This window comes from Staphylococcus sp. acrmy, from assembly GCF_022690565.1.
Lineage (GTDB): Bacteria > Bacillota > Bacilli > Staphylococcales > Staphylococcaceae > Staphylococcus > Staphylococcus caledonicus.
On sequence record NZ_JALCVE010000003.1, the window covers coordinates 173014 to 230684 of the forward strand.

Below are 57671 nucleotides of genomic sequence, written 5' to 3' on the forward strand. Positions count from 1 at the left end.
AATAATAGAAAAATTTCGTATATTTTCTCTTCTGTTATAGCGTTCTTGCATATCCATGACCTATCATTCTCGCTTTCATAAAATTAGCCCGTGTGTGTATACATCTTTGATATAATATCGTTTTTAATACTTAATTGCAAACCTAATAAAGGTAATAATATATTAAAATTGAATCTTTCGAATTAATCGTGATTTAACGAACTTGATAACTTGTTATAATGTAATTATAAAGTGTTGAGTTTTGCATTCCAATAGCTAATACTATTTAAATAGTAATAATCACTAGTAAGATATAATTAATGATTGCACAAATACCTTTGTTTTGATAAAATATTTCTTGTTGTAATCAAAATAAAATTTGATATGCTTAAGATCACTTTTAGGAGGTGACAGTAATGCCAAATATTAAATCTGCTATTAAACGTGTGAAAACAACTAATAATGCTGAAGCTCGTAATATTTCACAAAAAAATACGATGCGTACAGCAGTAAAAAGAGCTAAAACAGCGATTGAAAACAATGTTGATAATAAAGCTGAATTAGTTAACTTTGCAATTAAAACAGTTGATAAAGCTTCACAAAGTAACTTAATTCACTCAAACAAAGCTGATCGCATTAAATCAAAATTAATGTCATCAAGTAAATAATTTTAAAAGTTCAAGCTTAGTGCTTGAACTTTTTTATTGCTTTTATAGTGCAAGTATTAATAATTCTAAAATTAATTGTTTATCTATATAGGAAGATTTAAGCTTATAGTCTGTTTCTGCGCAATGATCAATAATATTAAGTAATTCATTGAGTTGATAATGCTTTACTTGTCCGAAAGCTAACTTAACTCTATATGGGTGCACATTAATAGTCTTAGAAATCTGTTGGCCACTATACCCTTTTCTTGATAAAATCTTACATTGATAATAAAGACGGTAATTACTAGTAATTAATGCTAATAATTTAATCGGTTCTTCTTTCATTATTATTAAATCTTTAACAAGCTGAATGGCTTTGTTTTTATCTCCCTTTTGAATATATTCTGTTAATAAAAATACATTCTGTTCTAAACTACGGTTAATGATTAAACTGACATCATTCTTATTTATTGTTGTTCTATCCCCTAAAAATAATATAATCTTGTCTAATTCTTGTGATATAACATTAAAATTAATTCCTGTTAACTCAATAAATAAATTTAAAGCTTCTTGTTTAATGTCTTTATAATTTTCATGTAATTTATTTTGTATCCATGATTTCATTTCTTGTTCAGACATTTGTTCAACTTTATAAAGCTTACTAGTATTCTTTAATGTTTTTGTTAATTTTTTACGTTCATCTAATTTACTTTGGTAAATTTCAAAGATTAAAAGATTATTACCATCATACTTCTCTAAAAACTCAATAACTTGATCGGTATTAGGCGTTATTTCTTTAGAAACTTTTTCGCCGGTAAACATAAATGAATTTTTAACCACAATTGCTTTTTTCTCAGAAATAAATGGCAAAGTCAAAGCTTCTTCTATAATTGTAGATATGTTAGTTTCATATAGGTTGAATTTAATGAAGTTAAAATCATCTTTTCCTTCTTCTAAAAAGTCATTTACTAATTCATTACTTTTCTTTTCTACTAATTCTGGTACTTCGCCATAAACAGCTACTACGTTATTTCTCATGTTAATGAGCATCCTTTCAAAATATAAAGCGTTTAAATATTATATCATGCGAATTGTGATAATCACTACTTAACTACGATTTATTTGAAAGATATTTTTAAATCTCTATCTAGGTCAATTGTAATCTCTCCATCATTTTGAGTATTATAAATTTTACTGTTGAATGATTTTAACTTTTCAATTGTTTCCTCATTAGGTAGATGATATTTATTATGTTTACCACTTGATATTACACTGATAGATGGACGGATTATATTTAGAAATTGTTCAGAACTACTAGTTTTACTGCCGTGATGACCTACCTTTAAAATATCGATGTTCGGTAGATTATATTTATGTATTAATATATTTTCATTATTTTTAGTAGCGTCTCCCATCAGTAATAACTTGTATTTTAAATAGTCTATTAAAATAATAACACTTTGTTCGTTCTTATCGCTGCTAGTTGGGATATAAGTATGAAAAAAATGAAGAGTAGATGAATTTAAATTAATAGTATTGATACGGGAAGCATCTATTAATTGAATGTGATTGCTATGGCATATTTGTTCAATCATAGACAGTTTATTTGGTGGATAACTAGCTAAATATATCATTAACTTTTTAATTTTTAGATGTTTTGCTAGATACGGCAATTCAGCCATGTGATCCGCATGAGGATGAGTGATAATTAAATAATCAATCGTGCTTATACCTTTAGACTTAAGTGTAGGCATAATATGATATTTTGATATTTGATAATTTTCTTCGGCACTATTTTCTTTTCCACCAGTATCTACCATAACAGTCTCTTGACTTTTAGTTTGAAAAATTAAACTATCCCCTTGCCCGACATTTAAAAATGTAATAGTCGAAGAACTAGGTTTAGTAAAGATAATTATACAAGTAATAAATAATAGAATGACAACCAAACTATAGATAATTCTTTTATGGCAAACAAACAAGATAATGAAAAAGATTAAAATAAAGTAAATAAAAAGTTCTAACATAGAATGAAAAGTTATAAATAGGCGCAATTTTTGGAAAGGTAAAAATAAATTCAATAATAAGTCATGAAACTTAAATACCTTATTAGTTATTATGTTTAACAAAGTTATATTGTTAACGAAATGATAAACTATAAAGTTACATATAGCTAATGGAAATATAATAAAGCTATATAAAGGCACGAACATGATATTAGAAAATAAACCTAGCCATTGTAACTGATTAAAATGATAAATACTAATTATAAATGAGGAAAGTTGAGCGATAAGTGAAAGTAATAGAAAATTTTTAAATGGTGAACTGTTAAAGAGTGGTAAAGACAAAAGTATAAATAAGGAAATTAGAAAAGAAAACTGAAATCCTATATCATAAATAATATTTGGATAAAACATTGCTAAAAAAATAAATATTAATCCTAATATATCGATGGAAGTTAATTTGTATCTTCGAGGAAGTACAATAAATATAATAGTTCCAATAATGGCTCTTAAAGCGCTTGGTGCAAAATCAGTATAAAAAGCAAATAGTATTAATAGTAAAATAATTATAGTATTAATGATCAATTTAGGTAGATTAAATCTTACTAAGTTTTGATATACAATAAAGGAAATGGTAGCTATATGTGAACCACTGACTGCTAATAAATGATAGATTCCGACATCTTTGACTTCTTCAATATAGTTTGGGTTTATTGCACTAGTATCACCAAAGATTAAAGCTATAATTTTTTCTGGTTCCCGTAAAGTAGATTGATATAGCTTGTTATAAATAAAATTCAAATGACGATTAATAAAAGTGGTATTATCAATCTGATGACATGAATTATAATCAACGTTTTTCACAAAAACATAAGCTTTACCATTAAAAATATTAGTAATGTCCCCTTTAATATGACATGCTTTATGTTCTAAATTGAGTGGCTTTGTATTTTTATATTTAAATGTAAATAAATAATCTACATCATTATAATAAAAATCCACTTTGATAAGATGATGAGCTATCCTAAAATTATTACCAAATTTCACTTCTGAATTAATGCTATGATTATTCGTTGCTTGTGTAATTAATCTACTATTTAATTGTTCATTATGTTGAATTGTTAAGAGACCTATAATAAAGAATAGGCTTAAAATAATTATAAAATCTATGCGAAATCGTTTTCGCATTATTATTATACATAAGATTGTAGCTACGAATATTGAAAATAATTTTAAGTGTAACCATAAAATACCTGCTAAAAAACTTAATGCAATGTAAATCATAAATTATTCTGTTAAGTATTGAGCTACTTTACTAGGAGAAAAAGCAATTTTTTTATATTCAATGCCTGACTGGTTTAATAACTTAAGGGCATAGTCATGATTATGATAGTCTTGAGCATAATAAATTCGAGTGATACCAGCTTGAATGATTGACTTAGTACAATTTAAACATGGAAAATGCGTAACATAGATTGTTGCTCCTTCAGTAGACACCCCTTGTTTAGCACATTGTAACAAAGCGTTCATTTCTGCGTGAATAGTTCTAATACAGTGCCCATCTTCAATTAGGCAACCTTCGTCTATACAATGAACTTCACCCGATACTGAACCATTATAGCCTCCAGCTATTATTCTGTTATCTTTTACTATTGTAGCTCCAACAGAGAGTCTTTCACATGTTGAACGCAATGCTAATAAATGACTTTGAGCCATAAAATACTCGTCCCATTTAATTCGTTCCATTTAAACAGCTCCTTTTAAAAATATATTAATTATTATAGTTTAAGTTTCAATTCAATCCAATATTATTTTATTCATACAGTAAAATATTCTTTAATTTTTTCAAAAGTTTTTTCACCAATTCCTTTTATCTTTTTTAAATCCTCTACACTTTGAAAGGTTCCTATTTTTTCTCTATAGCTTATTATTTCTTTTACTTTTGTGGGGCCTATACCAGATACATTGAGTAACTCACTCTCACTACTTGTGTTTAAATTGACTTTATTATTAGTAGAAGACTGATTTACGTTACTTGTTTTAGTATCATTGCTACTTGTTGGAGTAATAACTGACTCAGTTTTAGAATTATTTTCATTTTTGTGTGGAATATAAATCATCTTTTGATCTACAAGCTTTTCTGATAAATTAATTTGTGAAATGTCAGCATCTTTTAGTAATTTGGCTTTAGTTATTAAATCATTGATTCTATCAGTAGATTTCATTATATAAACACCAGGTTTTGTTACTGCTCCTTTTAAATCAACATATATATTTTGATTGTCTTGTTGACCGGTGTTATTATCATCGCTCGGTGTTTCTTTCTTATGATCAAAAGCATTGGGCTGGTTATCTGTTGAATATTCATCTTTCGTGCGTTTATTCTGACTATATTGAATAGTATTACTATCGTTTTCATCTTTGTGGGATACACTATTATGTAAAGTGAAATAAAGAATGATGCTAATTGCTATAATACCTGCAGCTATATATAGTTGCCATTTCTTCAAAAATATTATCATTTCATTTTTACTTTTAAACAAAAAAACTCATCTCCTTATACATATAAACGTATAAGAAGATGAGTTTACTTTAAATTTATTTGCGAGCGACGAAAAATAATCGTTCACCTTTATCGTCGTGATTTTCGATGCTAAAATCTACGAATATTTCAATATTAGAAAAACCAACTTGTTTTAATAATTGAATATAAGTATCTTTATCAAACGTTCTTTGGTAATGAGATTCATCAAATCTATGATAATTACCATCACTATTTTTTATAAAAAAGTTCATATCATGAAATACACTATTTGGTTCTTCGCCAGTAATAGCTTCCCATGCTAAGAAGACTTGTTCATTTTCATCAATATAACATTGATTATTAAATAACGTATTCATTTTAAAAATAGTGTGAACATCAAATATAAATATGCCAGAGTCATCTAGATGTTGCATTACACATTGAAATGTTTGTTGAACATCTTCAATATCTGGTAAATAATTCAGTGAATCACAAAATATTGTAATAACATCAAATTTAGTATTTAATGAAAAATCGGTCATATCACCTTCTAACCAAGTGACTTGGTTAGATTTATTTACAGCAATAGATAGCATATCAGCGCTCAAATCTATGCCTGTAACCGAACCAATAGAAGTAAGTTTTGAAGTTAAGCTTCCAGTGCCACAACCAATATCAAGTAGCTTAAGGTCTTTATTAAATGATTGTGTATAGTATTTTACTATATCGTACCATTTATCATAAGGTTGATCTTGAGCTAATTGATCGTATACTGCACTCATTTCAACATACTGAGACATCTTAATAGACAGCCTGACCGTATGTTTCTATTGGTGCATCTTGATATAGTTTCTCAATATTATAATAATTTCGTTCATCTTTATGGAATATATGAACCACAACATCAGCTAAATCAATAAGCACCCATCTTGCATCTTGATTACCCTCCATACGTTTAACGTCTATTTCGTTTTCATGTACGGCTTCTTTCACGGCTCGAGCTATTGATTGAACTTGTCGTTCATTATTACCATGACAAACTACAAAATAATCAGTCATATCACTAATACCTTGCATATTAAGAGAAACAATATCTTCTGCTTTTTTATTTTCTGTCGCATTGACAGCAATATTCAATAATTCTTCTGAATTCATTTAATCATCCTTTATTCTTTGATCACTATAATTATAATAGTTTAAACATGAAATTGTTGCACCAAAAACTGTTATATCTTTATTAATTAGAAACAATACTGTACGCTTAGATATTTCATAAATTGTTTTATCTAAACTACCTTGATTGTATGCCATATCTCTGATTTCTTCAACTCCTGGAGTTTTTCTGCCAGGTTCAATATAGTCAGCGATAAATACTAATTTTTCAGTTTTAGTCATTTCTTTACGACCCGTAGTATGATTTTTGATGGCTAATAACACTTCTTCATCTTTTACATTATAATCAGCTTCCATTATTGCAGCACATACTGGCCCATGAAGAATCTCTCCTCCATAACTCAACAATTCACTATCTAAATCATATTGTCGAACAATTTGATACATAGTGCTTAATTCATCATATTTACAATAGTCGTGTAACACTCCAGCTAATTCAGCTTTCTTTTCATCGCCGTCGTAGATTTTAGCGAGTTTAACCGCAGTTTCAGCCACTCTTAATGAATGTTTAAATCGTTTTTCAGGCAATTTATCTTTAACAAGTTCAACAGCTTTTTTAATCTTCATAGAATCCTTCCTCTCTAATATAGTTATTAACATTATGAGGGACCAAGATGTTGATTGTTTCGTGGTTTTTAATTCTCTCTCTAATCATAGAAGAGCTAATATCCATACGGGGTATATTAATCGAAATCATATTATTTTCCACTTCTTGGAAATCTGTATCTCTGTTTACGATAATGAACGTTATCAATTGCTTTAACTTATCAATTTCATACCATTTATCTAGTTGTTTATACTGATCAGTACCAATAACAAAATAAAAGTCAGCATTGGGATTATCAGAAACTAAGCTTTTTAATGTTTCATAGGTATAACTCTGACCTTTTCTTTCTAATTCAGCATAACAAATGTCTCCAAATCCTAGCTCTTCTATAACCATTTCAATCATTTTAATTCTAAATTTAGCATCTAAATAATCTTCATGTGTTTTTAAAGGTGCCATATAACTTGGCAAAAAGTAAAATTTATCAGGCTTTATTTGTGAGAATACTTCATTAGCAACTAACATATGGGCCGTATGAATCGGATTAAACTGACCACCATATAAAACAATTTTTTTAGTCATATTAAAATTAAGGCAACGTAATTTGTTTATTATCTTCAGATTCTCTATAGATAACAATCATAGACCCAATTATTTGAACAATATCACTATTAGTTGCTTCGCTTAATATAGTAGCTAATTCTTTTTTATCATCAAAATTATTCTGTAAGACATGGATTTTAATTAATTCACGTGTTTCAAGGGTATCATCTATTTGAGATACCATATTTTCATTTATACCTGCTTTTCCTATTTGAAAAATAGGGTCAATATTATGCGCTAAACTTCTTAAATATCTTTTTTGTTTTCCTGTTAGCATGTTATTCTCCTTGTAAATTTTTTAGTACTGCATATTTCATTTCTTGAATATTGGGTTGTTTACCTGTCCAAATTTTAAAACTTTCAGCTCCTTGATAAACAAACATATCAAGGCCATTATGAATGTGGTTTCCTTTTGATTCAGCTATTTCTAAAAATGGTGTTTTATAAGGTATATAGACAATGTCGCTAACGAGTGAATTAGGTGATAAATTTTCAAGACTAATTACGCTATCAGTATTGTCGTTTAAACCTGCAGACGTAGTATTAATGATAATATCAAATTCGTCTAAATAATTTTCTGCTTCCTTAAGCGAGATAGCATTAATATCTAAATCCCAACTTTCAAAGCGACTCATCGTTCTATTCGCAACAGTTAACTTAGGTTGAACGTAATGACTTAATTCATTCGCTATACCTTTACTAGCACCGCCAGCGCCTAAAATTAAAATATATGCATTGGCAACATCGGGATAAACTTGTTTTAAACCTGTTAAATATCCTAAACCATCCGTGTTATAACCAATCCATCTATTATTAACTATTTTAACAGTATTTACAGCGCCGACTGCTTTAGATTTCTCATCTATTTCATCTAAATAAGGTATGATTCGCTCTTTATGAGGAATCGTTATATTAAACCCATCTAGTTGCTTTTCTTCAATAATTTCACGAATATGATGAAAATCATTTGTTGGAACATGTAAAGCATTATATGAGGTTTCTATACCTAATGCTTTAAAATTGGCATTGTGCATTATTGGAGATAAGGAATGTGAAATAGGATCGCCTATAACCGCATATTTCATATACAAACCGCCTTACATTATTGAATTACGTAATATGACATCGACATTTTTAGGAACTCTTACTATTACCTTCGCCCCTGCTTCAATAGTAATAAAGCCTAACCCTGAAATCATAACATCTCGTTTTTCTTTTCCAGTTTCTAATCTGACCGCCTTAGTTTCATTCATGTCAAATTGCGTTGGATTACTAGGTGGCGTTAACACATTCCCAATTTGATTACGCCATAAGTCATTCGCTTTTTCAGTTTTAGTTCTATGAATATTTAATTCATTTGAAAAATAACATACTAACGGTCGTTTGCCTCCAGAAATATAATCAATTCTTGCTAAACCACCAAAAAATAACGTTTGACCTTCGTTTAATTGAAATACACGTTGTTTAATTTCATTCTTAGGAACGATTACTTTCAATTCTTTGTCAGAAACATAATGAGTCATTTGATGTGATTGGATAATACCTGGTGTATCAAACATGAATGACTTTTCATCTAATGGAATATCAATCATATCTAAAGTAGTTCCAGGAAATCTAGAAGTAGTGACTACATTTTTCTCACCAACGCTCTCTTCAATAAGCTTGTTAATAAGTGTAGATTTACCTACATTTGTAGTCCCGACGATATAAACATCATTGTTATTACGATGCTTATCAATAGTTGTTAATAACTCATCAATGCCCCATCCTTTGTAGGCAGAAATTAATACAACTTCCTCGGCTTCCATTCCATATTTTCTAGCCGTTTTCTTAAGCCACTCTTTAACGCGACGTTTATTAATTTGTTTAGGAAGTAAGTCTAATTTATTTGCTACTAAAATGATTTTTTTATTACCTACAATACGCTTTAATGCATTAATAAAAGAGCCTTCGAAGTCAAAAATATCGACAACATTTACTATAATTCCTTGTCGCTCAGCTAGACCATTAAGTAAATTTAAAAAGTCTTCACTATCCATTCCAACATCTTGGATTTCGTTATAATTTTTTAGTCTAAAACATCTTTGACAAATAACATCTTCTCTAAACAGGTTGTGCTCGGGCACATAACCTGGCGCATTTTTATCTTCAGATTGTAATGGTGCTCCGCAACCAATACATTTTAAAGTGTCATCCAATCAATTTTCCTCCCATGTAATATAACCTTTATTCTTGAAGTAATTTAATAAACGACGTTCAATGATCCTATTAAACCTAGTCACTAAACCATCTGTTCTTTTCACAGGTACTACCATAATCGTGTATAAGCCATTGCGATTACCTCCGAAGACGTCTGTTAACATTTGATCTCCAATAACAATCGTTTCTTCTGGTTTAATATTCATATGCTTAATTGCTTTATTAAAGGATTTACCCATAGGTTTACGAGCTTTGAAAATAAAATCTACATCTAAGTCTTTTGAAAAACTTGAAACACGGTCTTCATTATTATTCGAAACAATTGTAATTGTAATTCCTAAATCATTCGCTTTTTTAAACCATTGTTGTATTTCAATAGTTGGTGATTTTACATCCCAACCTACTAGAGTATTATCTAAATCAGTAATTATCCCTTTAAAGCCAGATTTAGCAAGTTTCTCAATATCTATTTGAAAAACTGATTTAACGTAATCATTTGGCATAAAAAATTTTTTTATTAATCCCATATATTCGTCACCTTTATCAATTATTTATAGTGTTAAAATTAATTGCTCTACGATAGTACTTGAAGATTTCGCAGCTTGTCCTAAAAATTCTTCAAATGACATTTCTGCTTTGCCATTTGCTAAATCAGAAACTGCACGAGTTACAATAAATGGTACTTTGAATTGATAACACGTCTGAGCTATTGCAGTTGCTTCCATTTCGACCGCCATTGCCTCTGGAAATTGACGTTTAAGAACAAGACGCTGTTCTGCACTGCCAATAAAACTATCACCACTAACAATTTGACCGACTTTAGCGTTATAATTTTGCTCAGTAATAACCTTTTCAGTTAGAGTTAAAAGTTCATCATTTGCGTGGAATTTAGCTGGCATTTGTGGAATTTGACCGTATTCATACCCGAATGCTGTTGCATCTGCATCATGATACATTACATCATTACTAATTAATATATCACCTACTGCGAGTTGCTCATCTAAAGCGCCTGCTGAACCAGTATTGATAATAACTTTTGGATTAAATTTTTCAATCAATAAAGTTGTTGAAATTGCAGCGTTAACTTTACCAATACCGCTTTGAGTTAAGACAACTTCTTTATCATTTAATTTACCACGATAAAATTTTACATGGGCTACTGTTACTTCGCTCATTTCTGTTAATTTATCTTTTAAAATAGCTACTTCTTCTTCCATAGCTCCTATAATTCCTATCATATTTACACCTCAGTTTTTTTCTTAGCATTTGTTATTTTATCATATATTTTTATTCATCACGACAAAGATTATTCATTTATGTTTGTAGAATAATTTTTATTTAAAATGATTTTATAGATACTTTCATAACAATAATACCCACTAGCAAACTTGTCTAAATTCGCTAGTGGGTATTAAATGAAACATTATTATCATCTTTTTTTACTATATAAAATAAGAATTAATATTTAAATTAGAGCAATTGATTAACCTTTCCATAGAGCTGCTAAATCTTGTAATGAGAATATTCCAGTTACTATTGTGACAATAACTGCAATCACTCCAAACACAACCATCCATGTTGGGTGTTTATAATCTCCAACAATTGATTTTTTGCGACTCGCAATTAAGATAGCACCTAAAGTGATAGGTAAGATCCAACCATTTATTGCTCCAGCAATGATAAGTAAACTTATAGGTTTACCAATGAATAAGAAAATTAATGTAGAAATAACGATAAAAGTGATTACAATAAGATTATTTTTATTAAATAATGATTTATGTAAAGTTTTTAAGAAAGTAGCACTTGTGTATGCTGAGCCAATAACTGATGACATGGCTGCTGCAAAGATAACTACTCCAAAAATATTTTTACCGATAGGACCGATTGCATGTTCAAATACTGACGCTGGTGGGTTATCAGCATTTAATGTAACTCCAGTAACAACTACACCTAATACTGCTAGGAAAAGAAGTACACGCATGATACCAGTTGTCATGATACCTACTATTGCAGAACGGTTAACGAATGGCACAAACTCTTCGCCCTTCATTCCAGAATCTAATAATCTATGTGCACCTGCAAATGTAATGTAACCACCAACAGTACCTCCAACTAGAGTGATAATTGGTAAGATTAATTTGATTGGATGTTCTGGTGCAACTGTATGAACAAGCGCATCAGCATATGGTGGATTAGATACAACCATTACGTATGCCACTACTAAAATCATTACAACACCAAGCATCATTGAGACAACATCCATAATCTTTTGTCCACTTTTGCTTACAAAAATTAATATTGAGAATACAGCAGTAATTGCTGCACCCCATTTGATATCGAGACCAAACATGGCATTTAAGCCTAAGCCGGCGCCAGCAATGTTCCCTATATTAAATGCTAGACCACCGAATGCAATTAATATTGATATCAAAGTTCCTAAACCAGGAAGTACTTTATTAGATACCTCTTGACCTCGTAAACCTGTTACTACTAAGACACGCCAAATATTAATTTGAGCCCCAATATCTATTAATATTGAAATTAATATTGCAAAGGCAAAGCTAGCGTAGAACTCAGCTGTAAAAACAGCAGTTTGAGTAAGGAACGCTGGTCCTATTGCCGATGTTGCCATCAGGAAAACTGAACCGTATAGCAATCGTCTATGATTTTTAGTAAACTTAAAATCCTTTTTATCTTTTTTTACTTCGTTATTTGGGTTTTGTTGTAAATTTTCTCCCATCTTTGGTACCCCCTATAAGGATTGAATATCAATGCCTTCTTTCGTTAATTTTTTTCTGATTTGTGTTACAAATTCAAGTGCATGTGCCCCATCACCGTGTACACAAATTGTATCTGCTTGTAAATCAATTTCTTTCCCGTTTTTACTAACTACTTTATTTTCAGTAAGCATTTTAATTACTTGGTTTAGTGCTTCTTCAGTGTTAGTAATAGATGCATCTTTTTCTTTACGGCTTACTAATTGGCCATCATCTTCATAGCGTCTATCTGCGAATACTTCTGAAGCAACTTTAAGACCGATAGCTTGAGCTTCTGAGATGAGTAAAGTGTTAGACAATCCTACAAATATTAACTCCGGATCAAAATCATAAACGGCTTGAGCGATAGCACGTGCAATTGTTTTATCACGAGCACCCATTTGGTAAAGTGCGCCATGAGGTTTTACGTGATTAATACGTGTTCCATGTATTTTGCAAAATCCGTTTAATGCACCTAATTGATAAACAACTAGATTATAGATTTCATCTGGAGCGATATCCATGTTGCGACGTCCAAAACCTTTTAAATCTGGCAGTCCTGGATGTGCGCCAATGTCTATACCATGTTCCTTAGCTAATTTTACTGTTTCATTCATTACATTCTCATCACCAGCATGAAAACCACATGCAATATTGGCAGATGTTATTAATGGAATAATATCAGCATCTCCACCAAATGAGTAGTTACCGAAAGCTTCACCCAAGTCACAATTTAAATCAATTTGCATTATAGCTCCACTCCTTTTACTATTTGATGTTTTTCAAGGAATTTTATATCCACTTCACTAGCATCACCATCAGCATATAAAGGATAACTTAATACTGCATATAAAAAGTCGGCAGTTGTTGTAAATCCTTCAATGACCATTTCATCTAAAGCTACTTTTAACTTGTTGATGGCTGTTTGACGATTGGCATCCTTAACAATAACTTTAGCTACTAGCGAATCATAATAAGGTGATACTTGATAGCCAGGGTATAGCAATGAATCGACACGAATGTTAAAACCTTGAGGTAAATGTAATTTTTTTACTTTACCAGGTGTTGGACGGAATTTCTTCTCAGGGTCTTCTGCATTGATACGTGCTTCAATGACATGCCCATTGAATATAATATCTTCTTGAGTGAATGGTAATTCATCATGTTGTAATAAGTATAATTGAGCTTGTAATAAGTCTCTATCCGCGCGCATTTCAGTTACTGTATGTTCAACTTGAATTCGAGCATTCATTTCAATGAAATAATGCGCATCCTCAGTAACTAAGAATTCGATAGTTCCTGCACTACGATAATTTGATGCTTTTGCCACAGCTACTGCGTCGTCACAGATTTGTTGACGTCGTTCTTCTGTTAATGCAGCACACGGTGATTCTTCGATAAGTTTTTGATTTTTACGTTGAACAGAACAATCACGTTCACCTAGATGCACGTAATTCTCTTTACCGTCTCCAATAACTTGAACTTCAACATGCTTAGCTACTGGGATAAATGCTTCCACATATACTCTATCGTCATTGAAATATTTTTTACCCTCACTTTTAGCTTCTTTAAGTGATTTTTCAAGTTGTTCAGGTTCCTTAACAATACGGATACCTTTACCACCACCACCACTTGCTGCTTTTAAAACAAGTGGATAACCGATTTCCTCAGCTAATTCTTTAATTTCGTCAATTGAGTCTACTGCATCTGTCGAACCAGGTATTACTGGTACTCCAGCAGAATCAACTGTTTGACGTGCAGTAATTTTGTCACCCATCATTTCCATTGTTTTTTTACTAGGTCCGATAAAGTGAATGTCATTTTCTTCAACTTTTTCAGCAAAAGTTGTACTCTCAGATAAAAATCCATATCCAGGATGAATGGCGTTTGCCCCAGTTATTTCAGCAGCGCCAATAATACGTTCGATATTTAAATAACTATCTAAAGAATTTGCTTCACCTATACACACAGCTTGGTCTGCAAGGCTGACATGTAAACTTTTTTCATCACCTTTAGCATAAATCGCAACTGTTTCAATATTCATTTCGCGACATGCTCTAATGATACGAACCGCAATTTCTCCTCTATTTGCCACTAAACAACGATACATGTACCTGTCCCCCTTATTTAACTTTGACTAGTACTTGATCATACTCAACATTAGTTCCGTGATCTACTACTATTTCAACTACTTCGCCATCAATGTCACTTGTGACTTCATTCATTACTTTCATTGCTTCTACATATCCGATGACATCACCAGATTTAACTTGATTTCCAACTTTGATTTGTGGCTCAGTTAACTCTTTACTATCTTGTAAAAAGAATGTTCCTACCATAGGAGATGTAATTTCTTTAGATGCCTCTTCAGTAGCATTTGATTGAGATTGGCTTTCTTCTTGTTGGTTTGAAGTTGTCGCTCCATTATCTTGATTTTGAGATGGGATAAATGAACTGTTTTGAGTTCCTTCAGTGAAATCTAATTCTAATTCATTTTCAAAATCTTTATATTTAAATTTTTTAACGTTATTAGATTTTACTAATTTAATAACTTCTTCTATTTTTTGTATATTCATTTTTAATTATTCCTCCTCGATTATTCTTGCTAATTTATTTGAAGTTGGTCGTAACCATTCAATATTATAAATTGGATGTGATGAGACACTCTCTAGTTGTTCATTAAATTCTTTAGTGAACTGTTGTAATTCTTGGTTAGCATCGTTCATTGATATCCACTCAAATTGAATAGTATCACCAGGCTTGAACTGAGCTAATTTTCTTAGACCTAACTGACTTACAGTTGCTATCTTAGTATAGCCACCAACAGTTTGCTTATCATTTAATAAAATAATAGGATTACCATCGTTAGGTACTTGAATACTGCCTAATGCTACAGGCTCTGAAATGATATCAGCACTATTTTCAGGAGCTATATTATCTCCAATAAGTCGATAGCCCATTCTATCTGATTTATCAGAAATATTATATTCACCTTGTACTAAGGTTGTTTTCTTTTCTTCTGAAAATGCTTGTGCCTGTGGGCCTTCAATAATATGAATAATATTATCTTGAGCGATTGCATCATATTCTAATGTTTTTCCTAAGTTCAATTTAAAGTTATCATTAGGAACGATATTAATAACATCGTTCTTTTTTAATAGTCTCCCTTTAAATCCTCCAATCATACTTCTTGTATGCGTGGAATAACTATCGGCTACTTTGTCAATATCTAAAGGCTGTCCGAAGAATATATACCCTCTTGCACCTTCTACCGCATTACCAATTTCTAATTGGTCACCTTGAGACACAAAAATGACTGTATTCTGAGAGATTTTTTGATTATTCAACTTGGCATTGAATTGACCACCAGTAAGTACGATTGTATTATTCTTATCAAATTGTATTGTTGGACCGATAATTGTATATTCAAGGTTAGGCCCTTGATTATTAATCAAGGTTTGTCCCACTTCATAACTATACTTATCCATCGCACCAGCACTTGAGAAACCTAAATGTTGATAACCGTAACGACCTTTATCTTGTACAGTGGTGAAAAGACCAGGTTTTATAATTTTAATGCTCATTATTAGACACCCACTTTTCTTTATTAAATCTATTTTCAGCAATTTCAGTTTCTATTTTTTTAAAAGTTGATTCATCAATTGCATAAAATTTAATGTAATCTCCAGCTTCGTAAAGTGTCATTGGTTCAGAGTATTGATCAAACACTTTTAAAGGTGTTCTACCTATAATTTGCCAACCTCCGGGCGAATTTGAAGGATATAGGCCAGTTTGATTATTAGCGATACCTACAGAACCAGCATCAATTTTAACTCTAGGTTCAGATCTTCTCGGAGTATGTAAACGTTCGTCAAGACCGCCTAAAAATGGAAATCCTGGCATAAAACCTAACATATAAACTAAATACTCATTACTACTATGAATATCTATCACGTCTTCAACTGTTAAATCATTATGATTAGCTACTTCTTCTAAATCAGGACCTACTTCTGAATTATAAAGCACTGGTATATGTATAACTCTTTTTTCAGTTTTAGTATTTAAATCTAGATGTTCAATGTTATCTAAATCTAGACGTTTTATTAATTCTTCATAATCAATTAATTCGTTATCAAAATTCACCATAATGGCTCGATATGAAGGAACAATATCTTTTATTGCTGAAATATTTTTAGAAAGTATGTATTGAGTCGTTGCATCTACTTCTTTATAATTATCTTCACTTATTTCTTCTTTAAAATATAGCAATATTGATTGCTCATTAACTAATTTAATGTCCAATCTATTGCCTCCCCCCTTGATGATACTACGTTTTTAGTCAACTTAATTAATTAGATAGTTTAAATTTGTTAAATTATTAAAGCTCATTATTAACAAGTATATATAAAATTATACCACCTAATAATCATAGTTGTTTAATAAGTATTTCAAATTAAGAATAATAAAAAAGTAAGACTATTGTAATCGCTTACTTTACTGGATTCATTGGTCATTTCTAGTTGTATTCACATAGTTATTTAAGCATATATATCATGATTTGTCATGAAAAAGTTCTGAAATTTAAATATATTTGACAATGTTTAATAAGAATGTTGTTAAAAATTATGTAAATATAATCTAAATAAATATTTTTACATCAATATATAATAGCGAAAAAAACCACTCCAACGGCTAAATTATAAAAATTTAACGCTTGAAGTGGTTAAAAATTTATTTAATATCGACTATTTTTACGTTGATTTCGCCACCATTTGGAAGTGGTACGCGAACTTCATCTTTTAAGCTTTTGCCTATTAATGCTTTAGCCATTGGTGATTCGTTTGAAATTTTACCTTTAAAAGCATCTGATTCAGCAGAACCAACAATTTGATAGCTTTCTTCTTCGTCACCAGGTAATTCAACAAATGTAACTGTTTTACCAATTTGAACAACGTTATTATCACCAGTATCTTCGATAATTAGTGCATATCTTAACATATGCTCAATGCGTTGAATATCCTGTTCGATGAAACCTTGTTCGTCTTTAGCAGCATCATACTCAGAGTTCTCAGATAAGTCACCAAATGAACGAGCAACTTTAATTTTTTCAACTACTTCTGGACGTTTAACAGTTTTTAGTTCTTCTAATTCTTGTTCTAACTGTTCATAACCTTCTTGAGTCATTGGATATTGTTTTTGGTTTTCCATTATGTCATCTTCCTTTATCAGTAATATTTTTCAATTTAAAAAATGAAATAAAACGAATCACTTACGCATGGATTAATGCTTGCTTACAAGCGTTTGAATTTTAGTTGTCATTATATCAATTGCAACCTTATTACTTCCACCTTCTGGAATAATAATATCAGCATATTTTTTTGTTGGTTCAATAAATTGATTATGCATCGGTTTAACAACATTCAAATATTGATTAATAACAGATTCCATTGAACGGCCACGTTCTTTAGTATCACGTACTAGACGTCTTAAAATTCTTAAATCTGCATCAGTATCAACGTATATTTTAACATCCATCATATCACGTAATGTTTTATTTTCTAAAGTAAATATACCTTCTACGATAATAACATCTTTAGGTTCAAATGCAATCGTTTCATCGCTTCTTGTATGGTTTGTAAAATCATAAGTAGGCACTTCAACTGCGTGACCGTTCACTAAGTCACGTAAATTTTCGATTAAAAGATCATTATCAAAGGCGAAAGGATGGTCATAATTTGTTTCTAAACGCTCTTCAAACGTAAGATGTGATTGATCTTTATAATAAAAATCTTGTGCTAATAAAGCAACGCTATGGCCTTCTAAATTCTTCAAAATTTCATTTGTAACTGTGGTTTTACCAGAACCTGAGCCACCAGCAATACCAATTATTGTTGTCTTCGCCATTATCCGATTTCCTTTCTCATCATATTATTAGGATAAATTGGATGTTCAACCTTGATTTGCACAATCTGAAGTGGATGTCGTGCAGCATCTAAACTGTTACCCTCTTCATCATAAATAACATCAACTACTTGCTTAAAGCTGTCAATCTCAGGGCCGAAAAATTCAATCTCTTGTCCAGGTTTAAAGTGGTTTCTTTGCTGAATTGTTGCGATCTTAGTAGATGCATCATAATCTAACACTAAACCACAAAAATCATATGGTGATTTCTTATTTTGTTGCATGCCAAACATTTGCTCTTCGTACCCAGGTGTCCCTTCGAAAAATGCTGGAGCAGTATCTCTATTCGCGCATTTATCTAATTCAATTAACCATTCTGGCTTAATTTTAAAGTTTTCTGGATCCTCAGCGTAGGCGTCAATTACTTTTCTGTAGACAGAAACTACTGTAGCAATATAATGTATAGATTTCATGCGTCCTTCTATTTTTAATGAATCGATACCAATATCCATCATCTGAGGTATAGATTCTATTAATTTTAAATCTTTAGGACTCATTGCGAAAGGAACAACTTCATCGTCTTGATAATATAAATCAAGCTCTCCAACTTTATCGACTGATAACAAATCATAATCCCAACGACAACTTTGGCAACAGCCACCTCTATTTGAATCGCGAGCCGTCATATGATTACTCAATGTACAACGTCCTGAATAAGCAATACACATTGCCCCATGAATAAACGCTTCAATTTCAATATCTACGTTTTCTTTCATTTCTTTCATTTCCATTGCGCCCGTTTCACGTGCTAATACGACACGATCTAAACCTTCCTCTTTCCAATACTCTACGGCTTTATAATTTGATAAAGATTGTTGAGTAGATAAATGGATTTCTAGCTTAGGTGCTACTTGTTTACAAGTTTCTATGATTAGAGGGTCGGCTACTATTATACCCGAAGCTCCAGTAGCTTCTAAGTCACGCAAATAATCTTCTAAGCCATCCACATTCTCATCATGCGCAATAATGTTAGTCGTTACGTAAATTTTCGCGTTATACTTGTTTGCAAATTCAACGCCTTCTTTAATTTCTTCCATAGTAAAATTATCAGCGTTTGATCGTAAACCGTATTCTTGGCCACCTAGAAATACGGCATCAGCCCCGTACTGCACAGCAATTTTCAACTTTTCTAAATTACCAGCAGGCGCCAATAATTCAGGCTTTTTAACTTTATTTTTTGATTTTGAAGTGATTTCAGTTAAAGTTTTCACTTTAGCGCCTCCTTTTAGTAAACTGTTTGTTTGTATAAGAACCCTTCATCAAATGGACGATGCTCAGGTTGAATTTCTTCAATTGGGTCTACTAGCATAAATTTTTCATCTTCGTAAGCTTCTGGATCTTCATTATATAAATCGATAGCTTCTCTATATTGACGAGTTACAACATTAATGTACTCTTCACTTTGTAATACACCATCTATTTTAAAAGAATCAATATTTGCTTGGAACAACGGTTCTAACTCTTCAATAAGACATATATCGTTAGGCGACATAATATGTGTCCCATTGTAGTCTTCAAAGACAGGGTATTTATTTTCTCGTTCTTCATCATATAATAATAGTTCATGTTCACTGTTATCACGCTGAATCTTCATTTGTCTATCTTGGAAGGTGTAATAATTTCCTAATAACAGTCTTTTAGATTGGAACATACATGTCATTCCATGAACTTGCACTTCAATTTCCACATTTGCTTTTTCTTTAATACTAATAATTTCATCCAAGTTCAATTCGCGAGCTAAAACTGCTCTTTTCGCACCTTTTTTGCCCCAATAATTACACTGAAAATAGTTTGTTACTATAGTTTCAGCATCCCAATTTAATGGAATTGGATTTTCTTGGTTTTTAACATACATGACTACGGCAGGATCACCGAAAATGATGCGGTCCACTTCTAACTCATGTAAGTAATTAATATAATCTTCTAATGCATTTAAATGATAATTATGAAAAATTCCATTCACCGCTACATAAACTTTTTTATCATTTTCATGAGCTAAGGCAACAGCTCTTTTAATATCATCACGTTTAAATTCTCCAGCTAATCTCAACCCAAATTTCTGTTCGCCAATAACAAACGCATCTGCGCCGATATCTATAAGTGTTTCCATATGAGCTAAAGACTTAGGAGTAACAAGTAGTTCAGTCATCATTATTCTCCTTTGATAGAAATGGCTAGTCCATCATCCATATTTAAAAAATTAGTTTGATAATTTTCCTGTTCCATAAGCCAAGTGTTGAACTTTTGTACTTTTTTTACCATTTGTTTTACATTGCGAGAACGAACAATCTCTATGTCAGAGACAAATCCGTGATAAAGTACATTATCTGTAATGACTAGGCCTCCCTTTCTTAAAAAAGGGGTAAAGTGTTCAAAAAACTTTTTAGATTGAGCCTTTGCAGCATCAATAAATATTATATCGTATGTTCTGTTATTAACCTTTTCTAATTGCTCAAAAGCATCGCCTTCTAATAAGGTAATTTGGTTATCATAACCATATTTTTTAAAATTAAGCTTTGCTTGGTTAATCATATTATCATCACGTTCGATTGTAGTAACATTAATGGTTGGTGAGATTGAAGCAAACTGCATAGAACTGTAGCCTATTGCTGTTCCAATCTCTAGAATATTGGTAGGTTTATGAATTCTGATTAATTGCTTAATCATTTCTAGTGATAATCTATCTACTATTGGAACTGCATTTTCTTCGGCATATGCTCTTAATTCTTCAATATTATTGTCAGTTTCTCTATGTATCTCAAGTAAATATTTTTGATTTGCTTCCATTTTTTTACTTCCTTTTAAAATGTAAAATGACATTAAAAAATAAACCAGTTCATTAAGCCTGATTTATCTTCACGTATTAAGGTGGAGACATGCGTCTACTTTGTGCCAAAATATATCGATTTGTAACACGAAAATTATTTATGACTCTCCTTATTTAATGACTAATCTGTATTCTTAATTATTTATACATGTACTTATAAAAATTTACTTAAAGTATTTTACCATAGTTTCACCTTAAATTTAAGTGAGATTAAATAAATTAAGCTAAATTGTCAACCCCTATTCTATTGTTTATACAATTCATCCACACTTAGCTAACTTCATACTTTATCTTGTAATGTTATCGCTTTTTATGAAATTTAAAATGAAACGATAAAGCAGCCTGAAACATTAAGTGTTCCAGACTGCTTGAAATAGTTATTTAACTATTCTTCCATGTTTGTATTGACAACTTCTTCAATCATATCCCATTCTTCGTCAGTTTCGATTGGGACTAATTTACCACCATCACCTGATTCGTCAGGTTCATTAATCATTGGAATAAGTTCAATCATATCGTCATCATCTGATTGAGCGCCTTCTTCTGCTAAAATAACATATTCCTTTTTAAATTCTGGATGGTAAAACTCTAACATTTTACGGTATAACACTTCATTGTCATTTTCATCGAATAAAGTTAATAATTCTTCTTCGTTACTAATATTTAAATATACATCATGGTTATGTTCAGTCATAATTTAAATCTCCTTTTAGATAGAATCTAAATAGCCTTGAAGTATAAAAACTGCAGCCATTTTATCAATTACTTTCTTTCTTTTTTGTCTAGAAACATCTGCTTCTAATAATGAGCGTTCAGCAGCCATAGTACTCAAGCGTTCATCCCACATTACAATTTCTATATGTGGTAATGCTTGTTGAAGTAGCTCTTTATAGTGTAACGAAGCTTCTCCACGAAATCCAACAGAATTATTCATATTTTTCGGTAAGCCGATAACTACTGTGCCTACATTGTTTTCTTTAATAATCGTTACAAGCTTATCAATACCGAATTCATTATTTTCCTCATCAATTCTCAGAGTGTCTAGTCCTTGGGCTGTCCAACCCATTAAATCACTTATAGCTATGCCAACCGTTTTACTACCAACATCTAAACCTAAAATTTTATGTGTCAGCATAAGCTATTTCTTGTTCTCTTTTAAGTAGTTTGAAACAAGTTCTTCCATAATAACGTCGCGATCGATATGACGAATTTGATTGCGTGCATCGTTCTGACGTGGAATATAGGCAGGGTCGCCTGATAACAGATAACCAACTATTTGGTTGACTGCATTATATCCGCGTTCTTCTAAAGTTCGATGTACATTATTTAATACTGATTCGACATTTTCTTTTGGAATTTCTTCATAATCAAACTTCATAGTTTTATCAATATTATCCATAGCTGCGACACTCCTCTAAAACGAATTATCTTACATATACTGATTTTACACTAGTTGATTATAAAGTTATAGTTTTTTAATATAATCTTTAATAAAGCGTAATGATTCTGAGATATTTTCAGGTTCAGTTCCGCCACCCTGAGCCATATCAGGACGGCCGCCACCTTTACCACCTACGATTGGTGCCATATTTTTAATGATATCTCCAGCTTTAATGTGCTCAGTTAATGTTTTAGGTACTGATGCAATAAGTGATACTTTACCACCGACATCACTAGCTAAAATAATAATAGCATCTTGTTGTTTAGATTTAAAATCATCCATCACTTGTCTAATTTCTTTAGGGTTAGAAACTTCTACTTCTGTAGCAAGTACTTTAAAGTCATTGATAACTTCAATTTGTTCTTCAATATTTCCCATTTTAAGTGAAGTGATTTCTTTGTTACGTTGTTCTAATTGTTTGTGGAGTGCTTTTTCGTCTTCTTGAAGTTGGACAACTTTATCGTATACTTGGTTATCTGATTTAACTTTAACTTGTTCTTTAATTGAATTAAATTTAGTTTGAATATCTTCAAGATGTAGGAACGCAGCTTTACCAGTTAATGCTTCAATACGTCTTACCCCTGCACCGGTACCAGACTCACTGATAATTTTAAAGAGACCAATTTCAGCAGTGTTATCTACATGAATACCGCCACACAACTCTATTGAAAATGGTGCCATATTAACTACGCGTACAATATCGCCATATTTTTCACCGAATAATGCCATAGCTCCTAGTTGTTTAGCTTCGTCAATTGGCATTTCTTGGATGTGTACAGAAATACCTCTCCAAATTTCTTCGTTAACACGTCGTTCTACTTGATCTACTTCTTCTTGAGTCATTGGTCCAAAATGAGAGAAGTCAAATCTTAGACGTTCACTTTCAACTAATGAGCCTGCTTGATTGACATGTTCTCCAAGAACTTCTTTTAGTGCAGCATGTAGTAAATGAGTAGCACTGTGATTTTTTTGAATATCTTTACGCTCATCTCTATTGACGCTTGCGTCCACTTCACTATTCACTTTCACTTGTCCAAATTGTACAACACCTTGATGTAAGTTTTGACCATTAGGCGCTTTAGTTACTTCTTGAACTTCAATTTCAAAGTTCTCGTTGCCAACAATACCTTTATCCGCTACTTGACCACCGCTCATAGCATAGAAAGGCGTCTCTTTAAGAATAAAGTAAACAGTTTCGCCAGCATCAATTGTATCAACAGCTTCACCGTTATAAATCAAATCAGTTAATGTTGTTTGATAATCAGTTGTGTCATATCCTACGAATGTGCTTTCAGTATTAATATTTTTAAGGACTTCGCTTTGAATTTGCATAGATTGAGAACTTTGACGAGCTTCTCTTGCTCTATTACGTTGTTGTTGCATTTCAAATTCAAACGTAGCCATATCAACAGTGATGTCTTCTTGACTAGCGAGTTCCTCAGTTAATTCAATTGGGAAACCATATGTGTCATATAATTTGAATGCATCTGAACCATTGATTTCATTATTACTCTCTTTAGCTTTAGCTATTAAATTATTTAAAATTGTTAAACCTTCTTGAAGTGTTTCATGGAAACGTTCTTCTTCAGATTTAATAACACGTTTAATAAAATCAGCTTTTTCTTTAACGTTAGGATAATAAGGTTCCATTATGTCTGCTACAATATCAACTAATTTATACATAAACGGTTCGTTAATATCGAGTGTTTGACTAAATCTCACAGCTCGACGTAATAATCTGCGGAGTACATATCCACGCCCTTCATTTGCTGGTAACGCTCCATCAGAAATCGCGAATGCGATTGTTCTAATATGGTCTGCAATGACTTTGAATGCTACGTCATGTTCATCAACTTTTAGATAAGTTTTACCTGAAACATGTTCAACTTCATGAATAATTGGCATGAATAAGTCTGTTTCATAATTGGTACGGACATTTTGCGCAATTGATGTCATACGTTCTAGGCCCATGCCGGTATCAATATTTTTATTTGGAAGTGGTGTATACGTATTATCTTTATTATGGTTGAATTCACTAAATACTAAATTCCATACTTCCAAGTATCTCTCATTTTCTCCACCTGGATACATTTCTTCTGCTGGATCTTCTTGGCCATAGTCTGTACCACGATCATAGAAGATTTCTGTATTTGGTCCAGAAGGTCCTTCGCCAATATCCCAGAAGTTACCTTCAATTCTAATGATACGACTTTCTTCTAAACCAATTTCTTCGTTCCAAATACGATAAGCTTCAGTATCTTCAGGATGGATTGTTACATATAATTTTTCAGGTTCCATACCCATCCATTTATCACTTGTTAAGAATTCCCATGCAAAATGGATAGCTTCTTTCTTGAAATAATCACCGATTGAGAAGTTACCTAACATTTCAAAAAATGTATGGTGTCGTGCAGTAAATCCAACATTTTCGATATCATTTGTTCTAATTGCTTTTTGTGAGTTTACTATTCTAGGTTTTCTAGGTGTTTCACGACCATCAAAATATTTTTTTAATGTAGCAACTCCTGAATTAATCCATAGTAATGAATCATCATCAATAGGTACAAGTGGCGCTGATGGCTCAATCATGTGTCCTTTTTCTACAAAGAAATCAATATATTTTTGACGAATTTCACTTGCTTTTAAATTTTTCATTTTCATTCACTCCTAAGTTATTATTATCTAACCTTAAACAAAAATAAAGAACGTTCATCCTATAAAGGGACGAACGTTCTCGCGGTACCACCCTAGTTATAAGAGTTCATGCTACATTTAAATATCTTGTTATCAAACATCAAATTTAAATGCTATCCTCTTATCACTTAATTACTATATTCAAATAACATGAAGTAGCGTTCAACAATTTACATTGTACTTCACACCAACCAGTACATCTCTAAAATAGTAAATATTGTCTACTCGTCTTCATGCGAATTTAAATTTATTTTAAGTATTTTCTTACTAAATGTCAACGTTCAACGAAATCATACGGGGATACATCTCCCATATTTATCATTGGATCAATTCGGTAAATAGTTGTTTCATTTAAAACTATATTATCTTTGTTAGGGGTTTCTTCTTCAATTGCTTTTTCATTAGAACTATCGACACTTTGTTCAATAGATAATTCTTCTTGTTTTGACTCACTTTTAAAGTAGGCCAATATGAGCTCACGTAATTGTGTATGACGTTCTTGACCTTGCGTATTCAACCCTATTTCAAATGCTTTTGGGTCACCTAATAAAACTAGGGATTGTTTAGCTCGAGTGAGTCCCGTATAAAGGATAGGACGTTGAAGCATACGAAAATACTGTTTAACAATAGGCATAATGACTATAGGAAATTCTGAACCTTGAGATTTATGAATAGATGTACAATAGGCGTGGGTTAACTCTAATAAATCTTGACGTGTAAAGGTAATTTCATTGCCTTCAAAGTCAACCACAATAACATCTTTGTTGAGTGCATTTTCCTTTGCCCAAAAAATACCAACAATAACACCTATATCTCCATTAAATATATTATCATTAGGACGATTAACTAGTTGTAGTACTTTATCGCCCTTACGGAATTTTATATCGCCAAATTCAATTTCTCTCGTATCTTCTTCTTTAGGATTTAAAATCTTTTGCAGAACTTGATTAAGTCGCTTAATACCTGCACTACCTTTATACATAGGTGCTAAAACTTGGATATCACTCATATCATAGCCTTTGTTTACAGCACTAGAGACGACCTTTTCAACAATAGTAGGAATTTGATCTACCGAACAGTTAATAAAACTTCTATCATGATAACGTTGAGTAATATCAATAGTTTCACCGTGCTTCATGCGATGAGCTAAGTCGATAATACTTGAACCATCTTGTTGACGATAAACTTCAGTAAGATTAACTCTAGGTAACACTTGAGAATCAATCAAATCTTTAAATATCTGTCCTGGTCCTACAGAAGGCAGCTGATCTTCATCTCCTACAAGGATAATCTGAGCATCCAAAGGTACAGCACTTAAGAATTGATGAAATAACCATGTATCCACCATCGACATCTCATCAATAATAATAAGTTTAGCTTTAATTTCATTATCTAAAATATCATCGGGTTGTGTTTCCTGATTCCAGCCAATTAGACGATGAATCGTCATAGCCTCTAAACCTGTGGATTCTTGTAATCGTTTAGATGCGCGTCCTGTTGGGGCAGCCAAGACCACAGGATAGTCATCATCTTGATAATCAGAATAATCTAAAGATAAACCGTGTATTTCCGCATATAATTCCACTATACCTTTAATAACTGTTGTTTTACCTGTACCAGGCCCACCAGTTAATAACATAATCTTAGAATTGATTGCGGTTTGTAAGGCTTCTTTTTGAGAAGGCGCGTAAGAAACATTGTTGGCTTCTTCAATACTCCCAATATGGATTTGTAAGTCGGACTGTTCAATTTGTTTGAGTTTGTTTTTATAGGTTTTTATACGATATAAGTTCTGAACGCTTTTTAATTCTGAATAATAGAGACTAGGTATAGCGACGCGTTCATTATCATATATCAGTTTATTCTCTTCTGATAATAGTTGTATCACGTCTTCAAGTTGTGACAATTCAACAATTTCTTCTACCTGCTCATCACTTAACATATCTTTAGTGACTTCAATGATATGATTATAAGATAAGTATGTATGTCCTTTCTTGATACATTCTTCTTCTAATGTATATAAAAGACCAGCTTTTAAGCGTTCCGTATCGTTAAATTTCACTCCACTATTTCGAGCTAAATTATCAGCTTTTTGAAAACCAATACCCTTAACATCATATACGAGTTGATATGGATTTTGTTCTAATATATGTAAGGTTTCAGATTGATAAAACTGATAAATTGCCATCGAAAGTTTTGGCCCAAATCCTAAATCATGCAATCTAATCATAATCTTTTCTGATTCTTGATTGGCACTCACTTGCTCTGCTATTTGCTTTTGCTTTTTCTTAGATAGACCAGGCACTTTTGCTAATACTGATGCATCGTTTAATATATCATTGATGGAATTTTCACCGATTGCATTTACAATATTTTGTGCCGTTTTCTTACCTATTCCTTTAAAAAGATCACTCGATAAATAGCTAACAATGGCATCTTTTGTTTGTGGTAATTCTTTTTCAAATGTATCGGCCTTAAGTTGTTTACCGTAACGTGGATGTTCAACGAGTTGTCCTTTAAACGTATAAACATCGCCCTCTACTATATTGGGAAAAAACCCTACCACTGTTGGTAAGTTATCAAATGATTCATTTGTTTCAATAGTATCTACTTTAAGAACAGTATAAAAGTTATCATTATTTTGAAATAATATCGCATCTACCGTTCCTTTAATCATTGAATAATCAAAAAGTGTAGGGTTTGACATATTAAGACTCCTCGTTTTTTAATGCTTCAAATGTTGCTTTAGCATGCTGACTTAATAGATGGCCTGAATCTATTTCGATTGCCTTATCAAAATAAGCAATAGCTGAATCTATATCTTCTGATTGCATATAAGTTGCTAAACCAAGATTATATAGTGCATCTACGTGTTTAGGATCTATAGCTAATACAACGTTTAATTGTTTGATGGCTTGTTCAAACATTTCTAAATGACAAAGAACTAAGCCATACTGAAATTGAACTTCGGCATCTGATGATTGATCTTGTTCAGCTGCCGTCATTAAAAATGGCAATGCTTCTTTAGGTGCATCTAATTGATTAAATGACATTCCAATCATATAGTTAGTATCTACTTGATCCATTTCATATTTGGATGCATTTTGATACAGTTTAATTGCTTCTCGATAGCGACCTTGATCATAATATAAGTTAGCTAAATTATAATAAACTGCACCATTTTTGTCATCTATCGTAAGTGCGCGTTGGAAAAAACGTTCAGCTTTTTCAATTTCCCCTGCATCTGCTAAAACAATACCAGCATTAATATAGTTTTCAATTGTGTCTGGATCATTTTCGATATTATCAAATAATGCTTTAAGTGCTTTTTCAAGTTCTCCATCTTTAATCCATTGATAAATTGTCTCTTGTTCGGTCATGCTACTATCCTTCCTTTCTTATTAGGATTTATCATTAGTAAAAAAAGGAGTGGAACAGAAATCTAATATAATTCAAAAGATTTCGTTGTTCCACCCTTGCTAAGTTGATTAGAAATGAAGAAAGAGAGACTCTTACACAATGCTTCTTTATTTCTAGTCAACTACTGTCAAAACTAAAGTTAAGCTATTTTTTAATTAAATGTTCCATTCTCACATTGAACTAATTAAACAACATAACTTAATTGTCCAGATGTTTTAAATACATCATCAATAGTGGCACCGCCTAAGCAAACTTCACCATCGTAAAATACGACTGCTTGTCCTGGGGTGATAGCGCGTACGGGTTCATCAAATGTTACACGGATTGAGTTATCATTTTCACGTTGTACGAATACTTTAGTATCTTTTTGACGATATCTAAATTTAGCAGTACAAGAGAAGCCTTCTTCCAAATCAACTGGATTTACAAAACTAAAGTCTGAGGCAATAAGATAATCACTGTATAAAGCATCATGATGGAATCCTTGTTCGACATATAAAATATTGTCTTGTAGATTTTTTCCTACTACGAACCAAGGGTCTCCATCGCCGCCAATGCCTAATCCATGGCGTTGGCCTATTGTGTAATACATTAAACCACTATGCGTTCCCATTTTTTTACCTTCAAGCGTTCTCATATCTCCAGATTGAGCTGGTAAATATTGAGATAAAAATGTTTTGAAATTACGTTCACCTATAAAACAAATTCCTGTAGAATCTTTCTTTTTAGCAGTCGCTAAATCTTGCTCTTCGGCAATTTTACGTACTTCTTTCTTCTCAATATCACCGATTGGGAACATTACTTTTGACAATTGTTCTTGAGATAATTGATTTAAGAAATAGGTTTGATCCTTATTATTATCTACACCACGTAACATTTCTACATGACCATCTTCATGACGACGAATTCTAGCGTAATGTCCTGTAGCAACATAGTCAGCACCTAATTTAAGTGCATGTTCTAAGAATGCTTTAAATTTAATTTCTTTATTACACATTACGTCTGGGTTAGGCGTACGCCCTTTTTTATACTCATCTAAGAAATAGGTAAATACTTTATCCCAGTATTCTTGTTCAAAGTTGACGGCGTAATATGGTATACCGATTTGGTTACATACAGCGATTACATCATTATAATCTTCAGTAGCCGTACACACGCCGTTTTCATCAGTGTCATCCCAATTCTTCATGAAGATACCTATAACGTCGTATCCTTGTTCTTTTAATATGTGTGCCGTTACTGAGCTATCTACGCCACCAGACATACCAACAACAACGCGTATATCTTTATTAGACAAATTTATTCCTCCTTAAATTTATGATATATTTTATGAATTTCGGCTACGATATATTTTATTTCATGTTCTGTAGTTTGTTCATTAAAACTAAAGCGAACAGAATGTTTGGCACGTTCTTCGTCTTCATACATAGCAGCTAAAACATGAGATGGAGTGGTTGAACCAGCAGTACAAGCTGATCCTGATGAAACATAAATATTAGATAAATCTAGTAACGTTAACATTGTTTCAACATCGATAAATGGAAAATATAAATTGAGTATATGACCAGTGGTTTCAACCATTGAGCCATTGACTTCAAATGGAATCGCACGTTCTTGTAAACTAACTATGAATAATTCTTTTAATTGCATTAAGTGAATATTGTTAGCATCTCTTTGTTCATCGGCAAGTGTTAATGCTTTAGTCAAACCAACGATTTGAGCTAAGTTTTCCGTTCCTGCTCGACGTTTAGTTTCTTGTTCTCCACCCAATTGAGAATATTCAATAGGTGTTTGCTCTTTAACTAACAGAACACCTACTCCTTTAGGGCCACCAAATTTATGTGCAGTAAGACTCATCGTATCTATTTTAAAATCTTCGAACTTCACATCTAAATGACCAATCGCTTGTACAGCATCAACATGTAATAATGCGTTTGAATCAGCCACAATATCTTCAATATCGTACATTGGTTCAACTGTTCCAATTTCATTATTAACAAACATAATTGAAACTAAAATCGTATCGTCAGTTAATACCTCTTTAAGTTGGTCTAAATCGACTTTACCTGTATCATCTACATCTAGATAAGTAACGTCATATCCTTCTTTTTCCAGTTGTTCAAATACGTGCAATACTGAATGATGCTCAATTTTAGTTGTAATGATATGGTTTCCAAGATGTTCGTTTGCATAGACTAAGCCTTTGATTGCTGTATTATTTGATTCCGTAGCGCCACTCGTAAAGATTACTTCACTAGGCTTGGCTCCTAATAAATTAGCTACATTTCTTCTTGATTCATCTAAATAGCGACGTGCGTCTCGTCCAATTGAATGAATTGATGATGGATTACCATAATGTGATTGATATATTGTCATCATCGATTCTACAACTTCAGGTTTAACCGGTGTAGTAGCAGCATAATCTGCATATACTTCCATTCTCTAGTACACTCCTCATATTTTTATCAATGTTCCTATAATAGCACCTGACTAATATTTTTTCTACATTGGTGTTTATAAACTACCTATTTCATACTTATATTATATTTTAACACTTACACCTCTATTTAATTAACACCTTTTATATATTTACTTTTGAAAATAATAGCAAAAATCCATTTGAGCAATTTAATAACTGTTCATATTATATCTTGTTACACTAGGCAGTAGTAATAATAAAGGAGAGGTTGAAGATGTCGAATATAAAATTATCAGCTCTAAATCTAGTACCTATTCGAGAAGGTCAAAATGATAAAGATGCAATTGATGATATGGTAGAACTTGCACAACAATTAGATGAATTAGAATATGAGCGTTATTGGATAGCAGAGCATCATAATGCGCCGAATTTAGTGAGTTCAGCGACTGCCCTACTCATTCAACATACTTTAGAACATACTCAAAATATAAAAGTAGGTTCGGGTGGAATTATGTTACCTAACCATGCGCCACTAGTTGTTGCTGAACAATTTGGTACGATGGAAACACTTTTCCCAAATAGAGTTAATCTAGGGTTAGGTAGAGCACCTGGTACTGACATGATGACGGCGAGTGCTTTGAGACGTGATCAGCATAACGGTGTTTATGAATTTCCTGAAGAAGTTGAACAATTGCAAACGTACTTTGGTCCTGAAAATAAACAAGCATATGTACGCGCTTATCCTGCCGTAAACAAGAATGTTCCTTTATATATATTAGGATCTTCAACAGATTCAGCTCATTTAGCTGCCCGTAAAGGATTACCTTATGTCTTTGCTGGACACTTTGCACCTCAACAAATGAAGGAAGCGATTCAAAATTATAAAGAATTATTTGAGCCTTCGGATGTATTAGATAAACCTTACATGATTGTATGTTTAAATACGATTGTGGCCGAAACAGACGACGAAGCAGAACGTTTAGCAAGCACACTTGCACAAGTATTTACTAGTATTGCACGTGGTAAAATGCAACCCGTTCAACCGCCTACTGATGACCTTAAAAATTTATTAACTCCAAGAGAATATGAAATGGCCAAACAAAGAGAGCGTAACTCCTTAATTGGTTCTGAAGAAACAGTAAAACAAAAATTAGAAGATTTCATTGAAGAGTATGGTGAAATTGATGAATTAATGGGAATTAGCTATATTTACGATAAAGCACAACAAGTCGATTCTTTTAATCGATTAAAAAATGTCATTCAACGTATTAATAATTAAGATTTAGGGAGCTTCGAATTTAATTTTAATTCATTTCTGTCATAAAAAAAGAGTGATGAGAATCTCATCACTCTTAAAAAATATCAACTATTTATCGTCTTTTTTATCATCTTTGTTATCACTGTCGTTACCGCCAGTGTATTCATTAATTTTATCTTTAGCTTTGTCTACTTGCTCATTATCGCTATTTTTGAATTTTTCTGCTGCATCTTTCGCTTTGTCCATGAATCCCATAGTGAAATTCTCCTTTCAAATTTAAGCTTATAATATATTGAATAAGTATTGACAAATATACGATACGAAATAATCTACACATTGTATCGTTGTGATGTATTAATTAAATACCACCAACAAAAATGAATAAACATATTTACTTAAAAAAATTTAAATATAGAACATGTAGCCATCTAATTGATTATCAGTTTCTACATATTCAGCTAAATATTTTAATGTTGTATTATCTAAAACTTCTCTTACCGCGTCTCTCATACGTAACCAAAGTTGCTTTTGGGCCGGCGGTTCTGATTCAATACTTTCTACAATTGTAATGGGCCCCTCTAACAAGCGAATAATATCACCTGCAGTGATTTCATCAGCGGGTACTCTGAGTTGGTAGCCACCTTTAGCACCACGAACACTTCGAATTAAACCTGCATTTCTTAAAGGGCCTACTAATTGTTCGAGGTATAAGTCACTTAACTTATTTTCCTCAGCAATTGACTTCAATGAGACACAGCCTTGTCCTTCCCTTTTAGCTAAGGAAATCATTAAAGTTAACCCATATCTCCCTTTCGTTGATATTTTCATAACATAACCTCACTTAATTCGAATAATATATATTCCCATTCTATCATTTTTTCAGTTAAGATAGTAATAGAAAGGTGTGAATAACGTGACTACTGAACCTTTGGCTTCCAGAATGCGACCTACAAATATAGATGAAATTATATCACAACAACATTTGGTGGGTCCTAAAGGTATTATTAGACGAATGGTTGAAACTAAGAAATTATCTTCAATGATTTTTTATGGTCCTCCTGGAATTGGTAAAACAAGTATAGCAAAAGCAATTTCAGGTAGTACTGAATATAAATTTAGACAATTGAACGCAGTAACAAATACTAAGAAAGATATGCAATTAGTAGTTGAAGAAGCGAAAATGTCTGGCCAGATTATTTTGTTACTAGATGAAATTCATCGTCTAGATAAAGCTAAACAAGATTTTCTATTACCTCATTTAGAAAACGGTAAAATCGTATTGATTGGAGCAACTACTTCCAATCCCTATCATGCAATTAATCCAGCTATTCGTTCTAGAGCTCAAATTTTTGAACTTTATTCTTTAAATGACGATGACGTACGTCTTGCATTAAATCGAGCCTTAGAAGATGAGCGACGTGGTTTAAAAACTTATCATCCAGATGTAGATGAAGAAGCATTAACATATTTCTCAACACAAAGTAACGGTGATGTTCGTAGCGCATTAAATGCTTTAGAATTAGCTGTGTTAAGTGCTGAAGTCATTGATAATACAAGACATGTGACATTAGAAGATGCGAAAGATTGTCTCCAAAAAGGCGCCTTCGTCAGTGATAAAGATGGAGATATGCATTACGATATGATGAGTGCTTTTCAAAAATCAATTAGAGGTAGTGACGTAAACGCTGCGTTACACTATTTAGCTCGCCTGATTGAAGCTGGAGATTTACCAACAATTGTAAGACGTTTATTAGTCATAAGTTATGAGGATATAGGTTTAGCTTCTCCTAGCGCCGGACAAAGAACTTTAGCAGCGATTCAATCTGCTGAACGCTTAGGATTTCCTGAAGCACGCATTCCACTTAGCCAAGCTGTGATTGAGCTTTGTTTATCTCCAAAATCTAATTCTGCTATTAAGGCAATCGATGGCGCACTTAGTGATATTCGTAAGGGAAAAGTTGGACAAATTCCTGATCACTTAAGAGATGGTCATTACGCTGGTGCAAAAGAATTAGGAAGAGCAATCGGCTATAAATACCCTCACGATTATGAGAATGGCCATGTAGTACAACAGTACTTACCTAACAACTTAAAAGACAAAATATACTATGAGCCAAAAACGACTTCTAAAAGTGAACAACAATTTAAAATGGTATACGATAATTTGAGAACTAAAAAATAAAACAAGACTATGATAGAGTTACAAGTTGAATGTGGATTAGCAAAGCCTTGAATTACATTAACTTTGCGTTCCATTATTCACTATATAACTCATCATAGTCTTAAATTTTAAATATTTCCTTTATCTTTAATACGTCTAACTGGAATATCTTTCAAAATATCATTTACTACATAACTAGCACAAATTAATCCTACTGTACTTGGCACAAATGCATTTGAAGATGGCGGTATTTGTCCCTTACGATTAATAGCATTAGCGTCCCCAACTGTTGCCTTAACATCTTCACGTATAACAATAGGACTTTCATCAGAGAAAACTACTGGCACTCCTTTTTTAATACCTTGTCTTTTCAAACGGTTACGAATAATTTTGGCCATTGGATCCATAAACGTTTGTGAAATATCGGCGATTTTAAATCGTGTAGGATCAGTTTTATTAGCAGCACCCATACTTGAAATAACTTTAATCCCTCGCTCTAAGCATTCTTTCATTAAATGAACTTTATATATAATTGTATCGCTAGCATCAATAAAATAATCAATATTATAATTATTAAATAAATCCTCGTAAGTTTCTTCTGTATAAAACATATGTAACGGCGTAACTTTACAATCAGGGTTAATTAATTTAATTCGCTCTTCCATTAATGTAACTTTACTTTGCCCAATCGTTGTTGTTAGCGCATGGATTTGACGATTGACGTTAGTAATATCAACATCATCTTTATCAATTAATATAATATGTCCAATATTAGTACGAGCTAAGGCTTCAGCTGCAAACGAACCTACTCCCCCGACGCCTAATACCGCAACGGTTTTACCTTTTAATAAATCTAGACCCTCTTGACCATATGCTAACTCATTTCTTGAAAATTGATGTTTCATTGTAAACTCCTTTTTATAAACCATTCAATAACTTGTAAATCCTAAAAAAGTGTATAAAAATACGCAAGACAGTAAAGCCTTGCGTACCGATAGAGTCCGTAATTGCCGTAGTTATAAATAGCTTGATCATTCGGCCTGCTATATACAGGTGGGTGCCCTGTTTCTTGTTTTGCAAGTCCTCCATTGAGGCGTTTGCGCTGCAAGAAAACCTATTGAGCTCCCTGATCAAAAAGTGTTAGGCCCAAATAAAAAGCAAACATACGAACAATACAGATGACTATCTTATATAGATATAATAGCACAAAAGCCCTATTATTGAAATCCTAATGACTTGGTTAGAAATGTTTATTAAGAAAAATAATTAAATATTAATAGTTGACATAATATATTTATAGTTATTTAAAATATAGTATCTTATCGTTGTTTTCTTTTCATAATAAAAACACCTTATAGGCTAGTCTTTAAACTAACTTATAAGGTGTTGGTTAATAACACTTTGTTTAAGTAACTAATAGTTTTTCAAGAATTAGTGACGGATACGCAGTGATAATTCTTCTAATTGTTTATCAGATACTTCTCCTGGTGCATCAGTTAATAGACAAGTAGCTGATGCTGTTTTAGGAAAGGCAATTGTATCTCTAAGGTTTGTACGATTAGTCAATAACATAACTAAACGGTCTAATCCTAAGGCGATACCGCCATGTGGAGGTGCACCGTATTTAAAGGCATCTAATAAGAAACCAAATTGTTCTCTAGCTTGTTCTTTTGTGAAACCTAAAACTTCGAACATTTTTTCTTGAAGCTCACTATTTGAAATTCTTATAGAGCCCCCACCGAGTTCATAACCATTTAATACAATGTCATAAGCATTAGCTTGCACATTTTCAGGTTCTGAGTCTAATTTAGCGATATCTTCTTGTTTAGGTGATGTGAATGGATGGTGTGCTGCAACATAACGTTTAGCATCTTCATCATATTCAAGTAACGGCCAATCTGTAACCCATAAGAAGTTTAATTTATTTTCATCAATTAAATCTAATTCTCTTGCAATTTTAATACGTAATGCTCCTAAACTTTGAGCAACGACATTTGGTTTGTCTGCTACGAACATTACTAAGTCTCCTGGTTTAGCTCCAGTTAACTCTTTTAATGTTTCTACATTTTGATCTTCGAAGAATCGTGCAATAGGACCACTTAATCCTTCATCAACGACTTTGACCCAAGCTAGGCCTTTAGCACCGTAAATATTAACAAACTCTGTTAAGGCATCCATATCTTTACGTGTATAGTTATCAGATGCTCCTTCGGCAACAATGGCTTTCACTTCGCCATTATTTTGTACAGTATCCTTGAAGACTTTGAAGTCCATTTCCTTACCTAATTGTGATACATCAATTAATTCCATTCCAAAACGTGTATCAGGTTTGTCAGAACCATAACGTCTCATCGCTTCTTCATAAGTCATACGTGGGAATGTGCCTTCTATGTCAACGCCTTTTACATCTTTAACGACTTGGCGTAACATTTCTTCTCCCATTTGAATAACGTCTTCTTGATCAACGAAACTCATTTCAATATCGACTTGAGTGAATTCAGGTTGACGGTCAGCACGTAAATCTTCATCTCTGAAACATTTAACAATTTGATAATATTTGTCAAAACCACTAATCATTAATAATTGTTTAAATAATTGTGGTGATTGAGGTAGTGCGTAAAACTCACCTTCATGAACACGTGAAGGTACTAAATAGTCACGTGCGCCTTCTGGTGTAGATTTTGTTAATACTGGTGTTTCAATATCAAAGAAACCATTATTATCAAGATAGTTACGGATAGATTTAGTTGTTTGATGTCTCATTTTAAATGTTTGTGCTAATTCAGTACGTCTAAGATCTAAGTAACGATATTTCAAGCGAATATTTTCGTCAACGTTTTGATTTTCCTCATTAATTGAAAATGGTGGCGTTTCAGATTTATTAATAATATTAATATTTGAAACTTGAACTTCAACTTGACCAGTTTTAATCTTAGGATTAACTGTTTCTTCATCACGTTTAGTTACCGTTCCTTCAACTTCAATAACATACTCAGAACGTACAGTTTCTGCGATACTTAAAGCTTCTGCAGAGAAATCAGGATTGAATACTACTTGAACAATACCTTCTCTATCACGTAAATCTACGAAGATTAGGCCACCTAAATCACGTCGATTATGCACCCAACCTTTTAATGTTACTTTTTGGTCTAGTAATTCTTCAGTAACTAAACCACAATATGTTGTACGTTTACTCATTTGAATTCTCCTTTATTTTTTAAAATACTGTACAAGTTCATCTAATTTAACTGTTTCTGACTCACCTGTTGCCATATTTTTAATATCAATTTTATTATTTGCTAATTCTTGATCACCTATTACGATTGTATATTTAGCATTTAAACGATCAGCTTGTTTCATCTGACCTTTAATTTTACGTTTTAAATAATCTTTATCAGCTTTAATGCCATTTTTTCTAAGATGATTTAAAAGTTTAACACTATAGCGTTCAGCTTCATCACCCATAGTAACTATAAATAAATCAAACTCTTCTTCTATATCTAATTCAATACCTTCTTCTTCAAGTGCAAGTAAAAGTCTTTCAATACTTAATGCAAAGCCAATACCAGTCTGACTAGGACCATCTAGAAGTTCTAATAAGCCATTATAACGGCCGCCGCCACATAGTGTTGTAATTGCGCCATCATAATTAGGATTATCCATCATTACTTCAAAAGCAGTATGAGTGTAATAATCTAGCCCACGTACTAAATTAGGATCTTCGACATAGTCAACGCCTAAATCAGTCAAATATGATTTAACTTCTTCATAATATGCTTTAGATGCTTCATTTAAATAATCAGTAATACGCGGAGCATTTTTTACAGCTTCTTTATCACGATCAATCTTACAATCAAGTATACGCATTGGATTTGTATGCAAACGTGATTGACAATCTTCACAGAAAGTGTCTATTACAGGTTCAAAATGTTTTACTAAAGCCTCGTTATATTCTTTACGTGAATTCGCGTCGCCGATACTGTTAATTACTAATTTTAAATGTTTTAAACCAAATGATTCATAAATGTGCATAACCATTGCTAAAACTTCAGCATCGATACTTGGATTTTCTGCACCTATAGCTTCTATACCAAACTGATTGAATTGACGAAAACGTCCTTTTTGTTTACGTTCATATCTAAACATTGGTCCATTATAATAAAGCTTAATCGGTTGATTTGGATAACCTTGCATTTTATTTTCAATGTAAGAGCGAACAACCGCAGCCGTACCTTCTGGTCTTAACGTTAAGCTTCTGTCACCTTTATCTTTAAACGTATACATTTCTTTTTGCACAACATCAGTTGAGTCTCCCACACCACGTGCAAATAAATCTGTACTTTCAAAAATAGGTGTACGTATTTCTTTATAATTATAAAGCTTCATTAATTCATCTAATTTATTTTCAATATAGCGCCATTTGCTTGAATCTTCAGGTAAGATATCTTGCGTACCTCTAGGTATTCTAATCACGCAATCACTCCTTTAATAATTTTACTCATCTATATTAAATCTTCTTTAATAAAAAAAGCCCCTTATATAGCCAATAACTATATAAGGGACGAAATGCCGTGTTGCCACCCTAATTGAGATTAAGATTATACCTTAACCCCCACTCAAACGCTTAACGTGCGTAAACCGGCTTATTTATTAAAGCACCTCTTCTTGTGTTAAAAGTTTTAAACTACTCAGTATAATCTTTCAGCCTTGGATTATATCTCTACGTGAGGTTGGGACAAAAGTGTTTAGGATTTGAGCAGAACCGAACGATGAGCAAAATTGTTCTTCAAATTTTGTCGAATCGTGACGGTATCTGCCGAGAATCCTGCTTTTGGGACACCGTTTATCGGTTTCCCAGCGCACAAACGATTAATGTCTCAGTCTCTCTACCTATTTCATTTAAACTTCCAAGAATATTAACGGTATGATTTATAAAGTTCATTAATAATGATAACTAGTTTAGATTAAGTTTGCAAGACTTAAGATGCAAAATATTGTTTTAACCCATCAACTACTGCTTCTTCAACTACTTGTCTATGAAGTTGGTCTGTTATCATTACTTCATCTGTTGGATTACTAATATATCCTAGTTCTAATAATACTGCTGGTTTATTAGTTTGTCTTAGGACTTGAAAGTTTTCCTGTCTAGTACCTTTGTTAGACAATAAAGACTTTTTCTCAATACTAGCCGATAATGTTTCAGCTAAGGTTTCTTGATTATCTTTAAACCAATATACAGTAGCTCCGTTCGCATTCGGACTATCAAGAGAATCATTATGTATACTTATAAAAGCGTCGCCATCTTGTTTTCTGTCTTCTAAACTGACATAGCTATCATCGGAGCGTGTTAGTTTTACCTTAGCTCCCGCTTTTTCTAACGCTTTTTTTAATTCTTTCGCAGTCTTTAGCGTATAATTTTTTTCAAGACTTTTTTTGGATGTATTGCTTGAAGCACCTTGGTCATTGCCCCCGTGCCCTGGATCTAAGACAATGACCTTATTCTTCAAAGGATTTTCTTCCTTACTTGCATCCGCTTCAATATCTAAACTTGTATGCCATCCTGCTATCCATCCTTTTTCGGTGCCATCTCTACTTTCTACTTCAATCCACTTACCAGACTTTCCTAGTCTAGTAAATGTTTCGCCTTTATCAACTTGGTAGAGTACTGGATAAGCTGCATTAGGACCTGTACGTAATTCTGCATTTTCCGAAACGGTAATCCGATTACTACCTTGATCACTATGATTCATAAGCATAAATAGTATAATTAAAAATAATATAAAAGTGATCACCACAGAAAGTGTAAGTCCATTCTTTAGACCATGTTTTGATAACCATGCATCTAGTTTACTCATACAATCTTTCCATCCTGACTTTCATAAATAATCGTAACAGGACCATCATTTATAATTTCTACTTCCATATCCGTACCAAATTCACCTGTTTCTACTTCGACACCATACGCTCTTAATGCAGTATTAAACTTCTCATATAACTCATTTGCCTCATCAGGACTCATTGAATTAGAAAAACCAGGTCTATTACCTTTTTTAACATCAGCATAAAGCGTAAATTGTGAAATTGATAGAATTTTACCCTCAACTTGTTGAACATTGAGATTTAATTTGCCATTTTCATCTTCAAACAAACGTGCGTTGACTACTTTTTTTGCTAATGCATCTACATCCGCTTCAGTAGAATCTTTACCTACTCCCACTAATAAACAATAACCTTTGTTAATTTTATTTTGAATATGCTCATTCGTTACTGAAGCTCTTTTAACTCTCTGTACCACTATCTTCATCTCTATAGCACCTCTATTAATTCCATACTCTGGATACTGTATATACATCACTTAATTGTTTAAGCTTTTCTACAACTCTGAAGACATCATTTACGTTTTTAACCATCACGCTAATTGTAATAATCGCATGCTTGTCTGTATCTGAACGTCCGTTAATTTTAATAATACTTCCAACTGTGGAATTGATAGCTTGAATGACTTCGTTAAGCAAGCCATTTCTATCATATGCACTAACTTCTAAATCGACTTGATAACGTTGAGTAGAATCTTTCGATTTTACCCATTCGACATCAATCAAGCGTTCAGTTTCATTGATGATATTAGGACAATCAGTGCGATGTACTTTAATACCATGTCCCTTAGTAATATAACCTACAATATCATCTCCAGGGATAGGATTACAACATTTAGATAGTTTAATTAAAACATTCTCAATTCCTTCCACATAGACACCACTATCTGTAATGATATCCTCTTTAATTGGAAGTGACTTCGTAATTTCTTGTGCTGCATTTAATGCTTTTTGCTTATCTTGTATACGTTGTCGTTCAGTTAATTTGTTAACAACTTGTAGGGCTGTTACCCCACCAAATCCTACAGCAGCATACAAATCATCTTCATTAGCAAAATTGTACTTTTCATTGACAACTTCAATATTCTTCTCAGTTAGAATATCATCAACTCTAAAGCCTTGGTCTTTAATTTCAGCTTCAACCATAAACTTACCTTTTTCAATATTTGAAGAACGGTTTTGTTTCTTGAAGAAGCTTTTTACCTTACTTTTCGCGCTCGATGATTTAACAATTTTCAACCAATCTCTACTTGGACCATAAGAATGTTTACTCGTACGTATCTCGATAATATCTCCCGTTTGAAGAACATAATCAATTGGCACGATTTTACCATTAACCTTCGCACCAATCATCTTATTACCTACTTCACTATGAATCGCATAAGCGAAATCAATAGGTACAGAACCATACGGTAATTCAATAACATCACTAGCAGGAGTAAATGCGTATACCTTATCACTTTGTAAATCATATTTTAATGATTCCATAAACTCTTGTGCATCTGAAGAAGTATGATCAGTTTCTGCTAATTCTTTGAGCCAATTCAGTTTATTTTGAAAATCTTGCGTCTTCTCGTTAACTGTTTTGCCTTCCTTATATGCCCAATGTGCAGCTACACCATGTTCAGCGATTTCGTGCATTTCATAGGTTCTAATTTGAATCTCTAAAGGATCACCATTAGGTCCTACAACTGTGGTATGTAGTGATTGGTACATATTTTGTTTTGGCATTGCAATATAATCTTTAAAACGTCCTGGCATAGGTTTCCATAATGTATGAACTAATCCTAATATTGCATAGCAGTCATTAATTGAATTGACTATAACCCGAATCGCTAATAAATCGAATATTTGATCAAATTGCTTTTTCTGTTTCATCATTTTTCGATAAATACTATAAATATGTTTAGGGCGACCATTAATCTCCCCTGTAATATTCATATTAATCATTTCTGCTTGTATTTTATCTATAGCATTAGCGATATAAGCTTCTCGCTCACTACGTTTCTTTTTCATTAAATTAACAATACGGAAGTATTGAACACTGTCAATATATCTCAAAGCAGTATCTTCTAATTCCCATTTAATGGTATTAATACCTAATCTATGAGCCAATGGTGCATAGATTTCTAACGTTTCTTTAGATATACGCACTTGTTTTTCACGGGCCATAGCTTTTAGCGTTCTCATATTATGGAGTCTATCTGCTAACTTAACTAATATAACTCGAACATCTTTAGCAATGGCGATAAATAGCTTTCTGTGATTTTCAGCTTGTTGTTCTTCTTTAGAGCGATATTTAACTTTTTTCAATTTCGTTACGCCATCTACAATTCGCGCAATTTCCTCATTGAACATACCTTTAACATCGTCAAACGTATAGGCAGTATCTTCAATGACATCATGTAGGAAGCCAGCCACAATAGTTGGCCCGTCTAACCGCATTTCAGTTAGTATACCGGCTACTTGAATTGGATGCATAATATATGGCAATCCATTTTTACGGAATTGACCTTGATGTGCCTCATAAGCAATGTGGTAACTTTTCAAAACATATTGGTATTCATCAGTTGATAAGTAAGATTTTGCTTTATGTAGCACCTCGTCAGCGCTATATGGATACTCGTTATTCAATATATGACACCCCAACTCTTTAATATTCCAAATACTCCACTCGATATTCGAATTTTTGAAAATTAAGAAAACATACCTTACCGCTTCATTAATCCGAGTATAACAGAGGTTGGCACAAAACATTTATGATTGATGTCCCATTCTGAATGCGAGTATTACTTTAATTTTATCAAATATCAAGCAAACTATAAAAGGTTTGATTTTTTCTAAATAATAGTTCTATGATACTACAAGTTTTTAAATAAATAAATGGTGTAGTATTTAATTTACAATCACCTATTGTATCCATAATTAAAAGGTAACACTGATATAAATATAAACATAAATAATAAGAGGTCGAGACACCTTTATCAATGTCTCAACCTCTATGTCAATCTTATTTAATGATTTATTCGTCGTATGAGATTAAACTCATTACGTCATAATCTTTAATTTTTTCAATACCATTTAAATATTTTAATTCAATAATGAATGCGATACCTACAACGATGCCGCCTAACTTTTCAACAAGCTTAATAGCTGCTTCAATAGTACCACCTGTCGCTAATAAATCATCTGTGATTAATACGCGTTGTCCAGGTTTAATAGCATCATTATGCATTGTTAAAACATTGGTACCGTATTCTAAGTCGTATTCGTAGCGAATCACTTCACGAGGTAGCTTACCTTCTTTTCTCACAGGAGCAAAACCGATGCCCATTGAATAGGCAACTGGACATCCAATAATAAAGCCTCTAGCCTCTGGTCCTACGACAATGTCTACATTACGTTCTTTAGCATATTTTACAATTTGATCAGTAGCATAGCCATAAGCTTCCCCATTGTCCATAATTGTTGTTATATCTTTAAAACTTACTCCCGGTTTAGGCCAATCTTGTACCTCTGAAACATACTGCTTTAAATCCATTTAAATGTGTCCTCCCTATAAATTAACCCTTTTGAGCTTCTATCCATTGTTTAAGCTGTGAAAAATCATCATACAACAAACGTTTTTCAACTTCTATTCGTGATAATCGTGCTTGATAAGTTTGGCTCGTTTCAATATTTTGCTTATTAGGATTATTGTTTATTTTAATTATACCATTATCATCAATAATAAAGCCTAATTCAATAAACACTTTTAATATAAATTTTAAAATATTGGGTTTAATGTTTAGAAATTGGCATAATAACATACCCTCTTTTTCTAAATTCATTTCTTGTTTATTAATAAGTGCTTTATAACATTTTTTAAATATATCTTGACTCGGTATACCTTCAAAGTAAATAGATAATTGATGTTGTAGCACTACATACATTTGTGAGTAATTGATTCCATTCAAGCTATGAATGATACTTTCTAAATCTTGAGGCAAGTCTCTAAGTACCACAATTTCGTATCCCTCGCCTATCGTTTCACCATAATAAAAGTAATTGTCATTTATTTTTTCCATTTTAGGATGGATAATAAATGCAGTTTGATGATCATTTGAATCTAAATTAAGTTGCTTACGTTTACTACGATAATCTAAAATCTGTTCATCATTCGTGGCAAGGTCTTGAATAATAAATTGTGGCGATTGATTACCATTCCATTCATTTATTTGTAAATGTCCTAACAAACTAATCGGTTGCCCTAATTCAATTTGTGAAGCAAGATGACCATTATTCCAGTAAAGATGTTGTAAGCGAAGTTGACCTGTCGTTATTTTAAGGTGTTTATTATCTTTACCTATTGCTTTTGCATCAATCACATCACTATTATCTAATTCAAATAACGGTTTCTCAAAGTCTGTTCCATATGGACTCAATTTTTGAATATCTCTTATGTTCTTAACCGTTATATCCGCTTCATCAAGTTTTACTGCTACACGCTTAGTAGGTGCTAGTGATGTATGTTCTGCTAACTGTGCCATCCAATCATTAAGGCCTTGTTCTAATTCTTCTATGTTTTCAATATCCATCGTCATGCCAGCAGCCATGTGATGGCCGCCGAATTTAGATATTAAGTCTTGATGAGCACTTAATATTTCAAACATTGACACTTGTTCAATACTACGAGCGGAACCTTTCGCATGATTTTGTTCTAAATCAATATTTAAAATTAATGTTGGCAACACATAGGTTTCGACAACTTTAGAAGCTACGATTCCTAATACGCCTTCGTGCCAGTCTTCTTTAGCTAGAAGTAAAAATCGTCGCCCATCTTTAACTTTTTCTTCAGCCATAGCTAATGCTTCTTCTGTTAACTGAGCTACAATTTCTTTTCGCTCGGCATTAAAATGTTCGACTTGTTCAGCTAAGAATTCCGCTTCCTCTTCTTCCTCAGACATCAATAACTCTGCAGCTAATGAGGCATCTTCTAATCGTCCTACCGCATTAAGTCGTGGTCCAATAATAAAACCTACCGTCTCCTCATTAATAGTGTCATTAAAACCGGCCTGATTAAGCATGGCTTTAATTTGAGGTGGACAGTAGTCGTTTGAATTGGCTAGACCTTGTTTTACAATTGTACGATTTTCATCTGTTAATGAGACTAAATCTGCAATCGTTCCAATAGCAGCTAGACTAACGAAATAGTTAGGTGGATTATCTAGTAATACTTGAGATAGTTTATATGCTACTCCAGCACCACATAAATAATGAAAAGGATAGTCGAATTCAGGATGCATTGGATGAACTATCGCATACGCTTCAGGTAATGTACGTCCGATTTCATGGTGGTCTGTCACAATTACATCTACACCTAATTCTTGTACCATTTTAATTTCTTCATGTCCTTGAATACCATTATCAACCGTAATAATGAGCGAAATGCCTTCATCATAGGCATTTTGAAAAGCTAGCTTATTAGGACCATAGCCTTCTGTGAAGCGGTTAGGAATGTACCAACCTACTTCACCTCCCAATGTTTTAAGCGTGCTCACTAAAATAGTAGTAGATGTCACACCGTCCGCATCATAATCTCCATAAACTAATATTCTTTCCTTTTTATCTATAGCTTCATTAATACGCTCGACTGCTTTATCCATATCGCTTAAGCGCCAAGGGTCGTGATTAATTGTTGTATCTGAAAATACTTCTTTAATATTTTCTTCTTGGACAATAGATTTATTCTCAAGTACTTTTTTAATAATTGGCGTTAATTTATAACGTTTAACTAAGTCTTCACTGATATATTCTGTTGGTGGTTCATAAAGCCAGTTATATTTAGATTTAATCATACAATTATCCTTCCTTTTTTCAAAAGCCATTATACCTAAAAATATAGTAAATAAAAAGCAAATCCAATTTAATAGAGTGAATTTTGACATAAAAAATCAGCCCGGAACATTTTAATAAATGTTCGAGGCTGACTTATTTACTTTAGATGACTAAACTAATATTTTTTCATCGTTTGATTTTTTCTCTTTATGAACAACTAATTTGCCATCGTCTGATTTTTTCAGTTGTCGTTTCTTCATAATGCCCCAAAGTGGCACTGCGATAAAGATTGAAGAGAACACACCAGAAACTAGTCCAATTAATAACGCTAGCGAGAAGTTAAATAGACTTGATGCACCAAAGATGAGGATTGCTATAACAACTACAATTACTGTTAATACAGTATTGATTGAACGCGTCATCGTTTGGCGAATTGATCTATTAACAATATCATCAATTTGTTCCGGTTTAGTAATTACTTTAATCTTATGCAAGTTTTCCCTTACACGGTCAAATGTAACGATGGTATCGTTGATTGAATAACCTACAATTGTAAGTACTGCTGCTATAAACGTGATATCTACTTCTAAACGGAATAGACTGAATATCGCAACAATCATAAAGACGTCATGTAATAATGCTAGGACAGAAGATAGTCCCATTCTCCATTCAAATCGTAGTGATACATAGATGATAATACCAATGGCTGCATAAAGAAGTGCTTTCATAGCATTCTTAGCTAATTCTTGACCTATCATTGGAGATACTGTATTTACAGTTGGTTTATGTCCAAATTCGTCGTTAACCTTTTTGTTAAGTTTTACAACTTCATTTTTAGATAAGTCTTTTTTGAATTGAACAGTAGCTTGTTTATTACCATTACCATTTATTTGAACTTGGTCTGGGTTAAGCCCTAAGTCCTTAACGGTACGTTCTACTTTAGTTTGTGTTAATTTCGAGTCTGAATTAATATCCACACGTGTACCAGAAGAGAAATCGATACCTAAGTTTAATTTGAAAATACTTAAGATAATAATACCGACAACTAATATAAGTACACTGGCTCCAATTAACGGTTTGGCTAGTTTAACAAAGTTCCATTTTTCGAATGATGTTTTCAAGTCATGTACATCTACGCCTTCATTAATGTCATGACGGTCTTTTTTGTTAACTCCAAATAACCAGTATTTCTTTTTAAAGTAATTAGATGATACAAGTAATGATAGTAATCCTCTAGATAAGAAGACTGCAGTTACAAATATCATTAAAATACCTAATAGCAACATTGTAGCAAAACCTTTAACTGAACTTTCACCAAAGAAGAACAGTACGCCTGCTGCAATTACAGTTGTTAAGTTAGAGTCGAATATTGTAAGGAAAGAACTCTTATTTGCTTTAGAATAAGCTTGTTTAAGCGTTCGGCCTATCCTCAATTCGTCTTTTATCCGCTCATACATAATGATATTGGCATCTACTGCCATACCTACACCTAATACCAGGGCAGCTAAACCAGGTAATGTAAGCACCCCTGAAATAAAGTTAAATGCTACAAGTGTTAAGTAGATATAAACTGTTAACGCAATAATTGCGACTAAACCAGGTAATCTATAGAATCCAACCATAAATAGATAAATGATAGCAATACCTATGGCAGAAGCAAAGATTGTTTTATCAAGTGCATCTTGACCAAACTGAGCCCCAACTGAATTAGAGTAAACTTCTTTTAAATCAACTGGTAATGAACCAGCGTTTAATAATTCAGCAATTTGTTTAGCTCGTTCTACACCTTCTTGGCCATGGAAACCACCTGAAATTTCAACACTATCTGAATTAATAGGTTGATCAACAGTTGCCGCTGAAACATATTTACGTTTATCTTCAGGTTTTTCTAATTCTTTATGGTAGCTATCACCTTTTTTAAAGTCTAACCATACTACCATCATGTTTTCTTGCTTTTTAGATATTTCTTCAGTTACTTTTTTAAATTTATCACGATCTTTCAATTTAAAAGTAACTGCTGGTTCGTTCGTGCCTTGCTTAAATTCTTGTTTAGCCGAACCTTGTTCAATATCCTTACCAGTTAATTTAACTTTATCATCCGCATCACGGATAGTTAAATTCGCTTGAGAGGATAATATATTTCGTGCCTCATCAGGGTCTTTAACTCCAGCTAATTGGACTCTGATACGATCAGGGTCTTCTACCTGAATGTGAGGTTCAGATACACCTAATACGTTAACACGATTTTCCAAGGTTTGAGCAGTCGATTGTAAAGCACTATCATCAATCTTCTTACCGCCCTCGAGTGGCTTAACTTGGTAAAGCACTTCGAAACCACCTTGTAAATCAAGTCCAAGATTTACGTTTTTAACTACATTCTTATATGTAAGTCCCATACCAACAAAGAGTACGGCGACAATTAGTATGAATGCAATTATCCTACTAAATTTTTTCACATGAACACCTCATTGTTTACTTATGTACTAAGAATAATCCTTTAATAAACCACACGCAAGTTAATAAAAGATTACATAGATATAACATGACTTATCTATATTAACATACCATGCCTTTTAGTGAAATTAGGACTTTAGTCTTTAGTTAATGATTGAGAGATGAGAATTGAGAGAAAAGTCTTATATAAGTTCAAAGATTTTAACTCTTCTTCCCTTGTCTTACCATGACAAAGATTGACACTAGAAATGAAGAAATTTCAATTTGACCACGTCTATCATCTCAGTTCATTCTTACCTACAATATAAAAGCTGAGACACTTTATATAAATGCCCCAGCTTTTCAAATAACTATTTAATTAATACTGCATCCTTAATTAAGAAGGATCAACTTGTTTAATTGCTGGTTTCTCAAATGTCATTTCTGTACCATGACCGTTAACAGTAATCACTACTGTACTTTCATCTACAGCTTTAACTGTTCCTTTTAAACCACCAATTGTTGTAATTCTTTGTCCCGCTTCAATTCGACTAATCATTTCACGATGCTCTTTAGCACGTTTTTGTTGTGGTCGAATTAAGAAGAAGTAAAACACTATAATTAAAATAATAGGTAAAATAAGTGCTGAAACGTTCATTCTGTTATCTCCTTATTAAAAGTTTTTAGGGTTATCCACATTAAGACCGTATTGCTCAAAGAATTCTTCTTTAAAATCCAATAGACGATCTTCGCGAATGGCTTGTCTAATATTTTCCATTAATTTTAGCAGAAAATGTAAATTATGAATAGTAGTAAGACGGATACCAAATGTTTCCACGGCTTTAATTAAATGTCTAATATAAGCACGTGAATAATTCTTACATGTGTAACAATCACAATTTTCATCAAGTGGGCCAAAATCATTAGCAAATTTAGCGTTTTTAATAACTAATCTTCCGCTAGAAGTCATGCATGTACCATTTCGAGCAATACGAGTTGGTAAGACGCAATCAAACATGTCCATTCCTCGAATACTACATTCAATTAGTGCATCAGGAGAACCTACGCCCATTAGATAGCGTGGTTTATCTTCTGGCATATATTGAACTGTATGTTCAACCATGTCATACATAACAGGTTTCGGTTCACCTACTGATAAACCACCTATTGCATATCCAGGAAAATCAAGATCAACCAATTCTTTAGCACTTTGTTCTCTTAAATCTTTATACTCTCCACCCTGGATAATACCAAATAGTGCTTGGTCTTCAGGACGTTTATGAGCTTTAAGACAACGTGCAGCCCATCTTGTAGTACGTTCAATTGAATCTTTAACATATTTATATTCTGAAGGCATCGGAGGACATTCATCAAATGCCATCATAATATCTGAACCTAAATCATTTTGGATTTCCATTGATTTTTCAGGGCTTAAAAACAGTTTAGAACCATTGGTATGATGTCTAAACTCTACACCCTCTTCAGAAATTTTTCTAAGATTACTTAAACTAAATACTTGGAAACCACCTGAGTCAGTAAGAATAGGGCCATTCCAATTCATAAACTTATGCAGACCCCCAGCTTGTTTGATGATATCATTTCCAGGTTGTAACCACAAATGATACGTGTTTCCTAATATGATTTGTGCTTCCATTTGACGTAACTCTTCTGGGCTCATTGTTTTAACTGTAGCTTTTGTTCCAACCGGCATAAACATTGGTGTTTCAAAAGAACCATGTGGTGTATGAACAATCCCTAAACGCGCGCCTGATTGCTTACAAGTTTTTATATGTTCATAAGTAACTGCTGGCATACTATAAACCTCTCATTCATTAAATAATTAACATTGCATCTCCAAAACTAAAGAATCTATATTTAAGTTCTACTGCTTTATTATAAGCATTTAAAATATTTTCTCTACTACTAAACGCTGATACTAACATAACTAGTGTAGATTTAGGTAAGTGGAAATTAGTTATCAAACCATCGATAGCCTTATACTCAAACCCAGGATAAATAAATATATCTGTCCAACCACTTACTGCTACAAATTTATCATAATCACGACGGATGGTTTCTAGAGTTCTAGTAGAAGTGGTACCTACTGAAATAATTCTATGACCTTGCTCTTTAGTTTGGTTTAATAAATCAGCAGTTTGCTGTGTCATTTGATAGTATTCACTGTGCATCTGATGATCATCAATATTATCAACACTCACCGGTCTGAATGTACCTAATCCTACATGTAAAGTAATAAACGCAATGTTTACACCTTTAGCTTTAATTTTTTCTAATAAATCATCTGTAAAGTGTAATCCCGCTGTAGGTGCTGCTGCGGATCCATTCTCCTTAGCATAAACTGTTTGATAACGATCTGGATCGTCTAAACGCTCTTTGATGTATGGAGGTAACGGCATTTCTCCAAGTTCATCTAAACGCTCTTCAAGAATACCTTCATAATGTAAACGCATAATGCGTCCACCCTGTTCTAATTCATCAATACATTCAGCGATAATTTTACCTTCACCAAATGATAATCTATTTCCAATTTTAATGCGTTTTGCTGGTTTTAGTAATACTTCCCAGTCATTACCTTCAATACGGGCAAGCATTAACATTTCAACCTTTGCTCCAGTTTCCTCTTTTAGACCAAACAAACGCGCTGGCATTACACGTGTATCGTTCAGTACAAGCGTGTCACCAGGGTTAAAATAATCAATGATGTCAGTAAAGTGTTTATGATCAATTTCACCTGATTGACGTCCTAATACTAATAAACGGCTATGATCTCTATCTTTCAAAGGAGTCTGAGCAATTAATGATTCAGGAAGATCATAATCAAATTCCTCAACGTTCATTTCTATTCCCTCATTCTTTTGTTTTTTTAAAATGTTCATATGCATACGCAGTTGCTTTTCTTCCTCTAGGTGTGCGTTCGATAAACCCTTTTTGAATTAAAAAAGGCTCGTATACATCTTCAATAGTTATACGTTCTTCGCCAATAGATACTGCAATCGTATCAAGGCCAACTGGTCCTCCGTTATATTGATTTATAATACAATTCATCATTTTATGGTCAATATAATCTAAACCTTCATCGTCAACTTGTAGTAGTTTTAAGGCTTGCTTAGTAGTCTCGATATAAATTTGTTCATCTTCATTGACTTGTTGAAAATCACGCACACGTTTTAATAATCGATTAGCTACCCTCGGTGTTCCACGTGAACGTTTAGCTAATTCAGAAGCACTTTCATCATCAACTTGAGTACCTAAAACTTCTGCAGTTCTTATAATAATTTCTTTTAAATCTGATTCATTATAATATTCTAATCTTAAATGTACTCCAAAGCGATCTCTTAATGGGCCAGTTAAGCTACCTGCACGTGTAGTCGCGCCAACAAGTGTGAATGGTGGTAAATCAATTCGAATACTACGAGCCTCATCACCTTTACCAATGATAATATCTATGAAGAAGTCCTCCATAGCTGAATATAAAACTTCTTCAACCGTACTACTCAAACGATGAATTTCATCAATAAAGAGAACATCACCAGGCTGTAGACCAGATAATATTGCAGCTAAATCCCCAGGTCTATCTAGTGATGGACCAGATACAGTTCTAAGATTTACATCCATCTCATTAGCAATAATATTAGATAATGTTGTTTTACCTAACCCTGGAGGGCCAAAGAGAAGCACATGATCAAGTGGCTCTTCACGTAATTTAGCCGCTTTTATAAACACTTCTAAATTATTTTTAATAGAAGTTTGTCCAATATATTGTTTTAATTTCGTAGGTCTGAGCGAGAACTCGAAAGATGATTCTTCATTATGTAATGATTGATCGACCATTCTATCCTCCATTATTATCCCCCCAGTAAATTAATCTATAATTAAGGGTTAAGGAGAAGCGGACAAAATGTCCTAATCCCCTTAACCTTTTTATGAAACTAATGTTTTTAAACCTAGTTTAACCGCTTCGTCAACAGATTCAAAGGCTTCTTTGTTAAGTACTTTTTCAACTTTAGCCAATTCTCTTTTAGAATATCCTAGAGCAGCAAGCGCTAATAATGCTTCTTTAATTAAACGTTCATTATTTGAAGGTTGGTCATCAACAGCAAACAAGGTTTCACTAGTTTCCTCAGTAATTTGGACTTTACCTTTTAAATCAAGCACGATTTGGCGTGCCGTTTTCTTTCCAATACCTGGGAACTTCGTTAAATATGCATCATTTTCATTTTCAATTGCACGTTTAACTTCATTAGGCGTACTTGTAGCTAAAATCGCTAACGCAGATTTAGGCCCTATTCCTGTCACTTTGATTAAACTTAAAAACATTTCTTTTTCTTCTTCATTAATAAAACCATAAAGCAATTGTGCATCTTCTCTAACTATTAATGAAGTATAAATAGTAATTTCTCGATCTAAATATTTTTGAAAACGATAAGAGTTAGGTGTTTGTATTTCATAACCAACTCCACTAGACGTTTCAAGCGTAACGTGCGTTGGAAACAATTGGGTCAATTGCCCTTTTATATAAGCGTACATGATTTACCTTCCTTACATACTCATACTTATTAATTCAACTTTTGAGACATGTTCAATATTTCTTAAAGCTATAATAATTTCGTCAATTGATAGTGTTGTGTTTTTAGCACTTAATGACAATGTTATCGTCGCTTTATCTTCCATTGGAACACTTTGGTGAATTGTTAATACAGATAATTCTAATTGAGAAATGGTATTTAATACTTGCGCGAGCATACCAACAATATCATTGACATACAAAATAAGTGTAAATTCACGATGTTCAAATATCTTTTCATCCACAGGAAAGATAGTCTCGCGATATTTATAGAATGCGCTTCTAGATAAATTAAATCTTTTCACGGCTTCATAAATGGACAGCTCAGAATCATTCTTTAAAGCATCTTTAATTTTTAAAGTCTTTACAACTGATTCAGGTAAAACATCTTCTCTTATTAAATAGAACTTTTTATATTCTTTGTTGTCCACTTAAAGCACTCCTATTCTATAAATTCAAATTCTCCACCTAATATTCTTACGATATCGCCATTACTACATCCTCGCGCTCTTAAAGCATCATCGATACCCATAGAACGCATTTGACGTGCAAATCGTCTAACGGCTGGATCACTATTGAAGTCAGTCATTTTGAACATTCTTTCAATCGCGTTACCACTTACTACATAAGCACCATCATCATCACGGGTAATTGTGAATTTATCTTGAGAAGGTGTATGTTTATAAAGTACACGGTTAACTCCAACTTCTTCATCTTTTTCTACACTAAAGTCGATATCTTTAACTTCGTCTGATTTATCCATAATAGTATATAACAATTGATCGATGTTATCACGGGTAATTGTAGAAACAGGCACAACGATTGCATCTGACGCTAATTCTTTCTTAAAGCGTTCTAAGTTTTCTTGTGCTTCAGGAATATCCATTTTGTTTGCGACAATAATTTGAGGTCTTTCCTCTAATCTTTGTTTATAATTTAAAAGTTCTTTATTAATGACTTGATAATCCTCAATAGGGTCTCTACCTTCAGAACCACTCATATCAATCATATGCACGATAACTTTTGTTCGTTCCACGTGTCTTAAGAATTGATGACCTAAACCGACACCATCAGATGCGCCTTCTATTAAACCAGGTAAATCGGCCATAACAAAACTTCTGTTATCAGGTGTAGATACTACACCTAGATTAGGTTTTATAGTAGTGAAGTGATAAGCTCCAATTTTCGGCTTAGCTTTAGAAACGATGGACAATAGTGTTGATTTACCTACACTTGGGAAACCTACTAAGCCAACATCTGCTAATAACTTAAGCTCTAGCGTTACATCCAATTCTTCACCAGGTTCTCCATTCTCACTGAAATCTGGCGCTGGATTTCGTGGTGTAGCAAAACGAGAGTTGCCTCTTCCGCCACGACCGCCTTGAGCAACGATAGCACGTTGACCGTCTTCTACTAAATCAGCTAATACTTCTTCAGTATCTACGCTTTTAATAATCGTGCCAGGTGGTACTTTTAGCACTAAATCTTCTGCATTTTTACCATGCATGTTACTACTTTGGCCATTTTCACCTTTTTTGGCTTTAAAATGTCTTTGATATCTAAAATCAAGCAACGTTCTTAAACCTTCATCCACTTCAAAAACAACTGATGCGCCTTTACCACCGTCGCCACCAGCTGGGCCTCCAAATGGTACATATTTTTCTCTACGATAAGCAGTGATGCCATTACCTCCATCACCAGCTTTTAGAGATATTTTAACTTGATCGACAAACATATATCTCACCTCTTTTACCTTCGATTCATTAATGACAATATTATATCATTAAATATTTAACAGTTTAAAATTTATCATTTTAGATAAATCACTTATAAACAAAAGAAAACACCAGAAGCATTCACTTCTGGTGTTAACTAGACAAAATTATTCAGCTGCTGCATATACAGAAACTTGTTTTTTGTCGCGTCCTTTACGTTCGAAACGAACAACGCCATCGATTTTAGCGAATAATGTATCATCGCCACCACGACCTACATTTTCACCAGGATAGATTTTAGTTCCGCGTTGACGGTATAAGATAGAACCGCCAGTAACGTATTGACCGTCTGCACGTTTAGCGCCTAAACGTTTAGATTCTGAGTCACGACCGTTTTTAGTAGAACTTACCCCTTTTTTTGATGCAAAGAATTGTAAGTTTAATTTCAACATCGGGATACACCTCACTTGTAATTTAATCTGATATTTTCATTATATTCTTCTTCAATGGTTTGTAAAGAAACAAGCATTGCTTGAAGAATTAATTGTGCTTGTTCATTATTTGTATCTACACTTCTTATATGAAAATGACCACCGTCATCATCATAGTCAATGTCTGGTTTTTCAGAAGTTAAACCTAATATAGCATTTACACTGCCAAATAGAACTGCTGAAGCGCCAGCACAAACAATATCATGACCATATTCACCATGGTCTGCATGGCCATCCATAATAACATCTGTTACTTTGCCACTATCATTTATTGTAATATCAACAGTAATCATAGAGATTAAGCGTTAATTTTATCAATAGTTAATTTAGTGTATGGTTGACGATGACCTTTTTTACGTTTAGAGTCTTTACGACGTTTGTAAGTGAATACAGTAATTTTTTTACCGCGTCCTTGTTTTTTAACTGTAGCAGTAACAGTAGCACCTTCAACAGTTGGAGCACCAACTTTAACTGAATCGCCACCTACAAAGATAACTTTATCAAATGTAAATGAATCACCTTCATTAACATCTAATTTTTCAACGAAGATATCTTGACCTTCTTCTACTTTGATTTGTTTACCGCCTGTTTCAATAATAGCAAACATACTTTGCACCTCCTATATTTATAAGTCACGCCATATACAGGTGACATACTAAATTTAGATTATTTCCAATTTAGTTATTCGCGTACTTAAACCTGTATTTGAGCGGTTGTATGTAGCTATAAAACTACTCAACTATTGCATAGTACCATTACTACACTTTAGTGTCAATCTTGTTTTGCATTTTTTTAATATATTTAAGGAAAATTGGAAATATAATAATTAACAAAATAAAGTTTAATATTAATGTTGGCAATAATCGTAATAATAAGAAGTTGATTATATTAAAGTTAATAAATCCAATAATCGCATAAATACATGCTATATAAATCTCGAAAACAACTACACTACATAAGTTCAACATAAACATCATTGTGTAATCTCGATAAAATACTTTAAGGAAGTTATCAAAGAGAAGAACTAATAGAATGTAACCGAACATGTATAAACCATATACGCTGCCCAAATATAAATCAGTTACAATTCCTAGTACTCCTCCTAATATTAAACCAACACCAAAGCCACGGTATACGGTTAATAATAATATAAATAAAAGTGTTAAATGTGGTACAAAGATAATCTCAAACTTACCTATATGCATTGGGATAACTAATCCAATTATTGTATCGATATAGAATAGGATTATACTTATAACTAAGTATGATAATGCTCTCATTAGTTGTCCCTACTTCCATCAGCAGAACTGTTCGCATCACTTTTAGCTACATAAACATGGTTAATATCAGATAAGTTAGCACCTGTTTTCACTCTTACTTCCTTAGCTAATCCATATTCATCATTTTCAACTTTTGTAACTTCACCTATGTATAAGTCATTTGGTAACTGATCAGCTAAACCACTTGTCACGACTTTATCGCCTTTAGAAAGTTTATCTTTATTGTTGATATTACTAATAATAAGTTCTTGATTTTTATTATCATAACGATCGATAAGTCCAAAAATATTATTAGAGTCGTGTTCAATATTAACTGATAATTTACCTGTCCGAGTATTGGTTGAAAGTAAATCCACTTGCGAAGAAAATTGGTTTACTTTAGTGACTCGTCCAATTAAACCGTCAGCAGTCATAACTGCCATATTATCACGAATACCATTTTTCTTACCTTTGTCGATTATAACTGTATTCATCCATTGATCTGGATTTCGTGCAATGATTGCACCAGAAATTGCATCATATTTCGATGCATCTGTCATATCTAATTCTTTTTTCAAACTTTTATTTTCGGCTTCTAATTTCTCATTTTTAGCCTCAAGTTGTTTAATCTTTTTATTATCAGTGGCTTTGTTTGAACTAAAAAGATTATTTATTGCTCCACTCACAAAATTAACGGGATAACTGACCACTCTTTGACCGAAAGAAACAGAATCCCCCACATATTGTTCAGGAGGTGATTGAGTTTGTGAACGTAAAGACAAACCAATCAGTGCAATGAAGACAATTATCGCACACAAAACAACAATCAACTTGTTATTTTTAAAAAACTTTTGCACTCAGAACACCTCTACCAATAGTTATT

58 protein-coding genes, 1 other RNA gene, 2 pseudogenes and 1 other annotated feature (1 of these 62 running past the window's edge) are annotated in these 57671 nt (G+C 32.7%); of the genes and pseudogenes, 3 read left to right on the forward strand and 58 right to left on the reverse strand.

The window, feature by feature from the left end:
* Positions 1–57, reverse strand: partial view of a translation elongation factor 4 gene (gene lepA, locus FH144_RS04350; RefSeq protein WP_242313922.1) — the beginning only. Its footprint begins 1767 nt before the window's first position; 57 of the gene's 1824 nt are visible here — the first part of the coding sequence; its start codon is at positions 55–57; the stop codon falls past the left edge of the window.
* Positions 58–395: 338 nt separating this feature from the next.
* Here lepA and rpsT point away from each other — a divergent pair, with 338 nt between their 5' ends.
* Complete coding sequence (gene rpsT, locus FH144_RS04355) at positions 396–647, forward strand: 30S ribosomal protein S20 (protein WP_242313925.1); 252 nt, start codon at positions 396–398, stop codon at positions 645–647.
* Between the two features lie 42 nt (positions 648–689).
* Here rpsT and holA read toward each other — a convergent pair whose 3' ends face one another.
* The 33 genes and pseudogenes from holA to FH144_RS04515 all read right to left on the reverse strand — a co-directional run bounded on the left by holA (position 690) and on the right by FH144_RS04515 (position 31213).
* The gene (gene holA / locus FH144_RS04360; RefSeq protein WP_242313927.1) at positions 690–1664 is read right to left on the reverse strand and encodes a DNA polymerase III subunit delta; all 975 of its coding nucleotides are present in this window, start codon (positions 1662–1664) and stop codon (positions 690–692) included.
* Between the two features lie 80 nt (positions 1665–1744).
* Positions 1745–3913, reverse strand: coding sequence for a DNA internalization-related competence protein ComEC/Rec2 (locus tag FH144_RS04365; protein ID WP_242313930.1), 2169 nt, complete (start codon positions 3911–3913; stop codon positions 1745–1747).
* 3 nt (positions 3914–3916) lie between these two features.
* The gene (locus tag FH144_RS04370) at positions 3917–4375 is read right to left on the reverse strand and encodes a ComE operon protein 2 (RefSeq protein WP_107508565.1); all 459 of its coding nucleotides are present in this window, start codon (positions 4373–4375) and stop codon (positions 3917–3919) included.
* A 71-nt stretch (positions 4376–4446) separates the two neighbouring features.
* Positions 4447–5172, reverse strand: coding sequence for a helix-hairpin-helix domain-containing protein (locus FH144_RS04375; protein ID WP_242313932.1), 726 nt, complete (start codon positions 5170–5172; stop codon positions 4447–4449).
* 55 nt (positions 5173–5227) lie between these two features.
* Positions 5228–5953, reverse strand: a complete 726-nt coding sequence (locus tag FH144_RS04380; RefSeq protein ID WP_242313934.1) for a class I SAM-dependent DNA methyltransferase — start codon at positions 5951–5953, stop codon at positions 5228–5230.
* A gap of 1 nt (position 5954) precedes the next feature.
* On the reverse strand, positions 5955–6308 hold the full coding sequence (rsfS, locus tag FH144_RS04385; RefSeq protein WP_242313936.1) for a ribosome silencing factor: 354 nt from the start codon (positions 6306–6308) through the stop codon (positions 5955–5957).
* Positions 6309–6893, reverse strand: coding sequence for a bis(5'-nucleosyl)-tetraphosphatase (symmetrical) YqeK (gene yqeK, locus FH144_RS04390; protein WP_107508322.1), 585 nt, complete (start codon positions 6891–6893; stop codon positions 6309–6311).
* The gene (locus FH144_RS04395) at positions 6883–7455 is read right to left on the reverse strand and encodes a nicotinate-nucleotide adenylyltransferase (RefSeq protein WP_198611507.1); all 573 of its coding nucleotides are present in this window, start codon (positions 7453–7455) and stop codon (positions 6883–6885) included. Before FH144_RS04395 ends, yqeK begins: the two co-directional genes overlap by 11 nt.
* 7 nt (positions 7456–7462) lie before the next feature.
* On the reverse strand, positions 7463–7753 hold the full coding sequence (gene yhbY / locus FH144_RS04400; protein WP_242313938.1) for a ribosome assembly RNA-binding protein YhbY: 291 nt from the start codon (positions 7751–7753) through the stop codon (positions 7463–7465).
* A gap of 1 nt (position 7754) precedes the next feature.
* On the reverse strand, positions 7755–8561 hold the full coding sequence (gene aroE / locus FH144_RS04405; protein ID WP_242313940.1) for a shikimate dehydrogenase: 807 nt from the start codon (positions 8559–8561) through the stop codon (positions 7755–7757).
* 12 nt (positions 8562–8573) lie between these two features.
* A complete protein-coding gene (gene yqeH, locus FH144_RS04410; protein WP_242313942.1) occupies positions 8574–9674 on the reverse strand; it encodes a ribosome biogenesis GTPase YqeH in 1101 nt (366 codons plus the stop codon).
* Positions 9675–10202 (reverse strand): YqeG family HAD IIIA-type phosphatase, encoded by a 528-nt coding sequence (locus tag FH144_RS04415; protein ID WP_103167099.1) that lies wholly within the window; start codon positions 10200–10202, stop codon positions 9675–9677.
* Positions 10203–10226: 24 nt separating this feature from the next.
* On the reverse strand, positions 10227–10913 hold the full coding sequence (gene mtnN / locus FH144_RS04420) for a 5'-methylthioadenosine/S-adenosylhomocysteine nucleosidase (RefSeq protein WP_242313944.1): 687 nt from the start codon (positions 10911–10913) through the stop codon (positions 10227–10229).
* Between the two features lie 245 nt (positions 10914–11158).
* A complete protein-coding gene (locus FH144_RS04425) occupies positions 11159–12415 on the reverse strand; it encodes an NRAMP family divalent metal transporter (protein WP_242313946.1) in 1257 nt (418 codons plus the stop codon).
* A gap of 12 nt (positions 12416–12427) precedes the next feature.
* A complete protein-coding gene (gene pxpA, locus FH144_RS04430) occupies positions 12428–13180 on the reverse strand; it encodes a 5-oxoprolinase subunit PxpA (protein WP_242313948.1) in 753 nt (250 codons plus the stop codon).
* Entirely contained in the window at positions 13180–14541 is a 1362-nt protein-coding gene (locus FH144_RS04435) for an acetyl-CoA carboxylase biotin carboxylase subunit (RefSeq protein ID WP_107508314.1), read from the reverse strand. Before FH144_RS04435 ends, pxpA begins: the two co-directional genes overlap by 1 nt.
* Before the next feature lie 13 nt (positions 14542–14554).
* A pseudogene (locus FH144_RS12090) lies at positions 14555–14782 on the reverse strand (acetyl-CoA carboxylase biotin carboxyl carrier protein); the annotation flags it as partial.
* A gap of 117 nt (positions 14783–14899) precedes the next feature.
* Positions 14900–15007 (reverse strand): annotated as a pseudogene (locus tag FH144_RS12095) (acetyl-CoA carboxylase biotin carboxyl carrier protein subunit); the annotation flags it as partial.
* A gap of 6 nt (positions 15008–15013) precedes the next feature.
* A complete protein-coding gene (locus tag FH144_RS04445; protein WP_242313952.1) occupies positions 15014–16015 on the reverse strand; it encodes a 5-oxoprolinase subunit C family protein in 1002 nt (333 codons plus the stop codon).
* Positions 16005–16733, reverse strand: coding sequence for a 5-oxoprolinase subunit PxpB (pxpB, locus tag FH144_RS04450; RefSeq protein ID WP_242313954.1), 729 nt, complete (start codon positions 16731–16733; stop codon positions 16005–16007). The genes FH144_RS04445 and pxpB overlap by 11 nt, the downstream gene beginning before the upstream one ends.
* A gap of 429 nt (positions 16734–17162) precedes the next feature.
* Positions 17163–17639 (reverse strand): transcription elongation factor GreA, encoded by a 477-nt coding sequence (gene greA, locus FH144_RS04455; protein ID WP_103166600.1) that lies wholly within the window; start codon positions 17637–17639, stop codon positions 17163–17165.
* Between the two features lie 72 nt (positions 17640–17711).
* Positions 17712–18335, reverse strand: a complete 624-nt coding sequence (gene udk / locus FH144_RS04460) for a uridine kinase (RefSeq protein WP_107508310.1) — start codon at positions 18333–18335, stop codon at positions 17712–17714.
* Positions 18335–19603 (reverse strand): peptidase U32 family protein, encoded by a 1269-nt coding sequence (locus tag FH144_RS04465; protein ID WP_242313957.1) that lies wholly within the window; start codon positions 19601–19603, stop codon positions 18335–18337. Before FH144_RS04465 ends, udk begins: the two co-directional genes overlap by 1 nt.
* 14 nt (positions 19604–19617) lie before the next feature.
* The gene (locus tag FH144_RS04470; RefSeq protein WP_198611517.1) at positions 19618–20541 is read right to left on the reverse strand and encodes a peptidase U32 family protein; all 924 of its coding nucleotides are present in this window, start codon (positions 20539–20541) and stop codon (positions 19618–19620) included.
* A gap of 2 nt (positions 20542–20543) precedes the next feature.
* Complete coding sequence (locus FH144_RS04475) at positions 20544–21179, reverse strand: O-methyltransferase (RefSeq protein ID WP_107508307.1); 636 nt, start codon at positions 21177–21179, stop codon at positions 20544–20546.
* A gap of 425 nt (positions 21180–21604) precedes the next feature.
* On the reverse strand, positions 21605–21913 hold the full coding sequence (locus FH144_RS04480) for a DUF1292 domain-containing protein (RefSeq protein WP_242313959.1): 309 nt from the start codon (positions 21911–21913) through the stop codon (positions 21605–21607).
* Between the two features lie 15 nt (positions 21914–21928).
* Entirely contained in the window at positions 21929–22354 is a 426-nt protein-coding gene (gene ruvX, locus FH144_RS04485; protein WP_242313961.1) for a Holliday junction resolvase RuvX, read from the reverse strand.
* Positions 22355–22357: 3 nt separating this feature from the next.
* Entirely contained in the window at positions 22358–22618 is a 261-nt protein-coding gene (locus FH144_RS04490; protein ID WP_107508304.1) for an IreB family regulatory phosphoprotein, read from the reverse strand.
* A 66-nt stretch (positions 22619–22684) separates the two neighbouring features.
* On the reverse strand, positions 22685–25315 hold the full coding sequence (alaS, locus tag FH144_RS04495; RefSeq protein WP_242313963.1) for an alanine--tRNA ligase: 2631 nt from the start codon (positions 25313–25315) through the stop codon (positions 22685–22687).
* 313 nt (positions 25316–25628) lie between these two features.
* Positions 25629–28061 (reverse strand): SF1B family DNA helicase RecD2, encoded by a 2433-nt coding sequence (gene recD2, locus FH144_RS04500; RefSeq protein ID WP_242313965.1) that lies wholly within the window; start codon positions 28059–28061, stop codon positions 25629–25631.
* A gap of 1 nt (position 28062) precedes the next feature.
* Positions 28063–28734: a tetratricopeptide repeat protein gene (locus FH144_RS04505; RefSeq protein WP_242313967.1), complete on the reverse strand. Its 672-nt coding sequence runs from the start codon at positions 28732–28734 to the stop codon at positions 28063–28065.
* 224 nt (positions 28735–28958) lie between these two features.
* Entirely contained in the window at positions 28959–30071 is a 1113-nt protein-coding gene (mnmA, locus tag FH144_RS04510; protein WP_242313969.1) for a tRNA 2-thiouridine(34) synthase MnmA, read from the reverse strand.
* Positions 30072–30073: 2 nt separating this feature from the next.
* Positions 30074–31213, reverse strand: coding sequence for a cysteine desulfurase family protein (locus FH144_RS04515; protein WP_242313971.1), 1140 nt, complete (start codon positions 31211–31213; stop codon positions 30074–30076).
* Between the two features lie 254 nt (positions 31214–31467).
* On the opposite strand from FH144_RS04515, the gene FH144_RS04520 reads away from it, so the two are divergent.
* Complete coding sequence (locus tag FH144_RS04520; RefSeq protein WP_242313973.1) at positions 31468–32472, forward strand: LLM class flavin-dependent oxidoreductase; 1005 nt, start codon at positions 31468–31470, stop codon at positions 32470–32472.
* 87 nt (positions 32473–32559) lie between these two features.
* Here the strand turns inward: FH144_RS04520 and FH144_RS04525 are convergent, their stop codons facing one another.
* Both FH144_RS04525 and cymR read right to left on the reverse strand, forming a co-directional pair.
* A complete protein-coding gene (locus FH144_RS04525; protein ID WP_167409746.1) occupies positions 32560–32706 on the reverse strand; it encodes an SAS049 family protein in 147 nt (48 codons plus the stop codon).
* A gap of 150 nt (positions 32707–32856) precedes the next feature.
* Entirely contained in the window at positions 32857–33279 is a 423-nt protein-coding gene (gene cymR / locus FH144_RS04530; protein WP_103166586.1) for a cysteine metabolism transcriptional regulator CymR, read from the reverse strand.
* Positions 33280–33364: 85 nt separating this feature from the next.
* On the opposite strand from cymR, the gene FH144_RS04535 reads away from it, so the two are divergent.
* On the forward strand, positions 33365–34633 hold the full coding sequence (locus FH144_RS04535; RefSeq protein WP_242313975.1) for a replication-associated recombination protein A: 1269 nt from the start codon (positions 33365–33367) through the stop codon (positions 34631–34633).
* Between the two features lie 107 nt (positions 34634–34740).
* Here the strand turns inward: FH144_RS04535 and FH144_RS04540 are convergent, their stop codons facing one another.
* The 22 genes from FH144_RS04540 to mreC form a co-directional block, all read right to left on the reverse strand.
* Complete coding sequence (locus FH144_RS04540) at positions 34741–35517, reverse strand: tRNA threonylcarbamoyladenosine dehydratase (RefSeq protein ID WP_107508295.1); 777 nt, start codon at positions 35515–35517, stop codon at positions 34741–34743.
* A gap of 89 nt (positions 35518–35606) precedes the next feature.
* A non-coding RNA gene (ssrS, locus tag FH144_RS04545) (6S RNA) lies at positions 35607–35796 on the reverse strand.
* A 247-nt stretch (positions 35797–36043) separates the two neighbouring features.
* Positions 36044–37810, reverse strand: coding sequence for an aspartate--tRNA ligase (gene aspS / locus FH144_RS04550; protein ID WP_242313977.1), 1767 nt, complete (start codon positions 37808–37810; stop codon positions 36044–36046).
* Positions 37811–37822: 12 nt separating this feature from the next.
* Positions 37823–39085, reverse strand: a complete 1263-nt coding sequence (gene hisS / locus FH144_RS04555) for a histidine--tRNA ligase (RefSeq protein ID WP_242313978.1) — start codon at positions 39083–39085, stop codon at positions 37823–37825.
* Between the two features lie 506 nt (positions 39086–39591).
* A complete protein-coding gene (locus FH144_RS04560) occupies positions 39592–40467 on the reverse strand; it encodes an N-acetylmuramoyl-L-alanine amidase family protein (protein ID WP_242313980.1) in 876 nt (291 codons plus the stop codon).
* Positions 40464–40916 carry a D-aminoacyl-tRNA deacylase gene (gene dtd / locus FH144_RS04565; RefSeq protein ID WP_242313982.1) on the reverse strand — a complete coding sequence of 151 codons (453 nt, stop codon included), beginning with the start codon at positions 40914–40916 and terminating at the stop codon, positions 40464–40466. Before dtd ends, FH144_RS04560 begins: the two co-directional genes overlap by 4 nt.
* A gap of 16 nt (positions 40917–40932) precedes the next feature.
* Positions 40933–43122 carry a RelA/SpoT family protein gene (locus FH144_RS04570; protein ID WP_242313984.1) on the reverse strand — a complete coding sequence of 730 codons (2190 nt, stop codon included), beginning with the start codon at positions 43120–43122 and terminating at the stop codon, positions 40933–40935.
* A gap of 388 nt (positions 43123–43510) precedes the next feature.
* On the reverse strand, positions 43511–44029 hold the full coding sequence (locus tag FH144_RS04575) for an adenine phosphoribosyltransferase (protein WP_198611528.1): 519 nt from the start codon (positions 44027–44029) through the stop codon (positions 43511–43513).
* Between the two features lie 22 nt (positions 44030–44051).
* Entirely contained in the window at positions 44052–46325 is a 2274-nt protein-coding gene (gene recJ / locus FH144_RS04580) for a single-stranded-DNA-specific exonuclease RecJ (RefSeq protein ID WP_242313986.1), read from the reverse strand.
* Positions 46326–46475: 150 nt separating this feature from the next.
* On the reverse strand, positions 46476–48761 hold the full coding sequence (gene secDF, locus FH144_RS04585; protein WP_242313988.1) for a protein translocase subunit SecDF: 2286 nt from the start codon (positions 48759–48761) through the stop codon (positions 46476–46478).
* 374 nt (positions 48762–49135) lie between these two features.
* Positions 49136–49396: a preprotein translocase subunit YajC gene (yajC, locus tag FH144_RS04590; RefSeq protein WP_242313990.1), complete on the reverse strand. Its 261-nt coding sequence runs from the start codon at positions 49394–49396 to the stop codon at positions 49136–49138.
* A gap of 15 nt (positions 49397–49411) precedes the next feature.
* Positions 49412–50551 (reverse strand): tRNA guanosine(34) transglycosylase Tgt, encoded by a 1140-nt coding sequence (gene tgt, locus FH144_RS04595; RefSeq protein ID WP_242313992.1) that lies wholly within the window; start codon positions 50549–50551, stop codon positions 49412–49414.
* A 19-nt stretch (positions 50552–50570) separates the two neighbouring features.
* A complete protein-coding gene (queA, locus tag FH144_RS04600; protein ID WP_242313994.1) occupies positions 50571–51596 on the reverse strand; it encodes a tRNA preQ1(34) S-adenosylmethionine ribosyltransferase-isomerase QueA in 1026 nt (341 codons plus the stop codon).
* A 10-nt stretch (positions 51597–51606) separates the two neighbouring features.
* Positions 51607–52602 (reverse strand): Holliday junction branch migration DNA helicase RuvB, encoded by a 996-nt coding sequence (ruvB, locus tag FH144_RS04605; RefSeq protein ID WP_242313996.1) that lies wholly within the window; start codon positions 52600–52602, stop codon positions 51607–51609.
* Between the two features lie 78 nt (positions 52603–52680).
* Positions 52681–53286 carry a Holliday junction branch migration protein RuvA gene (ruvA, locus tag FH144_RS04610; protein ID WP_198611533.1) on the reverse strand — a complete coding sequence of 202 codons (606 nt, stop codon included), beginning with the start codon at positions 53284–53286 and terminating at the stop codon, positions 52681–52683.
* Between the two features lie 12 nt (positions 53287–53298).
* On the reverse strand, positions 53299–53754 hold the full coding sequence (locus tag FH144_RS04615; protein WP_242313998.1) for an ACT domain-containing protein: 456 nt from the start codon (positions 53752–53754) through the stop codon (positions 53299–53301).
* Positions 53755–53765: 11 nt separating this feature from the next.
* Entirely contained in the window at positions 53766–55058 is a 1293-nt protein-coding gene (obgE, locus tag FH144_RS04620) for a GTPase ObgE (protein WP_242313999.1), read from the reverse strand.
* 147 nt (positions 55059–55205) lie between these two features.
* Positions 55206–55490, reverse strand: a complete 285-nt coding sequence (gene rpmA, locus FH144_RS04625; RefSeq protein ID WP_103166568.1) for a 50S ribosomal protein L27 — start codon at positions 55488–55490, stop codon at positions 55206–55208.
* Positions 55491–55501: 11 nt separating this feature from the next.
* Complete coding sequence (locus FH144_RS04630) at positions 55502–55822, reverse strand: ribosomal-processing cysteine protease Prp (protein ID WP_107508058.1); 321 nt, start codon at positions 55820–55822, stop codon at positions 55502–55504.
* A 5-nt stretch (positions 55823–55827) separates the two neighbouring features.
* Positions 55828–56136 (reverse strand): 50S ribosomal protein L21, encoded by a 309-nt coding sequence (rplU, locus tag FH144_RS04635; protein WP_103166566.1) that lies wholly within the window; start codon positions 56134–56136, stop codon positions 55828–55830.
* A gap of 13 nt (positions 56137–56149) precedes the next feature.
* Positions 56150–56254 (reverse strand) — a sequence feature (ribosomal protein L21 leader region).
* A 33-nt stretch (positions 56255–56287) separates the two neighbouring features.
* Positions 56288–56809 carry a rod shape-determining protein MreD gene (gene mreD, locus FH144_RS04640; protein ID WP_242314001.1) on the reverse strand — a complete coding sequence of 174 codons (522 nt, stop codon included), beginning with the start codon at positions 56807–56809 and terminating at the stop codon, positions 56288–56290.
* Entirely contained in the window at positions 56809–57645 is an 837-nt protein-coding gene (mreC, locus tag FH144_RS04645) for a rod shape-determining protein MreC (protein WP_242314003.1), read from the reverse strand. The genes mreD and mreC overlap by 1 nt, the downstream gene beginning before the upstream one ends.
* Positions 57646–57671: the final 26 nt, after the last annotated feature.

Excerpts from the sequence above, each read along its gene's own strand:
- rpsT (WP_242313925.1), top strand. The coding sequence starts at position 396 with ATGCCAAATATTAAATCTGCTATTAAACGTGTGAAAACAACTAATAAT.
- holA (WP_242313927.1), bottom strand. The coding sequence starts at position 1,664 with ATGAGAAATAACGTAGTAGCTGTTTATGGCGAAGTACCAGAATTAGTA.
- FH144_RS04365 (WP_242313930.1), bottom strand. The coding sequence starts at position 3,913 with ATGATTTACATTGCATTAAGTTTTTTAGCAGGTATTTTATGGTTACAC.
- FH144_RS04370 (WP_107508565.1), bottom strand. The coding sequence starts at position 4,375 with ATGGAACGAATTAAATGGGACGAGTATTTTATGGCTCAAAGTCATTTA.
- FH144_RS04380 (WP_242313934.1), bottom strand. The coding sequence starts at position 5,953 with ATGTCTCAGTATGTTGAAATGAGTGCAGTATACGATCAATTAGCTCAA.
- rsfS (WP_242313936.1), bottom strand. The coding sequence starts at position 6,308 with ATGAATTCAGAAGAATTATTGAATATTGCTGTCAATGCGACAGAAAAT.
- yqeK (WP_107508322.1), bottom strand. The coding sequence starts at position 6,893 with ATGAAGATTAAAAAAGCTGTTGAACTTGTTAAAGATAAATTGCCTGAA.
- FH144_RS04395 (WP_198611507.1), bottom strand. The coding sequence starts at position 7,455 with ATGACTAAAAAAATTGTTTTATATGGTGGTCAGTTTAATCCGATTCAT.
- yhbY (WP_242313938.1), bottom strand. The coding sequence starts at position 7,753 with ATGCTAACAGGAAAACAAAAAAGATATTTAAGAAGTTTAGCGCATAAT.
- aroE (WP_242313940.1), bottom strand. The coding sequence starts at position 8,561 with ATGAAATATGCGGTTATAGGCGATCCTATTTCACATTCCTTATCTCCA.
- FH144_RS04415 (WP_103167099.1), bottom strand. The coding sequence starts at position 10,202 with ATGGGATTAATAAAAAAATTTTTTATGCCAAATGATTACGTTAAATCA.
- mtnN (WP_242313944.1), bottom strand. The coding sequence starts at position 10,913 with ATGATAGGAATTATAGGAGCTATGGAAGAAGAAGTAGCTATTTTAAAA.
- FH144_RS04425 (WP_242313946.1), bottom strand. The coding sequence starts at position 12,415 with ATGGGAGAAAATTTACAACAAAACCCAAATAACGAAGTAAAAAAAGAT.
- pxpA (WP_242313948.1), bottom strand. The coding sequence starts at position 13,180 with ATGCAAATTGATTTAAATTGTGACTTGGGTGAAGCTTTCGGTAACTAC.
- FH144_RS04435 (WP_107508314.1), bottom strand. The coding sequence starts at position 14,541 with ATGTATCGTTGTTTAGTGGCAAATAGAGGAGAAATTGCGGTTCGTATC.
- FH144_RS04445 (WP_242313952.1), bottom strand. The coding sequence starts at position 16,015 with ATGAGCATTAAAATTATAAAACCTGGTCTTTTCACCACTGTACAAGAT.
- greA (WP_103166600.1), bottom strand. The coding sequence starts at position 17,639 with ATGGAAAACCAAAAACAATATCCAATGACTCAAGAAGGTTATGAACAG.
- udk (WP_107508310.1), bottom strand. The coding sequence starts at position 18,335 with ATGGCGAAGACAACAATAATTGGTATTGCTGGTGGCTCAGGTTCTGGT.
- FH144_RS04470 (WP_198611517.1), bottom strand. The coding sequence starts at position 20,541 with ATGACTGAACTACTTGTTACTCCTAAGTCTTTAGCTCATATGGAAACA.
- FH144_RS04475 (WP_107508307.1), bottom strand. The coding sequence starts at position 21,179 with ATGGAAGCAAATCAAAAATATTTACTTGAGATACATAGAGAAACTGAC.
- FH144_RS04480 (WP_242313959.1), bottom strand. The coding sequence starts at position 21,913 with ATGACTGAACATAACCATGATGTATATTTAAATATTAGTAACGAAGAA.
- ruvX (WP_242313961.1), bottom strand. The coding sequence starts at position 22,354 with ATGCTGACACATAAAATTTTAGGTTTAGATGTTGGTAGTAAAACGGTT.
- FH144_RS04490 (WP_107508304.1), bottom strand. The coding sequence starts at position 22,618 with ATGGATAATATTGATAAAACTATGAAGTTTGATTATGAAGAAATTCCA.
- alaS (WP_242313963.1), bottom strand. The coding sequence starts at position 25,315 with ATGAAAAATTTAAAAGCAAGTGAAATTCGTCAAAAATATATTGATTTC.
- recD2 (WP_242313965.1), bottom strand. The coding sequence starts at position 28,061 with ATGTCAAACCCTACACTTTTTGATTATTCAATGATTAAAGGAACGGTA.
- FH144_RS04505 (WP_242313967.1), bottom strand. The coding sequence starts at position 28,734 with ATGACCGAACAAGAGACAATTTATCAATGGATTAAAGATGGAGAACTT.
- FH144_RS04515 (WP_242313971.1), bottom strand. The coding sequence starts at position 31,213 with ATGGAAGTATATGCAGATTATGCTGCTACTACACCGGTTAAACCTGAA.
- FH144_RS04520 (WP_242313973.1), top strand. The coding sequence starts at position 31,468 with ATGTCGAATATAAAATTATCAGCTCTAAATCTAGTACCTATTCGAGAA.
- FH144_RS04525 (WP_167409746.1), bottom strand. The coding sequence starts at position 32,706 with ATGGGATTCATGGACAAAGCGAAAGATGCAGCAGAAAAATTCAAAAAT.
- cymR (WP_103166586.1), bottom strand. The coding sequence starts at position 33,279 with ATGAAAATATCAACGAAAGGGAGATATGGGTTAACTTTAATGATTTCC.
- FH144_RS04540 (WP_107508295.1), bottom strand. The coding sequence starts at position 35,517 with ATGAAACATCAATTTTCAAGAAATGAGTTAGCATATGGTCAAGAGGGT.
- aspS (WP_242313977.1), bottom strand. The coding sequence starts at position 37,810 with ATGAGTAAACGTACAACATATTGTGGTTTAGTTACTGAAGAATTACTA.
- FH144_RS04560 (WP_242313980.1), bottom strand. The coding sequence starts at position 40,467 with ATGAGTAAACTAGATGCATGGTTATCAAAACATGGTCTAAAGAATGGA.
- dtd (WP_242313982.1), bottom strand. The coding sequence starts at position 40,916 with ATGAAGATAGTGGTACAGAGAGTTAAAAGAGCTTCAGTAACGAATGAG.
- FH144_RS04575 (WP_198611528.1), bottom strand. The coding sequence starts at position 44,029 with ATGGATTTAAAGCAGTATGTTTCAGAGGTACAAGATTGGCCTAAACCG.
- recJ (WP_242313986.1), bottom strand. The coding sequence starts at position 46,325 with ATGATTAAATCTAAATATAACTGGCTTTATGAACCACCAACAGAATAT.
- yajC (WP_242313990.1), bottom strand. The coding sequence starts at position 49,396 with ATGAACGTTTCAGCACTTATTTTACCTATTATTTTAATTATAGTGTTT.
- tgt (WP_242313992.1), bottom strand. The coding sequence starts at position 50,551 with ATGCCAGCAGTTACTTATGAACATATAAAAACTTGTAAGCAATCAGGC.
- queA (WP_242313994.1), bottom strand. The coding sequence starts at position 51,596 with ATGAACGTTGAGGAATTTGATTATGATCTTCCTGAATCATTAATTGCT.
- ruvB (WP_242313996.1), bottom strand. The coding sequence starts at position 52,602 with ATGGAGGATAGAATGGTCGATCAATCATTACATAATGAAGAATCATCT.
- ruvA (WP_198611533.1), bottom strand. The coding sequence starts at position 53,286 with ATGTACGCTTATATAAAAGGGCAATTGACCCAATTGTTTCCAACGCAC.
- obgE (WP_242313999.1), bottom strand. The coding sequence starts at position 55,058 with ATGTTTGTCGATCAAGTTAAAATATCTCTAAAAGCTGGTGATGGAGGT.
- rpmA (WP_103166568.1), bottom strand. The coding sequence starts at position 55,490 with ATGTTGAAATTAAACTTACAATTCTTTGCATCAAAAAAAGGGGTAAGT.
- FH144_RS04630 (WP_107508058.1), bottom strand. The coding sequence starts at position 55,822 with ATGATTACTGTTGATATTACAATAAATGATAGTGGCAAAGTAACAGAT.
- rplU (WP_103166566.1), bottom strand. The coding sequence starts at position 56,136 with ATGTTTGCTATTATTGAAACAGGCGGTAAACAAATCAAAGTAGAAGAA.
- mreD (WP_242314001.1), bottom strand. The coding sequence starts at position 56,809 with ATGAGAGCATTATCATACTTAGTTATAAGTATAATCCTATTCTATATC.